The sequence below is a fragment of the Streptomyces sp. NPDC111656 genome (assembly GCF_055656965.1).
In genome coordinates, this window is sequence record NZ_JBVKCA010000005.1 from 509,099 (window position 1) to 565,214 (window position 56,116).

At 71.3% G+C, this 56,116-nt stretch carries 53 protein-coding genes (2 of these 53 cut by a window edge); 36 read left to right on the forward strand and 17 right to left on the reverse strand.

Annotated elements, in window-relative coordinates; genetic code table 11:
• From ACZ7M3_RS18530 to ACZ7M3_RS18540, 3 genes are all read right to left on the reverse strand, one after another.
• Positions 1-531, reverse strand: partial view of a sensor histidine kinase gene (locus ACZ7M3_RS18530; protein WP_472064468.1) — the 5' end (the start) only. 693 nt of this gene lie to the left of the window's left edge; the window shows 531 of its 1,224 coding nt (coding positions 1-531); it begins with the start codon at positions 529-531; its stop codon lies beyond the left edge, outside the window.
• Positions 532-860: 329 nt separating this feature from the next.
• Complete coding sequence (gene pspAA, locus ACZ7M3_RS18535; protein ID WP_472064470.1) at positions 861-1,139, reverse strand: PspA-associated protein PspAA; 279 nt, start codon at positions 1,137-1,139, stop codon at positions 861-863.
• Positions 1,140-1,169: 30 nt separating this feature from the next.
• On the reverse strand, positions 1,170-1,961 hold the full coding sequence (locus ACZ7M3_RS18540) for a PspA/IM30 family protein (RefSeq protein WP_067363540.1): 792 nt from the start codon (positions 1,959-1,961) through the stop codon (positions 1,170-1,172).
• A 246-nt stretch (positions 1,962-2,207) separates the two neighbouring features.
• Here ACZ7M3_RS18540 and ACZ7M3_RS18545 point away from each other — a divergent pair, with 246 nt between their 5' ends.
• The 3 genes from ACZ7M3_RS18545 (at position 2,208) to ACZ7M3_RS18555 (ending at position 4,770) form a co-directional block, all read left to right on the forward strand.
• Positions 2,208-2,834, forward strand: coding sequence for a DUF3043 domain-containing protein (locus ACZ7M3_RS18545; protein WP_472064472.1), 627 nt, complete (start codon positions 2,208-2,210; stop codon positions 2,832-2,834).
• A gap of 83 nt (positions 2,835-2,917) precedes the next feature.
• Positions 2,918-3,619 (forward strand): class I SAM-dependent methyltransferase, encoded by a 702-nt coding sequence (locus ACZ7M3_RS18550; protein WP_351536254.1) that lies wholly within the window; start codon positions 2,918-2,920, stop codon positions 3,617-3,619.
• A 71-nt stretch (positions 3,620-3,690) separates the two neighbouring features.
• Positions 3,691-4,770 (forward strand): S1C family serine protease, encoded by a 1,080-nt coding sequence (locus tag ACZ7M3_RS18555; protein WP_472064474.1) that lies wholly within the window; start codon positions 3,691-3,693, stop codon positions 4,768-4,770.
• Between the two features lie 116 nt (positions 4,771-4,886).
• Here the strand turns inward: ACZ7M3_RS18555 and ACZ7M3_RS18560 are convergent, their stop codons facing one another.
• Complete coding sequence (locus ACZ7M3_RS18560) at positions 4,887-5,099, reverse strand: hypothetical protein (RefSeq protein WP_099500908.1); 213 nt, start codon at positions 5,097-5,099, stop codon at positions 4,887-4,889.
• 200 nt (positions 5,100-5,299) lie between these two features.
• On the opposite strand from ACZ7M3_RS18560, the gene ACZ7M3_RS18565 reads away from it, so the two are divergent.
• Positions 5,300-6,499 carry a bifunctional adenosylcobinamide kinase/adenosylcobinamide-phosphate guanylyltransferase gene (locus ACZ7M3_RS18565; protein WP_472064476.1) on the forward strand — a complete coding sequence of 400 codons (1,200 nt, stop codon included), beginning with the start codon at positions 5,300-5,302 and terminating at the stop codon, positions 6,497-6,499.
• 27 nt (positions 6,500-6,526) lie between these two features.
• On the opposite strand, the gene ACZ7M3_RS18570 is transcribed toward ACZ7M3_RS18565, so the two are convergent.
• Positions 6,527-7,591, reverse strand: a complete 1,065-nt coding sequence (locus ACZ7M3_RS18570) for a class I SAM-dependent methyltransferase (protein WP_095855096.1) — start codon at positions 7,589-7,591, stop codon at positions 6,527-6,529.
• A gap of 151 nt (positions 7,592-7,742) precedes the next feature.
• Here ACZ7M3_RS18570 and cobT point away from each other — a divergent pair, with 151 nt between their 5' ends.
• The 3 genes from cobT to ACZ7M3_RS18585 all read left to right on the forward strand — a co-directional run bounded on the left by cobT (position 7,743) and on the right by ACZ7M3_RS18585 (position 11,671).
• Positions 7,743-8,834 carry a nicotinate-nucleotide--dimethylbenzimidazole phosphoribosyltransferase gene (gene cobT, locus ACZ7M3_RS18575; RefSeq protein WP_472064478.1) on the forward strand — a complete coding sequence of 364 codons (1,092 nt, stop codon included), beginning with the start codon at positions 7,743-7,745 and terminating at the stop codon, positions 8,832-8,834.
• Positions 8,835-9,084: 250 nt separating this feature from the next.
• Positions 9,085-10,881 carry a phosphatidylglycerol lysyltransferase domain-containing protein gene (locus ACZ7M3_RS18580; protein WP_452971861.1) on the forward strand — a complete coding sequence of 599 codons (1,797 nt, stop codon included), beginning with the start codon at positions 9,085-9,087 and terminating at the stop codon, positions 10,879-10,881.
• Positions 10,882-10,951: 70 nt separating this feature from the next.
• Positions 10,952-11,671 (forward strand): hypothetical protein, encoded by a 720-nt coding sequence (locus ACZ7M3_RS18585; RefSeq protein ID WP_472064480.1) that lies wholly within the window; start codon positions 10,952-10,954, stop codon positions 11,669-11,671.
• Here the strand turns inward: ACZ7M3_RS18585 and ACZ7M3_RS18590 are convergent.
• Complete coding sequence (locus ACZ7M3_RS18590; protein WP_472064482.1) at positions 11,614-12,375, reverse strand: hypothetical protein; 762 nt, start codon at positions 12,373-12,375, stop codon at positions 11,614-11,616. The two genes, ACZ7M3_RS18585 and ACZ7M3_RS18590, sit on opposite strands and share 58 nt — an antisense overlap.
• 85 nt (positions 12,376-12,460) lie before the next feature.
• On the opposite strand from ACZ7M3_RS18590, the gene ACZ7M3_RS18595 reads away from it, so the two are divergent.
• The 4 genes from ACZ7M3_RS18595 (at position 12,461) to sucB (ending at position 18,495) form a co-directional block, all read left to right on the forward strand.
• Complete coding sequence (locus tag ACZ7M3_RS18595; RefSeq protein WP_351313116.1) at positions 12,461-13,243, forward strand: adenosylcobinamide-GDP ribazoletransferase; 783 nt, start codon at positions 12,461-12,463, stop codon at positions 13,241-13,243.
• A 175-nt stretch (positions 13,244-13,418) separates the two neighbouring features.
• Positions 13,419-14,948: a leucyl aminopeptidase gene (locus tag ACZ7M3_RS18600; RefSeq protein ID WP_472064484.1), complete on the forward strand. Its 1,530-nt coding sequence runs from the start codon at positions 13,419-13,421 to the stop codon at positions 14,946-14,948.
• Between the two features lie 260 nt (positions 14,949-15,208).
• On the forward strand, positions 15,209-16,597 hold the full coding sequence (gene lpdA, locus ACZ7M3_RS18605) for a dihydrolipoyl dehydrogenase (protein WP_472064486.1): 1,389 nt from the start codon (positions 15,209-15,211) through the stop codon (positions 16,595-16,597).
• A 92-nt stretch (positions 16,598-16,689) separates the two neighbouring features.
• Positions 16,690-18,495: a 2-oxoglutarate dehydrogenase, E2 component, dihydrolipoamide succinyltransferase gene (gene sucB, locus ACZ7M3_RS18610; protein WP_472064488.1), complete on the forward strand. Its 1,806-nt coding sequence runs from the start codon at positions 16,690-16,692 to the stop codon at positions 18,493-18,495.
• A 67-nt stretch (positions 18,496-18,562) separates the two neighbouring features.
• Here sucB and ACZ7M3_RS18615 read toward each other — a convergent pair whose 3' ends face one another.
• Positions 18,563-19,249: a hypothetical protein gene (locus tag ACZ7M3_RS18615; protein WP_472064490.1), complete on the reverse strand. Its 687-nt coding sequence runs from the start codon at positions 19,247-19,249 to the stop codon at positions 18,563-18,565.
• 290 nt (positions 19,250-19,539) lie between these two features.
• On the opposite strand from ACZ7M3_RS18615, the gene ACZ7M3_RS18620 reads away from it, so the two are divergent.
• The 4 genes from ACZ7M3_RS18620 to ACZ7M3_RS18635 all read left to right on the forward strand — a co-directional run bounded on the left by ACZ7M3_RS18620 (position 19,540) and on the right by ACZ7M3_RS18635 (position 24,860).
• Positions 19,540-20,163, forward strand: a complete 624-nt coding sequence (locus ACZ7M3_RS18620) for a GntR family transcriptional regulator (protein ID WP_054230749.1) — start codon at positions 19,540-19,542, stop codon at positions 20,161-20,163.
• A 264-nt stretch (positions 20,164-20,427) separates the two neighbouring features.
• Positions 20,428-23,139: a pyruvate dehydrogenase (acetyl-transferring), homodimeric type gene (gene aceE / locus ACZ7M3_RS18625; RefSeq protein WP_472064492.1), complete on the forward strand. Its 2,712-nt coding sequence runs from the start codon at positions 20,428-20,430 to the stop codon at positions 23,137-23,139.
• A gap of 113 nt (positions 23,140-23,252) precedes the next feature.
• Complete coding sequence (locus tag ACZ7M3_RS18630; protein ID WP_472064494.1) at positions 23,253-24,251, forward strand: helix-turn-helix transcriptional regulator; 999 nt, start codon at positions 23,253-23,255, stop codon at positions 24,249-24,251.
• A gap of 90 nt (positions 24,252-24,341) precedes the next feature.
• Positions 24,342-24,860 (forward strand): DUF4240 domain-containing protein, encoded by a 519-nt coding sequence (locus ACZ7M3_RS18635; protein ID WP_472064582.1) that lies wholly within the window; start codon positions 24,342-24,344, stop codon positions 24,858-24,860.
• Here ACZ7M3_RS18635 and ACZ7M3_RS18640 read toward each other — a convergent pair.
• Both ACZ7M3_RS18640 and ACZ7M3_RS18645 read right to left on the reverse strand, forming a co-directional pair.
• Positions 24,827-25,114, reverse strand: a complete 288-nt coding sequence (locus ACZ7M3_RS18640) for a hypothetical protein (protein WP_472064496.1) — start codon at positions 25,112-25,114, stop codon at positions 24,827-24,829. The two genes, ACZ7M3_RS18635 and ACZ7M3_RS18640, sit on opposite strands and share 34 nt — an antisense overlap.
• A 357-nt stretch (positions 25,115-25,471) precedes the next feature.
• Positions 25,472-26,287 carry a peptidoglycan recognition protein family protein gene (locus ACZ7M3_RS18645; protein WP_472064498.1) on the reverse strand — a complete coding sequence of 272 codons (816 nt, stop codon included), beginning with the start codon at positions 26,285-26,287 and terminating at the stop codon, positions 25,472-25,474.
• Between the two features lie 187 nt (positions 26,288-26,474).
• On the opposite strand from ACZ7M3_RS18645, the gene ACZ7M3_RS18650 reads away from it, so the two are divergent.
• Positions 26,475-27,659, forward strand: coding sequence for a MarP family serine protease (locus ACZ7M3_RS18650; RefSeq protein WP_452971887.1), 1,185 nt, complete (start codon positions 26,475-26,477; stop codon positions 27,657-27,659).
• Position 27,660: 1 nt separating this feature from the next.
• Here the strand turns inward: ACZ7M3_RS18650 and ACZ7M3_RS18655 are convergent, their stop codons facing one another.
• Positions 27,661-28,149, reverse strand: coding sequence for a GNAT family N-acetyltransferase (locus tag ACZ7M3_RS18655; RefSeq protein ID WP_472064500.1), 489 nt, complete (start codon positions 28,147-28,149; stop codon positions 27,661-27,663).
• A 71-nt stretch (positions 28,150-28,220) separates the two neighbouring features.
• Here ACZ7M3_RS18655 and ACZ7M3_RS18660 point away from each other — a divergent pair, with 71 nt between their 5' ends.
• Both ACZ7M3_RS18660 and ACZ7M3_RS18665 read left to right on the forward strand, forming a co-directional pair.
• On the forward strand, positions 28,221-29,165 hold the full coding sequence (locus tag ACZ7M3_RS18660; RefSeq protein WP_472064502.1) for a TIGR01777 family oxidoreductase: 945 nt from the start codon (positions 28,221-28,223) through the stop codon (positions 29,163-29,165).
• Positions 29,166-29,598: 433 nt separating this feature from the next.
• Positions 29,599-30,951, forward strand: a complete 1,353-nt coding sequence (locus tag ACZ7M3_RS18665) for an NAD(P)/FAD-dependent oxidoreductase (RefSeq protein ID WP_472064504.1) — start codon at positions 29,599-29,601, stop codon at positions 30,949-30,951.
• Position 30,952: 1 nt separating this feature from the next.
• Here the strand turns inward: ACZ7M3_RS18665 and ACZ7M3_RS18670 are convergent, their stop codons facing one another.
• Positions 30,953-32,392, reverse strand: coding sequence for a regulator (locus ACZ7M3_RS18670; RefSeq protein WP_351313090.1), 1,440 nt, complete (start codon positions 32,390-32,392; stop codon positions 30,953-30,955).
• A gap of 303 nt (positions 32,393-32,695) precedes the next feature.
• On the opposite strand from ACZ7M3_RS18670, the gene lipB reads away from it, so the two are divergent.
• From lipB to ACZ7M3_RS18690, 4 genes are all read left to right on the forward strand, one after another.
• The gene (gene lipB / locus ACZ7M3_RS18675) at positions 32,696-33,493 is read left to right on the forward strand and encodes a lipoyl(octanoyl) transferase LipB (protein ID WP_472064506.1); all 798 of its coding nucleotides are present in this window, start codon (positions 32,696-32,698) and stop codon (positions 33,491-33,493) included.
• Positions 33,494-34,012: 519 nt separating this feature from the next.
• A complete protein-coding gene (gene lipA, locus ACZ7M3_RS18680) occupies positions 34,013-34,978 on the forward strand; it encodes a lipoyl synthase (protein ID WP_095855077.1) in 966 nt (321 codons plus the stop codon).
• Between the two features lie 315 nt (positions 34,979-35,293).
• Entirely contained in the window at positions 35,294-35,491 is a 198-nt protein-coding gene (locus tag ACZ7M3_RS18685) for an SCO2195 family GlnR-regulated protein (protein WP_054229278.1), read from the forward strand.
• Between the two features lie 88 nt (positions 35,492-35,579).
• Complete coding sequence (locus ACZ7M3_RS18690) at positions 35,580-36,281, forward strand: DUF4191 domain-containing protein (RefSeq protein ID WP_095855076.1); 702 nt, start codon at positions 35,580-35,582, stop codon at positions 36,279-36,281.
• A 132-nt stretch (positions 36,282-36,413) separates the two neighbouring features.
• On the opposite strand, the gene ACZ7M3_RS18695 is transcribed toward ACZ7M3_RS18690, so the two are convergent.
• Positions 36,414-36,884: an RDD family protein gene (locus ACZ7M3_RS18695; protein WP_472064508.1), complete on the reverse strand. Its 471-nt coding sequence runs from the start codon at positions 36,882-36,884 to the stop codon at positions 36,414-36,416.
• 199 nt (positions 36,885-37,083) lie between these two features.
• Between ACZ7M3_RS18695 and glnA the strand changes: the two genes are divergently transcribed.
• A complete protein-coding gene (gene glnA / locus ACZ7M3_RS18700; protein WP_054229275.1) occupies positions 37,084-38,493 on the forward strand; it encodes a type I glutamate--ammonia ligase in 1,410 nt (469 codons plus the stop codon).
• An 86-nt stretch (positions 38,494-38,579) separates the two neighbouring features.
• Here glnA and ACZ7M3_RS18705 read toward each other — a convergent pair whose 3' ends face one another.
• Positions 38,580-38,891, reverse strand: coding sequence for a hypothetical protein (locus ACZ7M3_RS18705; RefSeq protein WP_472064510.1), 312 nt, complete (start codon positions 38,889-38,891; stop codon positions 38,580-38,582).
• Positions 38,892-39,251: 360 nt separating this feature from the next.
• Between ACZ7M3_RS18705 and htpX the strand changes: the two genes are divergently transcribed.
• The 3 genes from htpX to ACZ7M3_RS18720 all read left to right on the forward strand — a co-directional run bounded on the left by htpX (position 39,252) and on the right by ACZ7M3_RS18720 (position 42,558).
• A complete protein-coding gene (gene htpX, locus ACZ7M3_RS18710; RefSeq protein ID WP_388535954.1) occupies positions 39,252-40,175 on the forward strand; it encodes a zinc metalloprotease HtpX in 924 nt (307 codons plus the stop codon).
• Positions 40,176-40,267: 92 nt separating this feature from the next.
• The gene (pspAB, locus tag ACZ7M3_RS18715; RefSeq protein WP_095855073.1) at positions 40,268-40,852 is read left to right on the forward strand and encodes a PspA-associated protein PspAB; all 585 of its coding nucleotides are present in this window, start codon (positions 40,268-40,270) and stop codon (positions 40,850-40,852) included.
• A gap of 71 nt (positions 40,853-40,923) precedes the next feature.
• Complete coding sequence (locus ACZ7M3_RS18720; RefSeq protein ID WP_472064512.1) at positions 40,924-42,558, forward strand: phosphotransferase; 1,635 nt, start codon at positions 40,924-40,926, stop codon at positions 42,556-42,558.
• A gap of 64 nt (positions 42,559-42,622) precedes the next feature.
• Here the strand turns inward: ACZ7M3_RS18720 and ACZ7M3_RS18725 are convergent, their stop codons facing one another.
• Complete coding sequence (locus ACZ7M3_RS18725; RefSeq protein ID WP_355308488.1) at positions 42,623-43,069, reverse strand: FxLYD domain-containing protein; 447 nt, start codon at positions 43,067-43,069, stop codon at positions 42,623-42,625.
• Positions 43,070-43,275: 206 nt separating this feature from the next.
• Between ACZ7M3_RS18725 and ACZ7M3_RS18730 the strand changes: the two genes are divergently transcribed.
• Positions 43,276-44,508 carry a winged helix DNA-binding domain-containing protein gene (locus ACZ7M3_RS18730; RefSeq protein ID WP_472064514.1) on the forward strand — a complete coding sequence of 411 codons (1,233 nt, stop codon included), beginning with the start codon at positions 43,276-43,278 and terminating at the stop codon, positions 44,506-44,508.
• A gap of 581 nt (positions 44,509-45,089) precedes the next feature.
• Here ACZ7M3_RS18730 and ACZ7M3_RS18735 read toward each other — a convergent pair.
• Entirely contained in the window at positions 45,090-45,398 is a 309-nt protein-coding gene (locus tag ACZ7M3_RS18735; protein WP_054230803.1) for a hypothetical protein, read from the reverse strand.
• 258 nt (positions 45,399-45,656) lie between these two features.
• Entirely contained in the window at positions 45,657-46,154 is a 498-nt protein-coding gene (locus ACZ7M3_RS18740; protein WP_472064516.1) for a hypothetical protein, read from the reverse strand.
• 188 nt (positions 46,155-46,342) lie between these two features.
• Between ACZ7M3_RS18740 and ACZ7M3_RS18745 the strand changes: the two genes are divergently transcribed.
• The 8 genes from ACZ7M3_RS18745 (at position 46,343) to ACZ7M3_RS18780 (ending at position 55,387) form a co-directional block, all read left to right on the forward strand.
• Positions 46,343-46,705 carry an arsenate reductase family protein gene (locus tag ACZ7M3_RS18745; protein ID WP_388535951.1) on the forward strand — a complete coding sequence of 121 codons (363 nt, stop codon included), beginning with the start codon at positions 46,343-46,345 and terminating at the stop codon, positions 46,703-46,705.
• Positions 46,706-46,824: 119 nt separating this feature from the next.
• Entirely contained in the window at positions 46,825-47,508 is a 684-nt protein-coding gene (locus tag ACZ7M3_RS18750; RefSeq protein ID WP_472064518.1) for a hypothetical protein, read from the forward strand.
• Between the two features lie 472 nt (positions 47,509-47,980).
• Entirely contained in the window at positions 47,981-49,009 is a 1,029-nt protein-coding gene (gene glnII, locus ACZ7M3_RS18755; protein ID WP_075026477.1) for a glutamine synthetase, read from the forward strand.
• A 444-nt stretch (positions 49,010-49,453) separates the two neighbouring features.
• Positions 49,454-50,074: a winged helix-turn-helix domain-containing protein gene (locus tag ACZ7M3_RS18760; protein WP_472064520.1), complete on the forward strand. Its 621-nt coding sequence runs from the start codon at positions 49,454-49,456 to the stop codon at positions 50,072-50,074.
• Positions 50,075-50,173: 99 nt separating this feature from the next.
• Complete coding sequence (locus tag ACZ7M3_RS18765; RefSeq protein WP_472064584.1) at positions 50,174-51,166, forward strand: NAD-dependent epimerase/dehydratase family protein; 993 nt, start codon at positions 50,174-50,176, stop codon at positions 51,164-51,166.
• 505 nt (positions 51,167-51,671) lie between these two features.
• The gene (locus ACZ7M3_RS18770) at positions 51,672-52,946 is read left to right on the forward strand and encodes a sensor histidine kinase (RefSeq protein ID WP_472064522.1); all 1,275 of its coding nucleotides are present in this window, start codon (positions 51,672-51,674) and stop codon (positions 52,944-52,946) included.
• Complete coding sequence (locus ACZ7M3_RS18775) at positions 52,931-53,587, forward strand: LuxR C-terminal-related transcriptional regulator (RefSeq protein WP_472064524.1); 657 nt, start codon at positions 52,931-52,933, stop codon at positions 53,585-53,587. Before ACZ7M3_RS18770 ends, ACZ7M3_RS18775 begins: the two co-directional genes overlap by 16 nt.
• Before the next feature lie 225 nt (positions 53,588-53,812).
• A complete protein-coding gene (locus ACZ7M3_RS18780) occupies positions 53,813-55,387 on the forward strand; it encodes a DUF1996 domain-containing protein (protein WP_472064526.1) in 1,575 nt (524 codons plus the stop codon).
• Positions 55,388-55,501: 114 nt separating this feature from the next.
• On the opposite strand, the gene ACZ7M3_RS18785 is transcribed toward ACZ7M3_RS18780, so the two are convergent.
• Positions 55,502-55,948: a hypothetical protein gene (locus tag ACZ7M3_RS18785; RefSeq protein WP_095855060.1), complete on the reverse strand. Its 447-nt coding sequence runs from the start codon at positions 55,946-55,948 to the stop codon at positions 55,502-55,504.
• Between the two features lie 134 nt (positions 55,949-56,082).
• Between ACZ7M3_RS18785 and ACZ7M3_RS18790 the strand changes: the two genes are divergently transcribed.
• Positions 56,083-56,116, forward strand: partial view of a tetratricopeptide repeat protein gene (locus tag ACZ7M3_RS18790; protein WP_472064528.1) — the 5' portion only. 512 nt of this gene lie beyond the right edge of the window; only the first 34 of its 546 coding nucleotides appear in the window; it begins with the start codon at positions 56,083-56,085; its stop codon lies off the right edge, out of view.

Sequence of the window (56,116 nt, forward strand, 5' to 3'; positions counted from 1 at the left end):
GTCGGCGCGTTCGCGGATGGCGTGCACGAAGGCGCGGCGGCTGCGTACGGCGTCGCCCGCGGCGGCGGCCATGCCCGTCCAGGCGAAGATCGCGAGGTTCTCCTGCGCGTACCAGGGCAGGGGGCCGACCAGCATCGCGCAGGCCGTCAGCACCGTCATCGTGAGCAGGCCGACGCGCCAGGTGGTGGGGCGGTCCGTGGCCGAGGCGACGGTGTAGAGGGCGACGACGGCGGACATCACCACCGGGGCTCTGGGGTCGCTGGCGACCAGTTCCACGGCGGAGAAGGCGCCGGTCGTGGCGAGGATCGTTCTGGGGGCGCGGCGGCGGAACACCAGGGCGGCGGCGCTGAGCACCATGAGGGTGAGGCTGAGGACGTTGGGGGTGTGTACGCCCCAGGTCGCTCCGTTCTCCCCGTGGGGGTCGACGAAGGAGCCGGCCATCATCGTCACGAGTACGCCGACCGCCAGAGTGGCGTCCAGTGCCATCGGATGCGCGCGGAGTCTGCACTTCGTGCGCTCTAGGGTGCTCACTCGTTTTACGGTACGGGGCCCTTGCAGGCGGCGGAACGGTCACCACCGCACCCCAACGTTTCTCGCCCCCGCCGCCCCTACCCGTCCCCTCCCTGGGGGCTACCGCCCGCAGACCCCCGCATCGGCCTGAACGGCCTCGTCCTCAAACGCCGGACGGGCTGAAGGCGCGGGGCGGGGTGGAGGCTTTTAGGGGCGCGGGGAACTGCGCGATCAGCCCCCACCGGCCCGCGGCCGAATCACTTCCTACGGGTCGGGGCGGGGAACTGCGTGGGCGAGTTGGGCGGCCCGGAGCTGAGGAGCTCCCCCCGCTCAACCCCCGGAGGGAACCGTCAGCCGGGGATCAGGCCCTCGTCGGTCAGCATGGCGCGGACCTCTTCGAGGGTCGCGTCGGGGGACGGCAGGATGAGGTCGGAGGGTTCGAGGGCGTCGTCGGGAAGCGGAGCGCCGAGGCGGCGGACCTGGTCCAGAAGAGTGGTCAGGGTGCGGCGGAAGCCGGCCTCGTCACCGCTCTCCATCTCGGCGAGCAGCGCGTCGTCCAGCTTGTTCAGTTCGGTGAGGTGGCTGTCGTCCAACCTCACCTGCCCCTCCCCCATGATCCGTACGATCATGTCGCCCTCCTCAGGCGCCCTAGGTGTGGGTCACTGCTTGTCGAAGCGCGGGGTGTCCCGCGGCTGGGACTGCGACGTGGACTGTCCCGTGCCGCCCTCGATCGCCTGCTGCGGCGAACCACCGGCGAGCTCGGCCTTCATGCGCTGCAGTTCCAGCTCTACATCCGTACCACCGGAGAGCCGGTCCAGCTCGCTCTGGATGTCGTCCTTGGCCAGACCGGACTGGTCGTCGAGCGCACCGGAGGCGAGCAGCTCGTCGATCGCGCCGGCGCGGGCCTGCAGCTGCGCGGTCTTGTCCTCGGCGCGCTGGATCGCCATGCCGACGTCGCCCATCTCCTCGGAGATGCCGGAGAAGGCCTCTCCGATGCGAGTCTGCGCCTGCGCCGCCGTGTAGGTCGCCTTGATGGTCTCCTTCTTGGTGCGGAAGGCGTCCACCTTGGCCTGCAGCCGCTGCGCCGCGAGGGTGAGCTTCTCCTCCTCGCCCTGGAGGGTCTGGTGCTGCGTCTCCAGGTCCGTCACCTGCTGCTGGAGCGCCGCACGGCGGGAGAGCGCCTCGCGGGCCAGGTCCTCGCGGCCGAGCGCGAGCGCCTTGCGGCCCTGGTCCTCCAGCTTGGTGGACTGGTTCTGGAGCTGGTTCAGCTGAAGTTCGAGGCGCTTGCGGCTGGTCGCCACGTCCGCGACGCCGCGGCGCACCTTCTGCAGCAGCTCCAGCTGCTTCTGGTACGAGTAATCGAGGGTTTCGCGCGGGTCCTCGGCCCGGTCAAGGGCCTTGTTCGCCTTCGCGCGGAAGATCATCCCCATACGCTTCATGACACCGCTCATGGGCTTCGCGCGCCCCCTTCTGACGGACTCCAGCTCCAGGTACTGCAACAGAACCCACAGTACGGGCCCTGCATCCATTACCGCACTGTTCGGGGACGGATGCGCTCATCCCCAAGGACGACTGCGTACGGCACCGCTCCGGCGTAGGGAGTAGGTGGGACTCGGGGTCCACCCGTACACAGCGTCCCCTCTGTCCCACTACAGACGTACGGTGTTGCCGGATCGTTCCCCACTCGAATGACGTCCATGCCGCCGCACCCCGTACCCTTGGGTTTTGTGTTCCGTAGCCGTGCCAAGGAAGAGAAGGCCCTCGCCGACAAGGCGCAGGTGACCGACTCCAAGCAGACCCGTGACCCGCAGGCCCCCAAGGGCCGCCCCACGCCCAAGCGCAGTGAGGCCCAGACCCAGCGTCGCAGCGTCGCCCAGACGCCGACGACGCGCAAGGAGGCGGCCAAGCGGCAGCGCGACGATCGTCGTGTCCAGATGGAGAAGCAGCGCCAGGCCCTGGCCAACGGCGACGAGCGCTATCTGCCCGCCCGTGACAAGGGGCCGGTGCGGAAGTTCGCACGCGACTTCGTGGACTCGCGCTTCTGCGTCGCGGAGTTCTTCCTGCCGATGGCCGTGGTCATCCTCGTGCTGAGCATGGTGCGGGTGGGCTCGCTGCAGAACATCGCGCTGCTGCTGTGGCTCGTGGTGATCGTGATGATCGTGGTCGACTCGATCGGCATCGCGATCCGCCTGAAGAAGCAGCTGGCCGCCCGCTTCCCCGACGTGCCCAAGAAGGGCGCGGTCGCCTACGCGCTGATGCGTACTCTCCAGATGCGTCGCCTCCGGCTGCCGAAGCCGCAGGTCAAGCGCGGAGAGCGGCCCTGAGCGCGACATCGTTCTCCGGGGGCGCGGCGGATGCCTGGCTGAGCAAGCTGGGCGGGTTGCGTGATGTCGTACGACAGGAGCTGGTGGCCCGGCAGCTCGACGAGCAGATAGCCGGCCGGTTCCCGGTCGGGCAGCGGTTGCGGGTGCTCGACGTCGGTATGGGCCAGGGCACGCAGGCGCTGCGGCTGGCCCGGGCCGGGCATCAGGTGACCGGCCTCGAGCAGGACGCGAAGATGCTCGCCGTGGCCCGGGAGGCGCTGGCCGCCGAACCCGAGGGCATCCGGAGCCGGGTGCGGCTCATCGAGGGCGACGGCCGCGAGACGGGCGTGCACTTCCTGCCCGGCAGCTTCGACGTGGTGCTGTGCCACGGCGTACTCATGTACGTCGAGGAGCCGGACCCGCTCCTCGCGGGACTGGCGCGGATGCTGGCCCCGGGCGGGCTGCTCTCGCTGCTGGTGCGCAACGCCGACGCGCTGGCCATGCGGCCGGGCCTGTCCGGTGACTGGGCGGCGACCCTGGCCGCGTTCGACACGGACGCCTACGTCAATCGGCTCGGCCTCGCCGTCCGCGCGGACCGGCTCGCCACACTGACGTCGACGCTCGCGGGGATCGGGGCGGCGTTGCACGCCTGGTACGGCGTGCGGGTCTTCACGGACACGGCGCCCGACGGGACCCCCGTCCCCGAGGACGTGGAGACTCTCCTGGCCGCGGAGGAGCGGGCCGGACGGACGGACCCCTATCGCCAGGTGGCGGCCCTGCTGCATCTCTGCGGCGTACGCGGCTGACCACCGCCCGATCCCCCTGTTCGGCCCTGCACCGCGAGCCGGAGCGGAGCCGCGAAAGGGACACTCGGGACATGGCTGCCCCCTGTGTCCACGTGCCGCGCCCTGTGCTCCCCATAACCGCCCTCGTCTGCGCCGCCGCCCTGCTCGGCGGCTGCTCCGGCTCCGGGTCACCGGCCGAGAAGGGCGCCACGAAGGACGGGACGACGCAGGCCGTCGTCCCGCTCGCGGCCGACGACCTGCAGAACGCGTACCTGAAGGTGATCAAGAACGTCCTGCCCTCGGTGGTGCAGATCCAGGCGAGCGACGAACTGGGCTCGGGGGTGGTGTACGACGACCGGGGACACATCGTCACCAACGCGCACGTGGTCGGGAACGAGGAGACGTTCAGGGTGACGACGGCCAACAGCCAGAACGTGCTGACGGCCAAGCTCGTGTACACCTACCCGGGCCAGGACCTCGCCGTCATCAAGCTGGACAAGGTGCCGAGCGGGCTGAAGGCGGCCACCATGGGGAACTCGGACAAGGTCGAGGTCGGCCAGATCGTGCTGGCGATGGGCTCGCCCCTCGGATTGTCGTCCAGCGTGACCCAGGGCATCGTGTCGGCGACCGGGCGCACCGTCAGCGAGGGCAGCGCCGACGGCGGGACGGGGGCGACCATCGCCAACATGGTGCAGACGTCGGCCGCGATCAACCCGGGCAACAGCGGCGGCGCGCTCGTCGGCCTGAACGGGCAGGTCATCGGCATTCCCACGCTGGCCGCGACGGATCCGAGCCTCGGGGGCGGCACGGCGCCCGGTATCGGATTCGCGATCCCCGCCTCGATGGTGCGGACGATCGCCGACCAGATCATCAGGACCGGCAAGGTCACCGACTCGGGACGGGCCGCGCTCGGCATCACCGGCCGTACCGTGCTCGACGAGACCTACGCGCCCGCCGGTGTCGCCGTGGTCGAGGTGAAGCCCGGCGGCGCGGCCGACACGGCGGGCATCCGGCCCGGCGACATCATCACCCGGATCGGCACGAACGACATCACCACCCTCACCTCGCTCGCCGAGGCGCTCGCGGCCGACAAGCCGGGCCAGCGGACGCGGGTGACGTTCGTCCGGGGCGGGGCCGAGCGGACGGTCGGCGTGCGGCTGGGTGAGCAGTAGGTACGGGTGAAGGTGAGCAGTAAGTACAGGTGAAGAGGTACGGGTGAAGGCGGCGGCGAGGGGCTGACGCACGGAGAAGGGGGTTGCCGGGAACGGTCCCGGCAACCCCGGCCGGCCTACTCCGGTTCGGCGTGCAGGCTCATCGGTCCGTAGATCTGCGTGCTGTCCTCGAAGAGGAACACCTGGTCCGCGCCGCCCTCCAGCAGGTCCTTCCAGACCTCGCCGATCCAGGACTCCGCGTCCCCCTGTGTGGTGAACTCCTCGGGCTGTACCGCGGGTTGGACCTCTGTCCCGTCGGACTTCTCGAACCGCCACGTCCATGCCGCCATGTACGCCTCCCAGGTATGAGCACACTGCACAGCGGAAGCCGCACAAGATCCGGCTCCCGTCCGAAGCCTAGGCGCTGAGCCGGGTGCGGAACAGAAGATCGCGAGTCGCGGCACGCGTCGCGGGTGGTGAACGGCCCCGCGCGCCTACGGGCGCTGTACCCGAACGCGCGCCACCCACGGTGACACGGGAAAATCAGGGCGTGGAACTGACTCTGCTCGGCACCGGCGCCCCCGAGGGCCTGCCCCGTCCCGACTGTCCCTGTGCGGCCTGCGCGAGCGCGCTCGGCGAGAACGCGCGGGCGGCCACCGCGCTGCTCGTGGACGGCACCCTGCTGCTCGACCTCACGCCCGGCGCCGCGTTCGCCGCGGCCCGCGCCGGGCACTCGCTGGGCGGCGTACGGCAGGTCCTGCTCTCGCATCCGCACGACGGGCCCGCCGTCGAGGTGCCGGCCGGGCTGCCGCAGCCCGTACGGGTTCCCGACGGCAGCGAACTGGCACTGCTGACCGGACACCGGGTGCGGGCGGTGCCGATGGACTCGCCCGGCACGGGGTACGCGGTGACCGGACCGGACGGACTGCGGCTGCTGTATCTGCCGCCGGGCGCGGCGGCCGCGGGACTCGACGAGAACGGCGACTCGTACGCCATGGTGGTCGCCGATGTGGTGGGGCGGCCGGACGCCCTGGCGAAGCTGCGCGCGGTCGGGGCCGTCGGGCCGACCACGGACGTGATCGCGGTCCACCTCGACCACGACGTGCCGCCGGGCCCCGAACTGCGGCGGCGGCTCGCGGCGGCGGGCGCGCGGGCGGTGCCGGACGGGACGACGCTGGACGTGGGCGTCTACGAGGACGTACCCGACGTACCGCGCCGCACCCTCGTGCTCGGCGGGGCGCGCTCGGGCAAGTCGGTGGAGGCGGAACGGCGTCTGGAGTCCTTCCCCGGGGTGCTGTACGTGGCGACGGGCGGGGCGCGCAACGGGGACAACGAGTGGGCGTCGCGCGTGCACGCCCACCGTGAGCGGCGGCCCGGCTCCTGGCGCACGGTGGAGACCTGCGACCTGGTGCCGCTCCTGGAGGGCTCCGGGCCTCCCCTCCTCATCGACTGCCTCTCCCTGTGGCTCACGGACGCGATGGACTCCGTGAACGCGTGGGACGACGCGGAGTGGGCCGGCGGCGGCGAACGCGCGCTGCGCGCCCGCGTCGAGGAACTCACCTCCGCCGTCCGCAACACGCGCCGCACCCTCGTCGCCGTCTCCAACGAGGTCGGCTCCGGCATCGTCCCCGCCACCGCCTCCGGGCGCCGCTACCGCGACGAACTCGGCCGCCTGAACGCGGGGTTCGCGGCGGAGTGCGAGCACGTGCTGCTGGTGGTGGCGGGACAGGCGCTGGCATTGCGGGGCTGACCGGGGCCGGCCTGGGCCGACCGGGGCTCAGGATTGTCTGCGGGCGATGATCCGGAAGGCGTTCGAGAAGCGGGTGCGGCGGAAGACCGGGGCCATCGCGTGGTCAAGGGCGGAGGCCGAGGCGAGCAGCGGGACGCTCGCCCGGGCCAGGACCGTGTGCAGGGCGCGCTGGAGCGGGGTCGGCGGGGTGGGGCGCCAGGGCGCGTCGAGGTCGGGCAGGACGCGGCCGAGGGCCAGCGCGAGGGCGCCGGCGAGGTCGTAGGGGATGTGCGGTTCGCGGCGGTCCGTCGCGACGATCTCGCAGCCGAGGGACTCCAGTTCGCCCAGCAGGTTGGACAGCGGCATCAGGTGCAGATGGCGCGGCTGGCCGTACGACACCCACCACCTGCCCAGCAGCGCGCCGAACGCGCAGTCGGGGTCCGGCACTTCGACGAGGAGGTGACCGCCGGGCCGCAGGACCGTCAGGGCGGCGCGCAGTTCCTCGCGCGGGTCGCGGGTGTGCTCCAGGTGGTGGAACATGCTCACCACGTCGTAGCGGGCGCTCAGCCGCCCGATGATCCGGGGGTCGGTGAGCCGCCCGCGGTGGGCCTCCTCGATGTGCCCGGCCGCCCGTGCCTTCTCGACCCGCCGGGTGGGGTCGAGGCCGTCGAAGGACGTGTACGGGTGAACCTCCCGGGCGACGGCCGGGAAGTGCCCGTGCCCGGTGCCGACATCGAGCCAGCTCTCCGGCTCGGCGTGGCGGAGCAGCGCGCGGGCGGCGGCCCGGTGGCGCCCTCTGCTGCCGCGGGCGCCGAGGAGCCGGTCGGTGAGACCGTCGAGCCCCTCGTGGAAGTCCCGGTGGTAGAAGGCCAGCCCCTCCGCGCTGAGCCGGGGGTTCTGGAAGGCGTGGGAGCAGTCCGCGCACTCGTCGACGACGAACGTGCCGGGCTTGCGCTGCACCTGGTCCGGCGTCCGCAGCCGGGTGCGCAGCCGCTTCGAGCCGCACCAGGGACAGTCCTCCCGGCGCGGTTCGTGGAACCGGTCGGTGCCTTGGGCGAGTTCGGCCGCGTAGGCGGCGCGGCGCTCGGCGCTCGGGGGTGGCGTGGGGGGCATGGACGCTCCTGGGGACGGCAGGGTGGGGGGACGGCGGGGCGCGCGAGCGAACCGTACGACAATCCGACACAAACGGTACGTAGCGGATCGTGATCCGGGGCGCAACGACGTGGCGCGGACGTGTTCGATCGCTGCCGGTACTGTTCGGCGAATGAGCTCGCTTAATCTCGACGACTTCACCGATCTGATCGAGCGCCCCGACGGAGGCGTGCGCCGGGACGCCGAGGCGCGCCGGGAGCGCCAGGTCGTGCCGCCCGGGGCGCTGGGCCGCCTCGACGAACTGGGTGAGTGGCTGGCGGCGGCGCAGTCCGCGGTGCCGGTGCGGCCGATCGAGCACCCGCGTGTGGTGCTGTTCGCGGGCGACCACGGGGTCGCCGGACTCGGTGTGTCGGCGCGGCCCGCGGGCACCGCCGACCAGTTGGTGCGGGCGGTCCTGGAGGGCGCGAGCCCCGCGGCGGTGCTGGCGCGCCGGCTCGGCGTGCCGGTTCGGGTCGTCGACATGGCGCTGGACTGCGATCCGCAGGAGCTGCCCGCGGAGGTCGCAGGGCATCGGGTGCGGCGCGGGTCGGGGCGGATCGACGTCGAGGACGCGCTGACTCTGGAGGAGGCCCAGACCGCGTTCCTGGCGGGGGTCGCGGTCGCGGACGAGGAGGCGGACTCCGGTACGGATCTGGTGGTGCTCGGCGATGTGAGCGTCGGCGGGACCACCGCGGCGGCCGTGCTGGTCGCGGCGCTGTGCGGGACCGACGCGTCCGTGGTCACCGGGCGGGGCGGGCGGCCCATCGACGACCTCGCGTGGATGCGCAAGTGCGCGGCCGTGCGGGACGCCCTGCGGCGGGCTCGGCCGGTGCTCGGGGATCAGCTGCAGCTGCTCGCGGTGGTGGGCGGCGCCGATCTCGCGGCGATGACGGGGTTCTTGTTGCAGAGCGCGGTGCGGAAGATGCCGGTGGTCCTCGACGGGGTCGTCTCGGCCGCGTGCGCCCTCGTGGGGCAGCGGGTCGCGTTCCGGGCGCCGGACTGGTGGCTGGCCGGCCAGAACAGCGGCGAGCCGGCCCAGGCGAAGGCCCTGGACCGCATGGCCCTCGAACCCCTCCTCGACCACGGCGTCACGGTCGGCGAGGGCGCGGGAGCCCTCCTCGCCCTCTCCCTCGTCCAGGCCGCCGCCGCCCTCTCCGCCGAACTCCCGGAAACTCCGGCCCCCGACCCCGAGCCCGAGCCCGAGGTCACCGACCAGAACGAGTGAACGGCCTGGCCCTCGAACGCCGGACGGCCTGAAGGATGCGGGCCGGGGGTGGGCGGGGCAACCTCCGGCCTCGCCCGCGAACGCCGTCCACCCCGAGGCCTTCAGGGGCGCGGGGAACTGCGCGCCCGGCCCCACCGGCCCGCGGCCAAAGAGCTACTGGCGAAACCCACCCCGCAACAATCCCCCGGCCCGCATCACCCGTACCGCCCCTCCCCCGCACGACGCACCCCGCCCCATATCATCGCCCTTTATGGGAGATGCCCGAATTGCCGCTGACCAGGAGCGGGTCCCGGCCCGTCAGGGTGAAGGGGACCACCTGTCCACCGGCGCGTCGCGCAGAGCCGCCGCCTTCGCGGTCTGGTACCTGCGGGCCGTCGCGTTCATCAACTTCCTGAGCGCCGCGTGGGTGTCGCTCGGGCAGGACGTACGGCGCCACAACACCGAGAACTTCTTCACCCCGTACCTGCTGACGGCAGGATTCGCGTCGGGTGTGTTCACCATGTTCCTGGCCATCACGATGCGTCGCCGCAAACGGGCCGCGTGGATCCTGAACTTCGTGCTCAGCGGGCTGTTCCTGATGCTGTTCGCCGTCGCGATGACGTTCCCGGAGATCCGCCAGTACGCCCAGAACTGGGTCTCCATCGTCCTGACCGCCGCCTTCGTCGTCTCGCTCGTGATCGGCCGCCGGGAGTTCTACGCGAAGGGCGACCGGTCGAACCCCAAGCTCGCCGCGGCCGTCGCCGTCGGCGGACTGCTCGTCGCCTCCCTGCTCGCCGCGCTGCTGGTGACGGTCACCAACAGCGCGCAGGACGCCTACCGTTCGACCTTCTGGGACCGCTGGCGCTACGGCGCCCTGCGCCTGGTCTCCGTCGCCGCCGACGACTCCCGCTTCCACGGCCTGGAGATCGCCAACTGGGTCAACGTCACCATCAACGTGCTCAGCACCCTGCTGGTCCTCGCCGTGTTCTACGCCGCCTTCCGCTCCCGCCGCGCCGTCGACCCGCTCACCGAGGACGACGAGAAACGGCTGCGCGCCCTGCTCGACCGGCACGGCGACCGCGACTCGCTGGGCTACTTCGCGCTGCGCCGGGAGAAGAGCGTGATCTGGTCGCCGACCGGCAAGGCCGCGGTCGCGTACCGCGTCGTCGGCGGGGTCTCGCTGGCCTCCGGCGACCCGATCGGCGACCCGGAGGCGTGGCCCGGCGCCATCGAGCCCTGGCTCGCCGAGGCCCGCGCGCACGGCTGGATCCCGGCGGTGATGGGAGCGAGCGAGGAGGCGGGGACCGTCTACTCACGGCACGGGCTCGACGCCCTCGAACTCGGTGACGAAGCGATCGTCGAGACCGCCGAGTTCACCCTCGAGGGACGCGCCATGCGCACGGTCCGGCAGGCCTACAACCGGGTCAAGCGGGCCGGGTACGAGGTACGCATCCGGCGGCACGAGGACATCCCGGCCGACGAGATGGCGTACCTCCTGAGGCGTGCCGACGACTGGCGGGACGGGGCCACCGAGCGCGGGTTCAGCATGGCGCTCGGACGGCTCGGCGACCCGGGCGACGGGCGGTGCGTGATGCTGGAATGCACCGACGGGGAGGGGGAGTTGCGGGCGCTGCTGTCCTTCGTGCCGTGGGGGCCGCGGGGACTCTCGCTCGATCTCATGCGGCGTGACCGGGACGCCGAGAACGGGCTGATGGAGTTCATGGTGATCGAACTCCTGCGCCGCGCCCAGGAGATCGGGATCACCCAGGTCTCGCTCAACTTCGCCATGTTCCGTTCCGTCTTCGAACGAGGTGGACGTCTCGGTGCCGGGCCGGTGCTGCGGCTGTGGCGTTCCCTGCTCAGCTTCTTCTCGCGCTGGTGGCAGATCGAGTCGCTGTACCGGGCCAACGCCAAGTACCGGCCGATCTGGGAACCCCGGTTCCTGCTCTTCGAGAAGAGCGCGGACCTGCTGCGCATCGGCCTCGCGGCCGCGCGCGCCGAGGGGTTTCTCGAAGCACCCGGACTGCCGAAGTGGCTGCACCGCAGGCACCTGGAGTCGCACCGATGAGGGTGGCCGGACAGACGGGGGGAGCCTGCCGGACGGGGACCGGGACAGCAGGACGGACGGGGACCGCTGCGTGAACACCCTCGCCCGCCTCGCCCGCGCCGAATGGGGACTGCTGTACCTCACCGTGCGCGAGGCACTCGCCGGACAGCGATGGCGGGCGATGCCGGTGACGCTCGGGGCCGTCTGTCTGACGGCCGTCCTCCAGTTCGTGCAGAACCAGCCCTGGGGCTTCCAGTTCGTGCAGGACATCGGCTCCGTGCGGGCCGAGGAGCCGCTCTGGCTCGCCCTGCTGCGCACCCCGCTCTCCCTGTTCGTGCCGGCCCTCGACCTGCCGGTGTGGGGCGCGCTGCTGCAACTTCTCATCGTGTTCGGGATCGCCGAGATCTGTCTGGGCTGGTGGCGGATGCTCGTCATCGCGTACGCCACCACGCTGGCCGGCACGCTCTACGCGCGCGTGGCGATCTCACTGAGCCCGGGCAACCCGCTGGGGCTGCCCGTGACGGACGCGCAGGTCGTGGACACCGGGCCCTCGGCGGCCGTGGTCGGCCTCGCCGTCTTCGTCGCCTGGCGCTATCGCGCCTACTGGACGGGGTGGGGGGTGGTCGCGGCGATGATGATCGAGGTGGCGTTCAAGGGGAACCTCGCGGGCAAGGAGCACATCGCCGCGCTCGCCGCGGTCTTCGTGCTGTACGGGATCTCGATCCTGCGGCACCGCCACCGCCACCGTCGCCGTCACCGGCGGCCGGGCAGGGGCCGGACGGGATCCGGTTTTCCGCCGATCCAGTCCTGAAGCTTGCGACGTTGGCCGAACCAGCGGCGGTCGTGGTGGTAGGCGCGCAGCATCGACCTGGCCCGGGCGCGCGGCCTGCGGCGGTAGAAGCGCTTGGCCCACGGGGAGACCGGGCGGGCCAGCCGGACGGCACCGATGAGGGCGACGAACGGGACGATCACGCCGAAGATCGCCATGCGGGCCTTGCCCTTGCTCAGGGCGAGCAGGGCGAAGAGGAAGTTCACGGCGACGCTCAGGATGACCCCGCCGCGGTCCTGAAGTTCCTCCTGGGTCATGTCGTTGACCCCGAAGGGCAGGAACCCGCCGAGCACCAGGCCGACGAGGGCCGCCGTGAGCAGGACGACCTCGACGCTCTTGCGGCCCTCCTCGCTCCAGTACACGTCGTCGAGGTGCAGGATCAGCGCGAACTCGTCGAGCACCAGCCCGGCGCCCACCCCGAACACCACCGCGAACAGGGCGGCGCCGAAGCCGTGCCGGTAACTGGCCACCGAGCCGAAGCCGCCGATCACCGTCAGGACGACACCGGGCACGACGTGGTGGATGTGCAGACCGCCCGCCTTGACGTTGCCGAACGGACCCTTGCCCGCGCGGATGAGGCGGACGACGACACGGGTGATCACAAAGGTCAGCACGAAGGAGGCGAGTGCCAGGAGAAGCGGCAGCTTTCCCGGTTCGATGATGTTCCTGTGCAACCAATGACCCATATTGCGCACTTTATCCGCGGCTCTCGTGCCCGGCCGCCGCACCCGTCCTCGATCGGCCCGCCACCTCCCCGGGTACCCTGCGCCGGTGTCCAGGACCCCTCTCCCCCACGGCCTCCGCTTCGCCTTCGGCACCCTGACCGTGCTCCCCGTCACGGTCACCCGCTGGGACCGTGAGGCGGCGCGCGGCGGAATGCTGTGCGCCCCCGTCGCCGGGCTGGTGGTCGGGGCGGGCGCGGCCCTGGTGGGCGTGGCACTGCTCGCGATGGGCGCGGGCCCGCTGCTGGCCGCCGTCGCCACCGCCGCCGTACCGGCCGCGCTCACCCGTGGTCTGCATCTCGACGGGCTCGCCGACACCGCGGACGGCCTCGGCAGCGGCAAGCCCGCCGAGGACGCGCTGCGCATCATGAAGCAGTCCGACATCGGCCCGTTCGGCGTGATCACCCTGCTCTTCGTGCTGCTGGCGCAGGTGGCCGCGCTCTTCCAGGCCTACGAGGCCTCGTGGGCGCGGGGTGTGCTCGCGGCCGTCGTCTCGGCGACCGCGGCCCGTCTCGCCCTCACCCTGGCCGCGCGCACCGGGGTGCCCCCGGCCCGCCCCGAGGGCCTGGGTGCCGCGGTCGCGGGCACGGTGCCCGTACGCGGCGCTCTGCTGGTGACCCTCGCCGTCACCGTCGCGGCGGCCGGCGCCGGCGCGCTCCTCGGCACGTACGACCTCGTACGCGCCCCCCTGGCCGTCCTCGCCGCCTGCGCGAGTGCCGAACTGCTCCTGCGCCACTGCACACGCCGCTTCGGCGGCATCACCGGCGATGTCTTCGGCGGCCTCGCGGAGACGGCGGCGACCACCGCCCTCGTGGTGCTTTCCCTCGGCTGAACTTCCAGCGAGCGTAGGAATGAGCGAAACCCCGCGGCGCGCGTAGGCTCGACCCGAATATGTGGCACCCAGGTAAAGACACTCCCTGAGGCCGGATCTAGGGTCATTCGTCAGGGCCCGGTCGACCCATCCCTATTCGGCCGCAGCAAAACAATGGAAGCGAGATCTCACCACAGTGACTGCTCTGACTCTCAGCACCGCCGCGGTGTCCGGCCTGCGGGCCGACGCGATCGTCGTCGGTGTCGCGAAGGGCGCCAAGGGCCCGGTCGTCGCACCGGGCGCCGAGGCCGTGGACAAGGCGTACGACGGCGCACTCGCCGGGATCCTGGAGACCCTCGGCGCATCCGGCGGCGAGGGCGAGGTGACGAAGCTGCCCTCGCCGACCGGCTTCAAGGCGCCCGTCGTCGTGGCCGTCGGACTGGGAGCCGTCCCGGAGAAGGACGACACGTTCAGTGCCGAGGCGCTGCGCCGCGCGGCCGGTGCCGCGGCCCGCGCGCTCGCCGGTGCCAAGAAGGCCGTCTTCGCCCTGCCGATCACCGACGCCGCCGACGCGGGCGTCCTGGCGGAGGGCGCGGCGCTCGGCGCGTACGCCTTCGACGCCTACAAGGAGAACGGCAAGAACGGCAAGGACGCGAAGAACGGCAAGGCCCCGCTCGCCGAGGTCACGCTGCTCGGCGGCAAGCCCCGGGACGCGGCGTACAAGGCGGCCCTCGCGCGCGCCACGGCCGTGACCGAGGAGCTCAACCGCGCCCGCGACCTCATCAACACCCCGCCGAACGACCTCTATCCCGAGTCCTTCGCCGCCGTCGCCACCGCCGCCGGCAAGGAGCACGGCATCAAGGTGCAGGTGCTGGACGAGAAGGCCCTGGAGAAGGGCGGCTACGGCGGCATCCTCGGCGTCGGCGCGGGCTCGGCCGCCGGTCCCCGCCTGGTGAAGCTGTCGTACACCTCGCCGAAGGCGACCAAGCACCTCGCGTTCGTCGGCAAGGGCATCACCTACGACTCGGGCGGCATCTCCCTCAAGCCCGCCGGGCACAACGAGACGATGAAGTGCGACATGAGCGGCGCGGCGGCGGTCTTCGCCGCCGTGGTCGCCGCGGCGCGCCTCGGCCTCGAGGTCAACGTCACCGGCTGGCTGGCGCTCGCCGAGAACATGCCCTCCGGTTCCGCCACCCGCCCCGGTGACGTGCTGCGCATGTACAGCGGCAAGACCGTCGAGGTCCTCAACACCGACGCCGAGGGCCGTCTCGTGCTCGCCGACGCGCTGTGGAAGGCGTCCGAGGAGAAGCCGGACGCGATCATCGACGTGGCGACGCTGACCGGCGCGATGGTGCTCGCGCTCGGCAACCGCACCTTCGGCGTGATGGCCAACGACGACGCGTTCCGTACGGCGATCGTCGAGGCCGCGGAGGAGGTCGGCGAGGAGTCCTGGCCGATGCCGCTGCCGGAGCACCTGCGCAAGGGGATGGACTCCCCGACCGCCGACATCGCCAACATGGGTGAGCGGATGGGCGGCGGGCTGGTCGCCGGTCTGTTCCTGAAGGAGTTCGTGGGCGAGGGCATCACCTGGGCGCACCTGGACATCGCCGGGCCCGCGTTCAACGAGTCCGGCCCGTTCGGCTACACGCCGAAGGGTGGCACGGGGTCGGCGGTGCGGACGCTGGTGCGACTCGCCGAGCTGACCGCCGCGGGCGATCTCGGCTAGCGGTGCTTCACGGCCGCGAGTGAAACGCGGCCGGTCGCGCGGTACCTCCGCACCCCTTGTCGGGGCGCGGAGGTACCCCTGTATTCGGACAGTGCGACTTCTCACACACAGGCCCGGCGTCTCGAACGCTCCGGACAAGTGCGAAGATGGGTTCTCGGCAGGACAGGGCCCCCACCACAGGGCCGAAGAAGAGCGGCCGGACACCAGCCGCCGACCGGTCACTGGAGACCGGCGTGGCGCACATGCATGGAGGACGTGACGTGGCGAACGACGCCAGCACCGTTTTCGACCTAGTGATCCTCGGCGGTGGCAGTGGCGGTTACGCCGCGGCGCTCCGCGGGGCGCAGCTGGGCCTGGACGTCGCCCTGATCGAGAAGGACAAGGTCGGAGGCACCTGCCTGCACCGGGGATGCATCCCCACCAAGGCCCTGCTGCACGCGGGCGAGATCGCCGACCAGGCCCGCGAGAGCGAGCAGTTCGGCGTCAAGGCCACCTTCGAGGGCATCGACGTCCCGGCCGTCCACAAGTACAAGGACGGGGTCATCTCGGGCCTGTACAAGGGCCTGCAGGGTCTCATCGCGTCCCGCAAGGTGACGTACATCGAGGGTGAGGGCCGACTGTCCTCCCCCACCTCGGTCGACGTGAACGGCCAGCGCATCCAGGGCCGCCACGTGCTGCTCGCGACCGGCTCCGTGCCGAAGTCGCTGCCGGGCCTGGTGATCGACGGCAACCGGATCATCTCCTCCGACCACGCGCTGGTCCTGGACCGCGTCCCGCAGTCCGCGATCGTGCTCGGCGGCGGCGTCATCGGCGTCGAGTTCGCCTCCGCGTGGAAGTCCTTCGGCACCGACGTGACGGTGATCGAGGGCCTCAAGCACCTCGTCCCGGTCGAGGACGAGAACTCCTCCAAGCTTCTTGAGCGCGCGTTCCGCAAGCGCGGCATCAAGTTCAACCTGGGCACCTTCTTCTCGAAGGCCGAGTACACCCAGAACGGTGTCAAGGTCACCCTCGCCGACGGCAAGGAGTTCGAGGCCGAGGTCCTGCTCGTCGCCGTCGGCCGCGGCCCGGTCTCGGCCGGTCTCGGCTACGAGGAGCAGGGCGTCGCGATGGACCGCGGCTATGTCCTGGTCGACGAGTACATGCGGACGAACGTCCCGACCATCTCCGCCGTCGGTGACCTGGTCCCCACGCTCCAGCTCGCGCACGTCGGCTTCGCCGAGGGCATCCTGGTGGCGGAGCGTCTGGCCGGTCTCAAGACCGTTCCGATCGACTACGACGGTGTCCCCCGGGTGACGTACTGCCACCCCGAGGTCGCCTCCGTGGGCATCACCGAGGCCAAGGCCAAGGAGATCTACGGCGCGGACAAGGTCGTCGCCCTGAAGTACAACCTCGCGGGCAACGGCAAGAGCAAGATCCTCAACACCGCGGGCGAGATCAAGCTCGTCCAGGTGAAGGACGGTGCCGTGGTCGGCGTCCACATGGTCGGCGACCGCATGGGCGAGCAGGTCGGCGAAGCCCAGCTGATCTACAACTGGGAGGCGCTGCCCTCCGAGGTCGCCCAGCTCATCCACGCCCACCCGACGCAGAACGAGGCGCTCGGCGAGGCCCACCTGGCCCTCGCGGGCAAGCCGCTGCACTCGCACGACTGATCCAGTCCCCGGCTGATTTCAGTCATCGCGTCGCCCCTGGGCGCGACGACGACCACAGACTTCCGCACCATTCGTAAGGAGCAACAGAAACCATGGCGGTTTCCGTAACCCTTCCGGCGCTCGGCGAGAGCGTCACCGAGGGCACTGTCACTCGCTGGCTGAAGGCCGAGGGCGAGCGCGTCGAGGCCGACGAGCCGCTGCTCGAGGTGTCGACCGACAAGGTCGACACCGAGATCCCCTCCCCCGCCGCCGGTGTCCTCGCCTCCATCAAGGTCGCCGAGGACGAGACGGTCGAGGTCGGCGCCGAGCTGGCCGTCATCGACGACGGCACGGGCGCGCCCGCCGCCGCTCCCGCTCCGGCCGCCGAGCCCGTGGCCGCCCCGGCTCCGGCCGCTCCCGCCCCGGTCGCCGAGGCCCCCGCGGCCCCGGCCCCCGCCCCCGCCGCCGCTCCCGCTCCCGCCGCTCCGGCCGGTGGCGCCTCCGGTACCGACGTCGTGCTGCCCGCGCTGGGCGAGTCCGTCACCGAGGGCACCGTCACCCGCTGGCTGAAGGAGGTCGGCGAGGAGGTCGCGGAGGACGAGCCGCTGCTCGAGGTCTCCACGGACAAGGTCGACACCGAGATCCCCGCGCCGGTCGCCGGCGTGCTGCTGGAGATCGTGGTCGGCGAGGACGAGACCGCCGAGGTCGGCGCGAAGCTCGCCGTCATCGGTGCCCCGGGCGCGGCTCCGGCCGCCGCTCCGGCTCCCGCGGCCCCGGCCCCCGCCGCTGCCGCCCCGGCTCCGGCCGCCCCCGCGGCTCCGGCTCCGGCCCCCGCTGCTCCGGCCGCCCCGGCCGCTGCGGCCCCGGCTCCGGTCCAGCCCGTGGCTCCGGCCCCGGTCGCGCCCGCCGCTCCGGCTCCCGCGCCGGTCGCCGCGCCCGCCCCGGTCATCCCGGCTCCGGCTCCGGCCGCGCAGGCCACCGACGACGGCGCGTACGTGACCCCGCTGGTGCGCAAGCTCGCCGCGGAGAACTACGTCGACCTGGCCTCCGTCAAGGGCACCGGCGTCGGCGGCCGTATCCGCAAGCAGGACGTCCTCGCCGCCGCCGAGGCCGCGAAGGCCGCCGCCGCTGCCCCGGCTCCGGCCGCTGCTGCGGCCGCCCCGGCAGCCAAGAAGGCGCCGGCCCTGGAGGTCTCCCCGCTGCGCGGTCAGACCGTCAAGATGCCCCGCATCCGCAAGGTCATCGGCGACAACATGGTGAAGGCCCTGCACGAGCAGGCCCAGCTGTCCTCGGTCGTCGAGGTCGACGTCACCCGCCTGATGCGGCTGCGCGCGCAGGCGAAGGACTCCTTCGCGGCACGCGAGGGCGTCAAGCTCTCCCCGATGCCGTTCTTCGTGAAGGCCGCGGCCCAGGCGCTGAAGGCCCACCCGGCCGTCAACGCCCGGATCAACGTGGACGAGGGCACGATCACCTACTTCGACACCGAGAACATCGGTATCGCGGTGGACTCGGAGAAGGGCCTGATGACCCCGGTCATCAAGCACGCGGGCGACCTGAACATCGCCGGCATCGCCAAGGCCACCGCCGAGCTGGCGGGCAAGGTCCGGGCGAACAAGATCACTCCGGACGAGCTGTCCGGCGGGACCTTCACCATCTCCAACACCGGCTCGCGCGGCGCGCTCTTCGACACGATCATCGTGCCGCCGAACCAGGTCGCGATCCTCGGCATCGGTGCCACGGTCAAGCGTCCGGCCGTCATCGAGACGGAGGAGGGTACGGTCATCGGCGTCCGCGACATGACCTACCTGACGCTCTCCTACGACCACCGTCTGGTGGACGGCGCCGACGCGGCCCGTTACCTGACCGCGGTCAAGGCGATCCTGGAGGCGGGCGAGTTCGAGGTCGAGCTCGGCCTGTAACCACCCCGCTCGCGCGCTGCCCCCGCCCGGAACCTTCCGGACGGGGGCTTCGCGTTTCCGCCGCAGGTCACCGCGGCTTCAGCGCGCTGTCCGACCACAGCACCAGCGTCTCCACCCACAGGTTCGGGATCTCCGTCGGGTACGCGGGTGTCAGGTGCCGCGTCCGGTACGCCCTGAGGACGTCGTACGTGGCGTCCAGGCAGTCGCGCGAGCCGAGGTCCCCCGTCTCCGGGTCGACGCCGACGAGGAAGCCTCGCTTCTCGACCGTACGGATCATGGCGCGGGCGGAGTTCACGTCACTGGTCGACGAGTCGGTGCAGCGGTAGCGGCTGTACGGGTGCGTGGACTTCCCCGGGATGGGGGTCCCCCCTGCTCGAGCGAAGCCGAGAGCTTGCGGGATCGCGTCACGTGACATGTCGCTGAGCATCCGCGCGTACGTGCCCTCCGCGCGCCAGGCGCCGATGTCGCCGCCGGGCGGGGTGTAGAGCGCGTTCGACGGGTTCTCCACCGCGCCGTACACCCAGCGGTCGGTGCCGGTGATCCGGAAGCCCCAGCCGACGTGCCCGAACTTCTGCGCGCCGTCCGGCTTGACGAAGACGCACGCCCCGCCGGAGGCGACCGAGGTGCCGTGGGCCCGCGTCGCACTCGGCCGCACGGCCGCCCCCGTGTCCAAGGGCCCGCACGCCGCCACGGCCACGACCGCCCAGGCCGCCGCGGCCCGGCGCAGCCCCCGCTTCCGTCCCCATCCGCCCATGCCGACCCCCTGGCGTTCGCGGGAGCCCCCGTGGAAACCCCCGCGCCGAAACCCCTGTGCCGACCCACACACCGTGCGGGGCCCGCGAGTTCTCCGGGTGACACGGACGTGACGCCTCCGGACCCCACCCGGTACGGGTCTTTACGTACGCGGCCGCTCTGACAGCGTGTAAGTCTCGTCTCACCTGCAGGAAAGCGCCCCCGTACGCCTCTCTCCGACGGGGCTGCGGCCTTATTGTCTAAAGGTCAAACGCCCTTGGGGCCGGCCCACCCCCAACGAAGGAGCCCCTCATGACCGCGCCCGTCGTCCACTCGCTGCGCGAACAGATCCGCGAGCACATCGTGGAGGGGATCGTCAGCGGGCGCTGGAAACCGGGTGAGCGGATCGTCGAGCGGCGGATCGCGACCGAGCTGGAGGTCAGCCAGACCCCGGTGCGGGAGGCGCTGCGCGAACTGGAGTCGCTGCGGCTGATCGAGTCGGCGCCCAACAAGGGTGTGCGCGTGCGCAACCTGACGGCCGCCGACCTGGAGGAGAGCTACCCCGTACGGGCCGGTCTGGAGGCCATCGCGGCCGAGCTGGCGGCCGAGCGCCTCGCCCAGGACTGCTCGGCCCTGGAACCGCACGTCACGGCGCTGTACGAGGCCGACCGGCTGTCGGACGGCACCGGCCAGGTCCGTCACACCGTCGCCTTCCACCGCGAACTCGTGCGCGCCGCGGGCAACTCCGTCCTCCTGCACACCTGGGAGGGCCTGGGCATCGAGGTCTTCACCGCCCTGTCCATCCGCTGGCTGGGAACCGTCCAGCAGTCGTACGCGGAGGAGCACGAGGCGCTCGTGGACGCCTTCCGGCGCCGGGATCCGCTGATCGCCGACCTGGTGAAGGCGCATGTGCTGGGCTGCGCGCCGCGCCCCTGACACAGCCGAGCGCACCCGCGCTCACCTGGGGAAACCCTGGGAATCCAAGGCACCCCGTGCCTGTCGTCAAGGCACCCCGTGCCGACTTTTGCGCTACGAAGAGGTTTTCGCCTTCAACCCTTTGATCGATCATCGATCAGGGAGTTACAGTCAGCGCTGGGCTCCCACCAGAGCCCGCCGCCCTGTCCTGCCAAAGACATAAGGGCACCCCCGAAAACCCCTTGCCGATGAGGGAACCCCCCTCCGCATCCGGAAGGCGGCGCAATGACCGACCCCACCGCAATCCAGCCGAGCGAGCTCGACCAGCTCCCGGACCGCGACCCCGAGGAGACCGCCGAATGGCAGGCCTCCCTGGACGCCGTCACCCAGGCGGCCGGGCCGCACCGTGCCGCGTATCTGATGCGCCGCACGCTGGAGCGCGCCGAGGGCAACGGTCTCGCGCTGCCCAAGCTGCTTGAGACCGACTACGTCAACACCATCCCCACCGCCGCCGAGCCCGTCGTGGACGGCGACGAGGCGATGGAAGCCCGGATCACCGCCTGGCACCGCTGGAACGCGGCCGCGATGGTGACCCGGGGCGCGAAACACGGCGTCGGCGGCCACATCGCCACCTTCGCCTCCGCGGCCTGGCTCTACGAGACCGGCTTCAACCACTTCTTCAAGGGCAAGGAGTCCCAGGAGGCTCCCGGCTCCGGCGACCAGCTCTACATCCAGGGCCACGCCTCCCCCGGCATCTACGCCCGCGCCTTCCTCGACGGCCGGCTCACCGAGCAGCACCTCGACAACTTCCGCCAGGAGGCGGGCGGCAACGGCCTCCCGTCGTACCCGCACCCGCGGCGCCTGCCCTGGCTCTGGGAGTTCCCGACCGTCTCCATGGGCCTCGGCCCGCTGTCGGCGATCTACCAGGCGCGCTTCAACCGCTATCTGACCAGCCGCGGCATCAAGGACGTCTCGCAGTCCCACGTGTGGGCGTTCCTCGGCGACGGCGAGATGGACGAGCCCGAGTCGACCGCGGCACTCGCACTCGCCTCCCGCGAGGGCCTGGACAACCTGACCTTCGTCATCAACTGCAACCTGCAGCGCCTCGACGGCCCGGTCCGCGCCAACTTCAAGATCGTGCAGGAGCTGGAGGCCCAGTTCCGCGGCGCCGGCTGGAACGTCGTGAAGTCGCTGTGGGGCTCGGCCTGGGACGAGCTGTTCCAGCTCGACACCACGGGCGCGCTCGTACGCCGCCTGCGCGAGGTACCCGACGCGCAGGTGCAGACGTACCAGACCCGCGACGCCGCCTACATCCGCCAGGACTTCTTCGGCGCCGACCCGGCGCTCGTCGAGATGGCGAAGCTGATCAGCGACGACAAGATCACCGAGTGTTTCCACCTCTCCCGCGGCGGCCACGAGTCCCGCAAGGTGTACGCGGCCTATCGCGCCGCCCTCGCCCACAAGGGCGCGCCGACGGTGATCCTGGCCCAGACGGTCAAGGGCTTCACGCTCGGCACGGGCTTCGCGTCCAAGAACGCCAACCACCAGATGAAGAAGCTGTCGACGGACGAGTTCAAGCAGATGCGTGACCTGCTCGAGCTGCCCATCTCCGACAGCCAGTTCGTCGACGGCGTGGTTCCCTACGGCCACCCGGGCGCCGACTCCCCCGAGGTCCGTTACCTCCAGGAGCGCCGCGCGGCCCTCGGCGGCCCGGCCCCGGCCCGCCGTACGCACGCGCTCGCCCCGCTGCCCGCCCCCGCCGACAAGGCGTTCGCGTCCTTCGACAAGGGCTCCGGCTCGCAGAACGTGGCGACCACGATGGCGTTCGTCCGCCTGGTCAAGGACCTCGTCCGCGACAAGGAGACCGGGAAGCGCTGGGTGCCGATCGTCCCCGACGAGGCGCGCACCTTCGGCATGGAGAGCCTCTTCCCCTCCCTCGGCATCTACTCGCCCAAGGGCCAGACGTACGAGCCGGTCGACCGCGACCAGCTGATGTACTACAAGGAGGCCAAGGACGGCCAGATCCTCAACGAGGGGATCACCGAGGCCGGCTCCATGGCGGACTTCATCGCCGCGTCCACCGCGTACGCCACGCACGGCGAGGCGATGATCCCCTTCTACATCTTCTACTCGATGTTCGGCTGGCAGCGCACGGCCGACCAGATGTGGCAGCTCGGCGACCAGCTCGGCCGCGGCTTCCTCGTCGGCGCCACGGCCGGCCGTACGACGCTGACGGGCGAGGGCCTCCAGCACGCCGACGGCCACTCCCCGGTCATCGCGGCGACCAACCCCGCCGCCCTGTCCTACGACCCGGCGTTCGCGTACGAGATCGCGACGATCGTCAAGGACGGTCTGCGCCGGATGTACGGCGAGGCGGCCCCGGGCGAGGACTCGAACGTCTTCTACTACCTGACGGTCTACAACGAGCCGATGCCGCAGCCCGCCAAGCCGGCCGGCCTCGGTATCGACGAGGGCATCGTCAAGGGCCTCTACCGCTTCAACACGGCCGAGTCGGCGGGCCTGTCCCCCGTCGCCAACGCCCCGCGCATCCAGCTGCTGGGCTCCGGCACGGCGATCCACTGGACCCTTCAGGCGCAGAAGCTGCTCGCCGAGGAGTGGGGCGTGGCCGCCGACGTGTGGTCCGCGACCTCCTGGACGGAGCTGCGGCGCGACGCGCTGGAGGCCGACGCGGCCCTGCTGCGCGGCGAGGAGCGGGTGCCGTTCGTCCGCCAGGCGCTGCACGGCGCCGAGGGCCCGGTGCTCGCGGTCTCCGACTACATGCGCCAGGTCCCGGACCAGATCGCGCAGTGGGTCGAGCAGGACTACTCCTCGCTCGGTGCCGACGGCTTCGGCCTCTCCGACACCCGTGCGGCGGCCCGTCGCCACTTCGGCGTCGACGCGCAGTCGATCGTCGTCGCGGCGCTGGCGCAGCTGGCACGGCGGGGCGAGGTCAAGACGTCCGCGGTGAAGGAAGCGCGGGAGCGCTACGGACTCTGACGGTCCGCCTGTTCCATGTGTGACGTGAAGGGGCGCGGTGGCTACGGCCGCCGCGCCCTTCGGCGTTCCGGCGGCGCCCCTTCGCTGTCAGTGGGGCCCGGCATCATGGCCGTATGCGTGCTGCCCGCCTGATCAAGATGGTGCTGCTGCTCCAGTCACGGCCGTCGATGACCGCCGCCGAGCTGGCGCGGGAGCTCGAGGTGTCCGAACGGACGATCACGCGGGACGCGCAGGCGCTGTCGGAGGCGGGGGTTCCGGTGTACGCGGACCGGGGCAGGGCCGGGGGCTACCGCCTGATCGGCGGCTACCGCACCCGGCTGACGGGCCTGGCGCGTACGGAGGCGGAGGCGCTGTTCCTGAGCGGGGTGCCGGGGGCCCTGCGGGACATGGGTCTGGAGGACGCCGCCTCCGCCGCGCGCCTGAAGGTGTCCGCCGCCCTCCTCCCCTCCCTGCGGGACGCCTCGCGGGCGGCGGGACAGCGGTTCCATCTGGACGCGCCCGCGTGGTTCAACGAGCCCGAGACGCCCGAGCTGCTGCCCGCGGTCGCCGAGGCGGTCTGGGACGACCGTCGGATCACCGCGGGGTACCGGCGCGGGACGGCCGAGGTGGAGCGGGTGCTCGAACCGTACGGGCTCGTACTGAAGGCGGGCGTCTGGTACCTGTGCGCGCGGGTGCCCGAGCCCGGGGCAACCGGATCCGGCCCCTTCCGGGTCTACCGGATCGACCGCTTCACGGAGGTGAGGCCCGCCACGGAGTGCTTCACCCGGGAGGACGGGTTCGACCTGCCCGGGTTCTGGGCGGAGCGGGCCGAGCAGTTCGCACGGTCCATCCTGCGGGCGGAGGCCGTCGTACGGCTGTCTCCGGAGGGCGTGCGCAGACTTGCGTACGCCGTCGACCCCGCGTCCGCGAGACAGGCGCTGGGCGGGTGCGGCGACCCCGACGGGCGGGGGTGGGTGACGGTCACCCTCCCCGTCGAGTCCGAGGAGGTCGCCCATGGGCAACTGACGGGGCTCGGGCCCGAGGTGGAGGTGCTCTCGCCCGCGGCGCTGCGGGACCGATTCGCGGGGGACGCGGTGCGGCTGGCGGCGCTGTACCGGGAAAACGCCTCGTAGCCCGCGGTTTTACCGTCGGCATGTGCGCGCATAACAATCTGCGGCACTCCGCGTGCGTCACTCCCGCTCAGGCCCGATGCTGGACCCGTGATGGACGAGACGGAGTTCTGGGAGCTGGTGGACACGACCCGCGAGGCCGTCGAGGGCGACCCCGAGGACCACGCCGACCTGCTCGTCGAACGGCTCGTCCAGCTGGACCCGGACGCCGTGCTCGACTTCGCCCGTCACTTCGAGGCCCGCTACAACCGCGCCTACCGCTGGGATCTGTGGGGCGCGGCGTGGGTCCTGCTCGACGGGGTGAGCGACGACGCCTTCGACTTCTTCCGGTGCTGGCTGATCGGCCAGGGCCGGGAGGTCTTCGAGGGCGCGATGCACGATCCCGACGCGCTCGCCGAGCTCCTGGACGACTTCGACGAGGACCTCGACGGGGACGGTGAGGAGCTCGGGTACGCCGCGGACGAGGCGTACGAGCAGCTGACCGGGGTCGTCGCGCCCGACCTGGGCATTCCGCCCGCGTCGCCCGAGCCGGAGGGTACGCCGCTCGACTTCGAGAACGAGTCCGTGCTGGCCGAGCGCTATCCCAGGCTGTGGGAGCGCTTCAGGGACTGAGGCAACGTGGCGTACGGGGTGACGTACGGGACGTGCGTCTCGTGGTTCTTGTGGTCTTCGTGGTTCTCGTGGGCGTGGTACGGGGGTGCGGCGTTGGCTCGGTCCAGTGCCGAGGCGGTGGCCGCGGCGGGGCCCACGAGGACCGTCACCACGGCGCAGGCCACGGTCCACGGGGTTCGCAAAGCCGTGTTCCAACCTCCCGTGCCGGCCGCCTTGTTCGCCTTGCCCGTCTTCTCGGTACGCCTGCTGCTCATCTTCCCCACCTCCAGTCGGCTGTTACGAGAAGGACACTAGAGAGCAGCGATCTGAGACACCGTTGACTCGACCATGGGCTGCCTGTGAACGCGTTCCTCGCCCCCGCCGCCCCTACCCGTCCCATCCCACTTGGGGGCTCCGCCCCCAAACCCCCCATCGGCCTGAACGGCCTCGTCCTCAAACGCCGGACGATCCGAGACTTTCAGGGGCGCGGGGAACTGCGCGACCAGCCCCCACCGACCGGCAGCCGAACGACAGCGGGCGGCCTGGGGACGCGGGGCGAAGCCCCGTCTTAGGGAGGCGGGGAACTGCGCGCCCAGCCCCCACCGGCCGGCAGGCGGCGTGTGCGGGCGGGGTCAGCGGCCCTGGAGGTGGGCGGCTCTGGCGCGGATTCGGGGCAGTTGGGACGTCAGCGCGGCGCCGGGACAGTTGGTCATGAAGCCCGCGTCGTGGCCGACCAGCGTGGGCAGCACCACACTCGTACCGGCGGTGTAACGGCTGAGGTCGTTGCTGGAGACGAGCCGCACCTTGGCACGGGGATCCACGTCGGACAGCCCCAGCTTCCACGCCGCCAACGCGGCGATCGCCTCGGTCATCGCCCGCGGCACCGGCGTCCCCGCCCCGAACGTACCAATGGCCGCGATCCCCGCGGTGCCATGGTTGAACCCCTGCGTATGCGCTCCGGTGACGGCCCGGTCGACCCCACCCGCCCGCCCCTCGTAGATCGTGCCGCAGCGGTCGACGAGGAAGTTGTACCCGATGTCGTCCCACCGCCGGACACCGGTCTGACCGGCGTACAGGGAGTGGATGATGCGGGGCACGTCGGCGCACTCGTACGCGTTCGGCGAGTCGGTGTGGTGCACGAAGACCGCGACGACGTGGTCGTCGTAGCGGGCGGGCGGCTGCGTGTGCGTGCTCCCGGCGTCCAGCCACCGCGACCGCGGCACGATGACCGGCCGCGCCGCGCGATGCGGACCCGCCGGCAGCGGCGCGGCCACCGGCCGCTCGCGCCCGGGGTCGACCGGCCGGTCGACCCCCTCCGCACACACCACCAGCGCGAGCACGGCGAGCAGACCGGGCACGCACCCGAGCACGACGACGGCGGCACGCCGCGCCCACACCCACCGCGCGAGCCGCGTCCACGCTCCCCGCGCCTTTCGGAAGACACGCATGGAGCCACCCTGACCCGGTTCCGATCACCTCGCGATGTGTGCTGTGCCACCTGGTGGAACCATCGTCCTGGTCCGGGACGTTTTTACAGGTCCACGCACACGTGGCCGTTTCCCGGCTCCACGCGCGCGTGCCTGATCACTGGGCCTGCCCCACGCGTACTAAGGGGCCCAAGAGAAAGGCGGCTCCGTGGACCTGCTCGACATCCTGCTGTTGCTGGTGATCCTTGCTTACGCGGCGTCCGGCTACCGGCGCGGGCTGGTCGCCGGCTGTGTCTCGCTGGCCGGGTTCGTGGGCGGCGCCGTCATCGGCGTATGGGTGCTGCCGTGGATGATGGACCTGGTGACGGCGGGGACGTCGGCGGCGACGGTGACGGCCGTGCTGACGGTGCTGGTGCCCGCCGTGGTGGGCCACGAGCTGGCGGGCCGGCTGGCGCTGAAGCTGCGCCGCGAGCTGGACCAGGGGCCGCTGCGGGTGGCCGACGGGGTCGGCGGAGCGGCGGCGAACACGGTGGCGGTGCTGCTGGTGGCCTGGGTCGCCGCGAGCGTCCTGGGAGCCTCCTCGTCCACCCTCATCACCCAGTCGATCCGTAACTCCGCGCTGCTGGGCGCCGTACAGACGGCGATGCCGGACACCACGCCCACCTGGTTCTCGCGGGCCACCTCGGCGCTGACGGAGGCGGGCTTCCCGCAGGTCTTCAACCCGTTCGAGAACGAGCCGACCGCGGGTGTCGCGAAGCCCTCCGGCGACAGCGTCACCGCGGCGGCGACGAGCGCCGCCAAGCGCAGCACGGTGAAGATCGAGGGCGCCGCGGGCAACCAGGGCCGGGAGGGCAGCGGGTTCGCGTACGCGGCGCAGCACGTGATGACCAACGCCCACGTGGTGGCGGGCATCGACAACCCGACCGTGCGGGTGGGCGGTGTGGGCCGTGTGTACTCGGCGCGGGTGGTGTTCTTCGACCCGCGCAAGGACGTCGCGGTCCTGTACGTACCGGACCTCAGGGTCCCCCTCCTGCGTTTCGACGACAGCGCCAAGCGCGGCGACTCGGCGGTCGTCGCGGGCTATCCGCAGGACGGCGGTCTGGATCTCCAGGCGGCCACGGTCGCGGGCCGGATCAACGCGCGGGGCCAGAACATCTACAACTCGAGCATGGTCACCCGGGAGATCTACTCGATCCGCTCCACCGTCCGCCCCGGCAACTCCGGCGGCCCGCTCCTCACCACCGACGGCAGGGTGTACGGCGTCGTGTTCGCCCGCTCCACCTCGGACGACGAGACGGGTTACGTCCTGACGGCCGACGAGGTCGCGGGCGACGCCCGGCGCGCGGCGGCCTCGACGACACCGGTGGACACGGGCGACCTGATCACCTCGTAGCTCAGAGAAAGCGGCCCATGAACACGTCGTCGACGTAGTCGCCGTCGAGCAGGAACTCCTCGGGCAGGACGCCCTCCACCTGGAAGCCCTCGGACTCGTACAGCTTCCGTGCCGGGGTGTTGTGCCCGAGGACGCGCAGCGTGATCCGCCGGGCGCCCTGCCGTCGGGCCCCGTCCATCACGGCCCGCAGCAGCCCTCGTCCGACGCCCGCGTGGCGCGCCTCCTCGGCGACGACAAGTCCCTGGATCTGCCGGACGTGGGAGTTGCAGGCGAGGGGCGTGGGATAGCCCAGCCGGATGTAGCCGACGAGGACGCCGTCGAGTTCGGCGACGTGGTGGTCCTGGGGGCCGAACCGCTCGTTGTAGAAGGGTTCGTACGGCGGCTGGGGGCGCGGCGCGACGGCGTGCAGGGTGGACCAGGTGACACGGTCGAGACGGCCGAGCGCGTCCTCGTCGTCGAGGGTGGCGATGCGTATGAGCGGTACCGGCATGAAGGTCACTTTACGGCGGCCGCGCGCGGTCCCGTCCCGTACTTTCCCGGCGCGCGCGGCAGGATGGGCGCATGAACGACTCACCGCTCGCTCCGGATTCCCGTAGGTCCCGTATCGCGATCGCCGGTGCGTCCGGCCTGATCGGTTCGGCCCTGACGCGCTCCTTGACCGCGGACGGGCACGAGGTGGTCCGCCTCGTACGGCGTGCGCCCCGTGGGAAGGACGAGGTGCGGTGGGATCCGGACGGGCAGCGGATGGACGCCGCGGGGCTCGCCGGGTGCGCGGCGGTGGTCAATCTCGCGGGGGCGGGGGTCGCTTCGCGGCGGTGGACGGAGGCGTACAAGCGGAAGATCCTGGACAGCAGGGTGCGGGGGACGGCGACGCTGGCCGCGGCGGTGGCCGCTCTGGACGAGCGGCCGCGGGTGTTCGTCAACGGGAGTGCGATCGGGTTCTACGGCGAGACGGGCGACCGGGTGGTGGACGAGTCGGCGCCGCCCGGGGAGGGATTCCTTCCCTCCGTGTGCGTGGCGTGGGAGGGGGCGGCGGAGCCGGCGCGGGAGGCGGGTGTCCGTACCGTCTTCGCCCGTACGGGGCTGGTGGTGGCCCGTGAGGGTGGGGCCTGGGGGAAGCTGTTTCCGCTCTTCAGGGCGGGGCTCGGGGGGCGAATGGGGGACGGCCGCCAGTACTGGAGCTACATCTCTTTGCATGACGAGGTGGCCGCGATCCGGCATCTCATCGACACGCCGTCGCTGTCCGGGCCGGTGAACCTCACCGCGCCGACGCCCCTCACCAACCGGGAGATCACCGAGGCGATGGGGCGCGTCCTGCATCGGCCCACCGTCTTCCCCACCCCGGCTCCCCTCCTGCGCCTCGCCCTCGGCGACATGTCCGGCGACATCCTGGGCAGCCAACGCGTCCACCCCACCCGCCTCCTGTCCTCCGGCTTCACCTTCGCCTTCCCGACGATCGAGGGGGCATTGCGAGCGGCCCTGCACCCCGCCCCCCGATCGGCCTGAACGGCCTCGTCCTCAAACGCCGGACGGGCTGAAAACGAGGGCGAGCCGAGGCTTTCAGGGGCGCGGGGAACTGCGCGCCCAGCCCCCACCAGCCCGCACCCGAACAACTACAGCCGGACGGGGATCCGGGGCGCAGCCCCGCCCAAGGGGCGCGGGGAACTGCGCGACCAACCCCCACCGGCCCGCAGCCAAACCGATCCGGGCGGCCCGGGGATGCGGGGCGGAGCCCCGCCTCGGGGGCGCGGGGAACTGCGCGAACGGCCCCCACTCACCCGCGGACAAAGAATCCGTGCACCCCCATGCGACCGTGCACGCCCGACGCGCGACTGTCCACGGCTCCAGACGCACCTACCCTCGACCCGAACTCAGGTATCCCCAGGGCACGTTGGGGGCATGACGTTCCCACCGGCCGCGCAACCTCGAGGAGGGGTACGTGCTAGAGCCCGTATGCAAGGCGGACGTGGACGTCGTCATCGTCGGGGCCGGAGCCGCGGGACTCGCGGCCGCCCAGCACCTGACCAGGGCGGGCCTCACGACGAAGGTGCTGGAGGCCGCCCCCACCGTGGGCGGCCGCATGACGACGGAGAAGGTGGACGGCTTCCGGCTCGACCGCATCGGCCGACTCCTGTCCACCTCGTACCCCGAACTGCACCGCACCCCGGGCCTGAACACCCTGGCCCTGCGCCCGTTCTCCCCGGGCGTGCTGCTGCACAGCGACGGCCGTCACCACCGCGCCGCCGCCCCCACCACCCCCCGGAGCGCAAGGGGCGCACTCACCGCCGCGCGCGCCCTCGCAAGCGCCCCCCGTCTCCCCCGGAGCCAGTCCTCCCGCCCCGGCCCCCTCGGCGGCCACCTCGACCAGACCCGCCTGGCCACCGCCCTCGCCCGCCTCGCCGTCACACCACCCGAACGCCTCCTCACCCGCCCCGACCTCCCCACCGCACAGGCGCTGACCACCCGTGGTCTGCCGCCCCGTACGGTCGACGGCTTTCTGCGCCCCCTGCTCGCCGCACTCCTGTGCGACCCGGCCCTCACCACCTCCAGCCGCGCCGCCGACCTCGCCCTGCATTCGTTCGCGTCGGGCCGGCTGTGTCTGCCGGAGGGCGGCGCGGACACCCTGCCGGAGCTCCTGGCGGCCTCCCTGCCCCCGGGCACCGTCCACACCGGCGTCGAGGTCACCGCGGTCTCCACGACCACCGTGACGACGAAGGACCACGGCGAACTCACCTGCCGGGCCATCCTGCTGGCGACCGGAGCCCGCGCCGCGGCCCGGCTGCTGCCCGGTCTGCGCGTCCCGGCCTTCCATCCGGTGACGGTCCTGCACCACACCACGGACGAGCCCCCGTTGACCGACCCGGCCCTGCTGCTGGACGCCGACCGGAGCGGCCCGGTGGCGCAGACGGCGGTCATCAGCCAGGTCGACCCGTCCCGCGCCCCCGCCGGACGGGCGCTCGTCTCCTCGACGGTGCTGGGCACTCCCCCGGCCGCCGCCCACCTGGACACCGCGGTCCGCGCCCAACTGGCCCGCCTCTACGGCACGTCGACGAGCCGCTGGGAACTCCTCGCGGTCCACCACACCCGTGACGCGGTCCCCGCTATGCCCCCGCCGCACGACCTGCGCCGCCCTGTACGCCTCCTGGCGGGCCTGTACGTCTGCGGGGACCACCGGGACACCGGCACGGTCCAGGGCGCCCTACATTCGGGCCGCCGGGCCGCCCACGCCCTCCTGAGGGACCTGGGCGCCCGTCCGGCCGCGACGGAGGAGCGTCTGGAAACGGCCGCCTGAGTCAGCCCAGGGCCGCCACCCGATCCCGGTAGCCCCGTACGGGTGCCGCGTCCCGGTACGGTTCGAGCCGCCGCTCGAAGTCCCGTACGTACTCGACGGCCCGGACCGACCGCATCTCCACCGCCTGCCCCGCGGCCTCGGCGCCCAACTGGCAGGCCTGGTCGAGCTCCCCGAGCCCGAGCCGTGCCGAGGCGAGCACCACCCGACAGAACAGCCGGCTGCGCGCGAAGCCGGGCGCCCGCAACTGCAGCGAGCGCTCGGCGTGCTGCGCCGCGGCCCGGTACTGCTGCAGATCCCGGTGGCAGTGCCCGAACTCGTCGGCGAGCTGCGCCTCGTCGAAGAACCGCGCCCAGTGCGGGGCCTCGTCCCCCGGCCGGGCGGATTCGAGGGCCCGCTCGGCGCGCACCAGCGACGCCGTGCAGGCCCGCACCTCCCCGAGCACTCCGTGCCCGCGCGCCTCCACGGAGTGCAGCAGCGCCTGGACGACGGGCGGCACGGACGAGCCGACGCCCTGCTGCGCGACCCGGGCGAGCTGCACGGCCTCGCGCCCGTGGCCGAGGTAGACCGCCTGCCGACTCATGGTGACCAGGACGTACGAGCCGTACGCCCGGTCGCCGGCCGCCTGCGACAGCCGCAGCGCCTGTACGAAGTAGCGCTGCGCGAGCCCGTGCGCGGCGATGTCGTACGAGGTCCAGCCGGCGAGGCGGGTGAGGTCGGCGGCGGCCGCGAACAGGCGCCGCCCGGTCTGCTCGCCGTACGCGCCGCGCAGCATGGGCTCGGCCTCGTGCTCCAGGTAGCGGACCAGGGCCTGGCGGGCGTGGCCGCCGCCGTAGGCGTGGTCGAGGGCGCGGAACAGTTCGCCCACCGAGCGCAGGGCGGCGATGTCCCCGCCGGTGACCTTCTGGCCGGGGCCGCGTTCGGTCTGGTTGCGCTGGCGGGGGACCGCGGGGCGCCCCTGGGCGGGGATGCGCGCGGCGGCCGGGTCGCCGCGGCTCACCCGGTCGTCGGCCCGTCCGATCAGCCAGTCGCGGCTGGGGACGACGAGTCCCGCCGGGGTGAAGGCGATCTTGCGGAGCTCGGCGTGGCTGCCGGAGTCCTTGCGCCACAGCCCGCTGACGATGTCGACGGCCTCCTCGGGGGTCGCGGCGAACTCGAGGCCCGCGTAGACGGGCGCGCAGGCGTCGAGCCCGAGGTCCTGCGCGGTGAGGCGGCGGCCGAGGCGCCGTGTGAACACCTCGGCGATGAGGGCGGGTGTGGTGCCGCGGGGCTGCTGCCCGCGCAGCCACCGCGTCACCGATGTCTTGTCATATCTCAGGTCAAGTCCGTGTTCGAGGCCGAGCTGGTCCACGCGACGGGCGAGACCTGCGTTGGAGAACCCCGCTTCTGCGATGAGCGCGGCGAGCTGGCGATTGGGCGTGCGCTGCGCGGGTCGTTCCGTCATCTGCGGTGCGGTCTCCTGCCTTCCGGGCATCACTGGGTGCCCGGATTGCCTGTGAGCAGCCCTTATGGCCTCGTGGACGGCGCGAATGTAGCGGAGAGTAAGCGCCTGATCGCAGGCATCGACATACATTCATCCGATCGTGTGAGGATTGACCGCTGGGCTGACGCGCACGGCCCGGACGTACAGTGGCGTGGGCGCGTTACGTACCTGACGAAAGGTTCTTTCGCCTGCCGCACAACGGGCCCGCCGGTGGCCACACCGCCGGTTTCCGAAGGTTCTGAGGCTTCTAGGGAGGCGCTTGCCGTGAGTGAGTTGCGGTTCGTCCGCATGGGATTCGGTGCCGAGGCCGTGGAGTACCAAGAGGCCTGGGACGAGCAGCGCCGCGTGCATGCCGCCCGCTTCCTGGACGAGGTCCCGGACACCTGTCTGCTCCTGGAGCACCCGCCGGTCTACACGGCGGGCCGGCGTACGGCGGACAACGAACGGCCCCTCGACGGCACGCCCGTGGTCGACGTGGACCGCGGCGGCAAGATCACCTGGCACGGGCCCGGGCAGCTCGTGGGCTACCCGATCCAGAAGCTGCCGCGCCCAGTGGATGTGGTGGCGCACCTGCGGCGGCTCGAAGACGCCATGATCCGGGTCTGCGCCGAGTTCGGCGTCGAGACCAGCCGGGTGGAGGGCCGGGCGGGCGTCTGGGTCCTGGGCGACCCCGTCGCCTCGCGCCCCTCCCTCGGCGGGCTCTCCCTCGACTTCGACCCGCGGCTGACGGACGAGGAGTTCGACCCCCGTCTGAACGGGCCCGAGTACGCGCCCTCCAACGCCGGGCAGCGGCGCGAGGACCGGAAGATCTGCGCCATGGGGATCCGGGTCGCCAAGGGCGTCACCATGCACGGCTTCGCCCTGAACGTGAATCCGGACACATCCTCCTTCGACAAGATCATCCCGTGCGGGATCCGGGACGCGGGGGTGACGTCCCTTGCGTACGAGTTGGGGCGCGAGGTCACCATCGCGGAGGTTCTGCCGGTCGCCGAGAAGCACCTGCGCGACGTCCTGGAGAACGCCGACCTGCGCCCCCGCGAGGTCGAGCGGGCCTCGGCCTGACGGATGCCGGCCACGGGCGTTCCCCGCGTGCCCCAAGGCGGGGCTTCGCCCCGATCCCCCGCCTGTCCGAAGTGGCCCGGCTGCAGGCCGGTGGGGGTTGCTCGCGCAGTTCCCCGCGCCCCTTGAGTCGGGGCTGCGCCCCGGATCTCCGGCCCGCCCGGATTCGTTTGGCTGCGGGTCGGTGGGGGCTGATCGCGCAGTTCCCCGCGCCCCCAAAAGCCTCAACCCGTCCGGCGTTTGAGGACGAGGCCGTCAGGCCGATGGGGCACCGGGGCGCAGCCCCGTGCCCCAGGGGCGCGGGGAACTGCGCGATCGGCCCCCACCGGCCCGCAGCCGACAAACCCACCCGGGGGTCTGGGGGCGGAGCCCCCAGGTGTGGATGGGACGGGTAGGGGCGGCGGGGGCGAGGAAACCCCCGGGAATGCACCCTCGGTCCGCAAGGTTGCCCACCGCGGGGGCCGAGAACCGTACGGGCGTACCCTGGTGTACGCCGAAGAATCGAAGCTACAGGGAGCCGATGTGTCCGCAGTCGCACCCGACGGACGCAAAATGCTGCGCCTGGAGGTCCGGAACGCCCAGACCCCCATCGAGCGCAAGCCCGAGTGGATCAAGACCCGGGCGAAAATGGGCCCCGAGTACACCAAGATGCAGAACCTCGTGAAGAGCGAGGGCCTGCACACGGTCTGCCAGGAGGCGGGCTGCCCCAACATCTACGAGTGCTGGGAAGACCGCGAGGCCACGTTCCTGATCGGCGGCGACCAGTGCACCCGGCGCTGCGACTTCTGCCAGATCGACACGGGCAAGCCGGAGGCACTCGACCGCGACGAGCCCCGTCGCGTAGGCGAGTCCGTGGTCACGATGGACCTGAACTACGCCACCATCACCGGCGTCGCCCGCGACGACCTGGAGGACGGCGGGGCGTGGCTGTACGCCGAGACGGTCCGCCAGATCCACCTGCAGACGGCGGAGCGCGAGGCCGGCCGCACCAAGGTCGAACTCCTCGCCCCCGACTTCAACGCCGAGCCCGCCCAGCTCGCCGAGGTCTTCTCGTCCCGCCCCGAGGTCTTCGCGCACAACGTCGAGACGGTCCCCCGGATCTTCAAGCGCATCCGCCCGGGCTTCCGCTACGAGCGCTCGCTGAAGGTCATCACCGAGGCGCGCGACTACGGTCTGGTCACGAAGTCGAACCTCATCCTCGGCATGGGCGAGACCCGCGAGGAGGTCAGCGAGGCCCTCACGCAGCTGCACGAGGCGGGCTGCGAGCTGGTGACCATCACGCAGTACCTGCGTCCCTCCGTGCGCCACCACCCCGTGGAGCGCTGGGTCAAGCCGCACGAGTTCGTGGAGCTGAAGGAGGAGGCCGAGCAGATCGGCTTCTCCGGTGTCATGTCGGGCCCGCTGGTGCGCTCCTCGTACCGCGCCGGTCGGCTGTACCAGATGGCCATCGAGAAGCGTGGCGCGTACGTCGCCTCGCAGGCGGTCTGAACACCCGTACGGAGCAATGCGGGCGACATAATTTGAAACGCCTTACAACCCGAGCGGTGGCACTCAGTGCCACCGCTCGCGTGTGAATCGGCGCACAAGCAACTCCCCCCACAATGTGGCCAATTCACCGCGCTGCGGACCGTCCGCGCAGATGGGGACAGGCGTCAGGACGGCGTCATGCTGGAGGCCCGCCGCATCAAGGCTTCATTGGTGTTTGACCGGTCGGTCACGCCCTGGTAACACCAATCAGTGACCCTGGTCTTACGCCCCGTACCGCCCCGTCCAAAGCCGCCATCCCGAGGGGGGACCTCCATCATGCAGGCCGCGCCCGTACGCGCCACAGCCATCCCGTCGTTCACCGATGCACTCCGTGCCGTCGAGTCGCTGCTCATGAGCAGCGGTCAGCGCACCGCCCGCCGCAACGCCTGGACCTCCGTCCTGGAGGACCGCCGCCGCGCCAAGGACCGGGTCGAGGCGCAGCGCGTGCTGGAGTCCGTGGCGACGCGTTCGTAGCCGTCGCCGGACCCCCGCGCGGGCGCTGCCGCCGCCTGCCCGGACACTGCCGTCGTCGGCGCTTGCCGGGCCACGTAGACTTCGTGGCATGGCGAGGAAGGAAACTGCAGCGGACGCTGCTAACCCCGGGCGACTCAAGCAGATCGCCCTGACCTACAAGATGACTCGCAAGGCCGACTCCAAGATCGGTCTTGTACTCGCGGCAGTCGGAATCGTCACCTTCGGTGTCTTCCTCGCGATCGGCCTCTTGATCGACCACCCGTACTACCTGGGCATTCTCGGCCTTCTGCTCGCCTTCCTCGCGACGGCGATCGTCTTCGGGCGCAGGGCCGAGCGGGCCGCGTTCGGACAGATGGAGGGCCAGCCCGGCGCGGCAGCGGCCGTGCTGGACAACATCGGCCGGGGCTGGACCACGACTCCTGCGGTGGCGATGAACCGCAGCCAGGACGTGGTGCACCGCGCGGTCGGCAAGGCCGGCATCGTGCTGGTGGCCGAGGGCAACCCGAACCGGGTGAAGAGCCTGCTGGCGGCCGAGAAGAAGAAGATGGCGCGGATTGTCGCCGATGTGCCCGTGCACGACGTGCTCGTGGGCTCCGGCGAGGGTCAGGTGGGGCTCAAGAAGCTCCGCACGACGATGCTGAAGTTCCCCCGCGTCCTGACCGGCCCGCAGGTGACGGCCACCAACGACCGGCTGCGCGCGATGGGCGACCTGATGAGCAACATGCCCCTTCCGAAGGGTCCGATGCCCAAGGGCATGCGGATGCCGCGCGGCGGACCGAAGGCCCGCTGACACTCCTCTGAGCAGAGTTACGACGATGGGGGCGCCCGGATCACTCCGGGCGCCCCCATCGTCGTACCACTCGCCGGACGGCCTGGTGTCGTCGTACGGCCTGATGTCGCCGTACGGCCTGATGTCCGGTTGCTAGGCCCGGACCTCGATCGTGCGGGCCATGCGGTCGTGCAGGCCGCGGCCGTCGCGGTCCCAGATCAGGGCGGGGATGGCCACGCACAGCAGGGCGGTGCGCAGCAGGACGCGCAGCGGGTTGAGACGGCCGCCGCCCTCGGGGACGATCCGCAGGCCCAGCAGGCGCTTGCCCGGGGTGAAGCCGACCGTGCCGACGGTCAGGACGCCCAGGACGAAGAAGACGAGCAGGGCCCAGTTACCCGTCGACCCCGGCTTGTAGCCGTGGGTGAGCAGTCCGTATGCGATCAACAGGCACAGGGCCCAGTCGATGGCGAGGGCGCCCAGCCTGCGGCCGGGGCGGGCGATGGAGCCGGGGCCGTGTTCCGGCAGACCCAGCTGTTCACCCCGGTATCCGAGGTGGGCACCGGCGTCCTCCAGGGCCGCACGGGGTCCGGAGAGCCACGATCCGATTGCTTGCCTGTTGTCCACCCGTCCACGGTACTGCGCCCGTTTTGGCATGCGGACAGGAGGGGCCTGACGACCCCGGGTCGGTTAACTTGGGCGAAACAAATGGGTCACGCTGGAGAAATCCCCCATCCCTAAGGTCGGCTCCAGCGTGTGCCACCGCACTGGCCGCACGAACGAACTACCACCCCGGTCCACTGTGGGCGGGAGTAGGAGGAGCTGGATGTTCCAGAACGCCGACGAGGCCAAGAAGTTCATCGCGGACGAGGACGTCAAGTTCGTCGACGTCCGCTTCTGCGACCTGCCGGGCGTGATGCAGCACTTCACGATCCCGGCCGAGGCCTTCGACCCGGCCGAGGAGCTCGCGTTCGACGGTTCCTCGATCCGCGGTTTCCAGGCCATCCACGAGTCCGACATGGCGCTCCGCGCCGACCTGTCCACCGCGCGCGTCGACCCCTTCCGCCGCGACAAGACGGTCAACATCAACTTCTTCATCCACGACCCGATCACGGGCGAGCAGTACTCCCGTGACCCGCGCAACGTGGCGAAGAAGGCCGAGGCCTACCTCGCCTCCACCGGCATCGCCGACACCGCGTTCTTCGGCCCCGAGGCCGAGTTCTACGTCTTCGACAGCGTGCGCTTCGACACCAAGTCGAACGAGGCCTTCTACCACATCGACTCCGAGGCCGGCGCCTGGAACACCGGCGCCCTCGAGGACAACCGTGGTTACAAGGTCCGCTACAAGGGCGGCTACTTCCCGACCCCGCCGGTCGACCACTTCGCCGACCTGCGTGCCGAGATCTCCCTGGAGCTGGCCAAGTCCGGCCTCCAGGTCGAGCGCCAGCACCACGAGGTGGGCACCGCCGGCCAGGCCGAGATCAACTACAAGTTCAACACGCTGCTCGCCGCGGCCGACGACCTCCAGCTCTTCAAGTACATCGTGAAGAACGTCGCCTGGCGCAACGGCAAGACCGCGACCTTCATGCCGAAGCCGATCTTCGGCGACAACGGCTCGGGCATGCACGTCCACCAGTCGCTGTGGGCCAACGGCGACCCGCTGTTCTACGACGAGGCCGGTTACGCGGGCCTCTCGGACACCGCCCGCTACTACATCGGCGGCATCCTCAAGCACGCCCCGTCGCTGCTCGCCTTCACGAACCCGACGGTGAACTCGTACCACCGCCTGGTCCCCGGCTTCGAGGCCCCGGTCAACCTGGTGTACTCGCAGCGCAACCGCTCCGCGGCCATGCGTATCCCGATCACCGGTTCGAACCCGAAGGCCAAGCGCGTCGAGTTCCGTGCCCCCGACTCCTCCGGCAACCCGTACCTGGCCTTCTCGGCGCTGCTGCTCGCGGGCCTCGACGGCATCAAGAACAAGGTCGAGCCGGCCGAGCCGATCGACAAGGACCTCTACGAGCTCGCCCCCGAGGAGCACGCGGGCGTCGCCCAGGTCCCGACCTCCCTCCCGGCCGTCCTCGACCGCCTCGAGGCCGACCACGAGTTCCTGCTCGCGGGCGACGTCTTCACGTCCGACCTGATCGAGACGTGGATCGACTACAAGCGCACGAACGAGATCGCGCCGCTGCAGCTGCGTCCGCACCCGCACGAGTTCGAGCTGTACTACGACGTCTAAAAATTACGACGTCTGAAGATCACGACGCCTGAAAAACTGAGGGCCGCCACCTGTGTGTACAGGTGGCGGCCCTCGGCCGTGATCCGTCAGGGCACCACGATGACTACGACTCCACCACCGCCGAAGCCGTTGTTGAAGCCGTTGTTGAAGCCGAAGCCGTTGTTGAAGCCGAAGCCGTTGTTGAAGCCGAAGCCGGTGTTGAAGCCGTTGTTGAAGCCGAACCCGCAGTTCCCGAATCGGCCGCCCCAGTTGGAACAGCCGTGGGTGGCGACCTGGGTGTGGGCTTGGGCCGGGGCAGCTGCCGAGGCCGTACCTGCTGCGCCGATCGCGGCGCCTCCGGCCATCAGAACGCCGATGGCGGATACCGCGAAGAAGCGCCTCGCACGTTGTGCCTTCATGGATGAATCCTCCTTGCACCCCTCGTGCGGTCTTTCGGAGGCACGAGACGGATGGCAGATGGCCGTGACCGCGGCGGAGCGGGTCCGGCGCGATTCTCGCCCGAGTACGCGGAGTACGTTCGAGCCGCCGACGCGTGCGGCGGGCGTACTCCGATGGCGGCTCTTTTCATTAAGAGCTGCTCGCGGATAAAGGCTAGTCGGCGATCGACCACTCGGCATCTTGGACGGAATCCCCCAGATCCCGCCCGGAATCCCACAGGTCGCCTTTGCACCTCCTAGAGCTGTTCGGAACCGCTTCATGGGCATCCGCAGGTGCACACTGGACAGCGGGGCGAGTGCCTTACTGCGGGGGTGATGCAGATGCAGAGCCGGTTCCGGAGCGATCCGCGGTTGACCGCACGCATGACGGTCACGCTGTTCCTGCTCGGATTGCTGTACGTGGCCTTCGTCGCCGCGTTGATCGTGCTGCTGAAGTCCTGGGTGCTGGTCGTGGTCGTCGCGGCCCTGATGCTCGGCGCGCAGTACTGGTTCTCGGACCGGATCGCGCTCTACGCGATGCACGGCCGGATCGTGGAGCGCGAGGAGTATCCGCAGCTACACGGAGTCGTCGACCGGCTGTGTGCCGTCGCCGACATGCCGAAGCCCCTGGTCGCCGTGTCGGACATCGACATGCCGAACGCGTTCGCGACCGGGCGGAACGCCGATCACGCGGTCCTCTGCGTGACCACCGGGCTGCTGCGGCGGCTGGAGCCCGACGAGCTGGAGGGCGTGCTCGCGCACGAGCTGTCGCACGTGGCGCACAAGGACGTCGCCGTGATCACCGTGGCCTCGTTCCTCGGGGTGATCGCCGGGCTGATCGTGCGGTTCGCCTTCTACTCCCAGCTCTTCGGCGGGCGCGGCCGCAAGGACCAGAACACCGTGGCGATCTTCATGGCGGTGATGGCCGTCTCCGCGGCCGTGTACGCGATCAGCTTCCTGCTCATCCGGGCCCTGTCCCGGTACCGCGAGCTGGCCGCCGACCGGTCCGCCGCCCTGCTCACCGGCCGGCCCTCGGCGCTGGCGTCCGCGCTGACGAAGGTCTCCGGGGACATCGCGCGGATCCCGACCAAGGACCTGCGGACGGCACAGGCGTTCAACGCGTTCTACTTCACGCCGGCCTTCGGTGCCGAACCGGGGATCGCGAAGCTTTTCTCGACCCACCCCAGCCTGGAGCAGCGGCTCGAACAACTGGGCAGGATCTCGGCGGAGCTGGGTGAGGCGGCGACTCCGGAAAACACCGCCTGACTCTTCTTCCTGTCCCTTCCTGTCCCCTCCCTACCCACCCTGCTCATCCTGGGCCATGGCCCTTCGTCCCTTCCGGAAAGGCAGCCGACTGCATGGGGTTCCTGGACATCCTGCTCGGGCGTACCAAGGCCGTCGCGCCCGATCTCGACCAGCTCTTCGGGCTGCCGTCGGCGGCCCTGACCCTGCAGGCCGCCGCCGGATTCACCCCGACCGGGACGGGCGCGGTGTGCTTCGCGAGCGTCGAGGGCGGGGCCTTCGCCCAGGCGCACCAGGAGGTGCAGGAACTGCTCGACGCGGATGCCGAGCGCACGGGTCCGCCGGTGGAGGTCAGCCGGGACGAGTACGGGTACTCGTGGCTGGTCTCGCGGCGGGAACCGGACGATCTGCCCGCGCTGGTCAGTGATCTGCACGCGGTCAACAGCGCGCTGGAGGGCAGCGGCTTCGGACCCCAGCTGCTCTGCTCCGTGGCGGGCTTCCAGGACACCGGGCAGCGACGGCTCGGACTCGTCTACCTCTACAAGCGCGGCACCTTCTATCCCTTCGCACCGCTGGCCGGCGAGGCCCAACGGCGTGACAACGCGCTGGAACTGCAGGTCAAGGCCGCGCTCGCGGACGATCTGCGGATCGAGCAGGATCTCAGCCGCTGGTTCCCGATCTGGGGTGCCCCGGGTCTGTGACCTGGCCGGGGCCGTCGGTACATGCCGTCGGTAGATGGAGAGTGGAAGAGCGGGCGTGGGTGAATGGGGGGATGCTCGCCTCCTTCGCACATGATCACGACGGTGAACGACTGAGCTGCGTCAGCGGCGGCGGTGACGACGGCCCTGGCGCCGCGGCCACCGTCGTCCTGCTGCACGGCGCGGGCCTCGGCGACAAGGAGCGACTGCTCCCACTGCTGGAGGAGTTCGTGGCACGCGGCTGCCGGGGCCTCGCCCTCGACTTCTCCGGACACGGTGAGAGCTCGGGCGAGCTCAAGGACCTGAGCCTGCGCCGACGCTTCGAGCAGGCCGTCTCCGTCATCGACGCGTCGGTCCCGGCGGACGGTCCGCTGATCCTCGTCGGGTTCAGCATGAGCGGCCAGACGGTGGCCGATCTCGCCGGGTACTACGGGCGGCGCGTGGTGGCGCTGGGCCTGTGCGCGCCCGCGGTGTACGGCGCCGAGGCCTGGCAGGTTCCGTTCGGGGAGGGCGACGGGCGCTTCAGCGAGATCATCCGGGCGCCGGACAGCTGGCGGCAGGCCCCCGCGCTCGACGTGCTGCGCGGGTACGACGGCCGTGCGGTCCTCGCCGTACCCGGTACGGACGCCGTCATCCCGCCCGCCGTCACCGAGGCCGTGGCGGACGCGCTCACCGCCCGTGCCCAGTTCACCCGGCTCGCATTCCCCGACGCCGACCACATGCTGGGCCTGTGGCTGCGCGAACATCCCGCCGACCGGGCGCGGTTCGTGGACGCCGTACTCGTGGGACCGGGCGAGCGGGGGTGGACCGCGACCCGCGGCTGGGTGGCCAAGCAGCTTCCGGCCGGCAGGAGCGTACGGGAGTCCACGGCCCTGCGCGGCGGCTGGAGCTCCCAGATGCGCCGGCTCACCCTCGACGACGGTACGGGGCTGGTGCTGCGGTCGTTCGTGAAGCCCTTCTACCGCCGTCACGCGCCCGGCCTGCTGGCCCGCGAGGCGTCCGTCCTCACCCTGCTCGCCCCGTGCGAGGACGTCCCCACGCCCGAGCTCCACGCCGTCGACGCCGCCGCCGAACACTGCGACCACCCCTCGCTGTTGATGTCCTCGCTGCCGGGCCGGGTACGGGTCGACGAGGAGGACCTGGACCGGCGCATCGACCTGCTGGCCCGCCAACTGGCCCGCATTCACACGGTGGTTCCGGCCGACCGCCCGCGCCCGTACCAGGCATGGACCTCGCCCGAACGGGTCCGTGCGCCCCGGGGCGCGCTGTGGGAGCGGGCCGTGGACGTGATCCGGCGCGAACCCCCGGCGTACGAAGGATGTTTCCTGCACCGGGACTTCCATCCCGGCAACGTGCTCTTCACCGGCGCGGGCGACACACTGCGGATCAGCGGGGTGGTCGACTGGGTGGAGACCTCGTGGGGGCCCGCCGACCTGGACGTGGCCCACTGCTCCACGGCTCTCGCGCTGCTCCACGGGGAGGCGTACGGCCTGGGGTTCCGCGCGCGGTACGAGGCACACGGCGGACGCCGACCGGCCGACGCCGAGGAGCACTTGTACTGGCGGCTGCTGGACGCGCTGGCCTACTCCCCCGACGCCGAGAAGCTCGCGGTGCCGTGGCGGGAACTGGGGCGCGCGGACCTGACCCCCGAGCTGCTGGGCGAACGGCTGACGGCGTATGTGACCGGGCTGTTCGAGCTGTACGGCTGAGGCATCGGCTTCGGCCAGGGCCACGGCGAGACGGCCGCCGGAGCGGGAGGCGCGTTCGCGGGTGTCAGGTCCGTACGGCGCGGGCCACGTCGGCGGTGATGTCTCCGGAGAGGGTGCGGGTGCTGCGGGCTGTGGCGTCTTTGGCTGCGCCCGCCGGGACGTCGTTCAGGGTGACGACGACCGTGTCGAGGAGGTTGCCGCCCTTGTCACGGAAGTTGACCTGGACCGCGTACGTCTTCGCCGCGGACGTCGGGTTGGTGGCGGTGGCCTTGACGGTGGCCCGGCCCGCGGAGTCGATGGTCACCCGGTCGCCGAGCTTCACCTCGTCCTTGGCGTCCAGGCCGTTCTTGAACTCGTCGAGCTTCCGCCGGGCCTCGGCGGTCGCGGAGGCGAGCGAGTCGCCGGCCTCGGACGCGAGGGAGGAGGCGGCGGAGGCCACATCGGACGGGGTGGTGCCGTTGGAACAGCCGGCCAGGCAGGCGCCGAGGGCCAGCAGGAGCACGACAGCCACGGCCCCCGGGCCGGTCCGTCGTACGCCGGGCGCTGGTATCCCACGCGCCCCGAGCGCCCTGCCTCTCCCTCGTATCCCGCGTATCCCTTGCCTCGCGTGCCGCGCCATGTCGTCTCCCGACGTTCCGCTGCGGATTCCCGGTTCAGTCAAGGCCGTGAGCAGGGCGTACGCATGGCGGGGGCGCCGATCGGGTGAGGCGCGAGAGGATGCGGGGACGGCAGCTACGAGAGGGAGGCGGCGTGGACGAGGAGCGGCGGCACATCGCGGTGGCGGAGCGGCGGGCCCGGCTCGCCCTGCGGCACCGGCTCGCGGGGGCGGCGCGCGCGGCGAGCCCCGAGGAGGTCGCCGGGTCCCTGGTCGCACTGCACGGGACCGATCCGGCGACGGTGTACCTGGCGGTGGGCGCGCGGCTCGCGGACGCCGGGAAGACGGTGGCGGAGCTCGACCGGGCGCTGTACGAGGACCGGACGCTGGTGCGGATGCACGGCATGCGGCACACCGTGTTCGTGTTCCCCACCGGGCTGGCCGCGGTGGTGCACGCCTCGACGGGGCTCGCGATCGCCGCGAAGGCCCGGGTCGGGCTGGTCAAGGACATGGTGAGCGGCAGCGACGGGCGGCTGAGCGAGGAGTGGCTCGCCGAGGTGGAGGCGTCCGCGCTCGCCGCGCTGGCGCGGCGCGGGCAGGCCACGGTGAACGAACTCGTCCAGGACGAGCCGCGGTTGAGGGAGCAGTTCACGTACGGCGCGGGGCGGAGTTACGAGAGCGCGCACACCGTGTCGTCCCGGCTGATGCGGGTGCTCGGGGTCGAGGGGCGGGTGGTGCGTGGGCGGCCGCTGGGGTCCTGGACGTCGACCCAGTTCCGCTGGGCCGTGGCGCCGCCGCATCCCGAACTCCCGCCCTCCGAGGCCCAGCCCGAGCTGCTGCGCCGCTGGCTCGCGGTGTGCGGGCCCGCCACCGAGGCCGACCTCAAGTGGTGGACGGGGTGGAAGGTCACCGATGTGCGGCGGGCGCTGGCGGCGATCGGGGCGGTGGCCGTGTCGCTCGACGACGGAGCCACCGGATATGTGACCGCCGACGACATCGCCCCCGTCCCGGGCCCTGTCGCGCCGTGGGCCGCGCTCCTCCCCGGGCTCGATCCCACGGCCATGGGATGGCAGGAACGGGACTGGTACCTCTCCCCCTCCCTCCGTCCCGCGCTCTTCGACGGCAGTGGGAATGTCGGGCCGACGGTGTGGTGGGACGGGCGGGTGGTCGGGGGGTGGGCGCAGCGGGCCGATGGGGCTCTGGTGTGGCGGGTGTTGGACCCTGTCGGGGTGGGGCGGGAGGCGCTGGCCGCCATCGAGACGGAGGCCGCCCGTCTACGGGCCTGGCTGGGCCCGACCCGGATCACGCCTCGCTTCCGAACCCCCCTGGAGAAGGAACTGACGACGGGGCAGTGACGGAGCGAAGGGGCTCCGCCCGGGCCTCCGGGTGTGCCGTTCGGCTGCGGGTCGGTAGCGGTTGCTCGCGCAGTTCCCCGCGCCCCCAAGGCGGGGGCTTCGCCCCGCGTCCCCCGCCCACCCGATTCGTTTGGCTGCGGGCCCGGTGGGGGCTGGGCGCGCAGTTCCCCGCGCCCCTAAAGGCCCAGGGTCGTCCGGCGCCCCAGGACGAACCCGAAGACCGCACCCCACCCACCCCGGCCCACGCCTTCAGCCCGTCCGACAACTGAGAACGAGGCCCGAGACCGCACCCCACCCAACACCGCCCGCGTCTTCAGCCCGTCCGGCGTCTGAGGTCGAGGTCGGGGGCCGCACCCCACCCACCCCAGCCCGCGCCTTCAGCCCGCCCGACAACTGAGGACAAGGCCGAGGGGCGCACCCCACCCACCCCGGCCCACGCCTTCAGCCCGTCCGGCGATTGAGGACGAGGCCGTTCAGGCCGATCGGGGGTTTGGGGGCGGAGCCCCCAAGTACGGATGGGGCGGGTAGGGGCGGCGGGGGCGAGAGACGTTGCCCCGGCCGCCCCCCCCGCCCCCCCGCGCTCAGCGCGCGTACCGCATCAGCGCGCGCACCATGTGGCACGTGGTGTCCGACGGCGGATGAACACCGATCGCCTCCGCAGTACTGCGGATCTTCTCGTTGCGGGCCTGATTCGGAACGTACACACCGGAGTCGAGCAGAGCGATCGCGAGACGCATCGCCTTGAGCCGGCGGTTGTGCGTGACGTACCACTCGCGAGGCCGCCCAGGCGGCAACGGGCGCTTCGCCACGGGCTCGTACGGCAGGTCCATCAGGACCGCCCTCTTGGACGTGGACTGAGTGGGCAGCGGCTTCAGTGCGGCAGCGGGCACAGGCATCCTCCTGTCGCGGTCAGGGCGCCATCCGGACCCCCCGGCGACACCCTCGAACACTGCCTCCAGTTTACTGCCCGGCACTGACATCCAGGGAGTCCATAGAGTCCAGCAAACATCCAGGTAGGCAAGGGAATTGCCGCCGCGTCACAGCAGCTCCGCGAGAGGCGCGTGAGGCGGCGGCAAATTCGAACAGACCCTCCGGTGGCACGGCGGGGACCCGCCCGTCACCCACCGGCAAAGACGCGGCTCGCGCCGTCAGGAGTAGGTCCAGCGCCACCCGTTGCGGTAGGCGCACGTGATGCCCGCACCGCCGGCATCCGTCGTCGAAGCGCCGTGGTCCCTGTTCCGGCAGTACTGCCCCGCCTCGTAGCAGTTGCCCGAGTTGGAGACGATCGAGCAGGTGCCGGTGTCGCTGCTCCCACTCGTGTCCGCCCCGGCGTCCTGCGCGGCCTCGGTGACCGTTTTGGTGGGGCCCGGCGTCCGCACCGTCTTGGTGACGGTGGCCCGCGGCTTGGGCGTCGCGGTGACGGTCGCGGTGGCGGTGGTGGTGGCAGTGGCGGTCACCGTGATCGTCGGACGCGGCTTGGCAGCCGCAGCCTTCGCCGCGTTCACCTCGTCCTGCGCGCTCTGAGTGCCACCCATGACTCCCAGACCGAACAGGAGGATCGCCGCCGCCCACACGCGCTTGCGCTTGCGCCAAGGCCGCGTGTCCGGCGGGCGCGGAGCAGGCGGCATCGTGTACGGGTCAGTCATCTCGTCCCCCCTGGCTGTGCTTTCGGGATGACGCTAGTGCCTGGGTGTGGCATATGACAGAGGCATGGAGATGGAGTGATGATCTTGTGATGAACCGCGCGGTGCCGGCCTCGCGGAGACGGACGGGGACGGACGGGGGAGCTTCCTGCGCACCGGCGGGAAAGGGGGGCCCGCGTAACGTGTGCGGCATGGAGATCTGGATCAATCCGGCCTGTTCGAAGTGCCGCAGCGCCATCAGCCTGCTCGACGCGGAGGGGGCGCAGTACACCGTCCGCCGCTACCTGGAGGACGTACCCACGGAGGACGAGATCCGGGGCGTACTGGAGCGACTGGGCCTCGAGCCGTGGGACATCACCCGGACGCAGGAGGCCCTCGCGAAGGAGCTCGACCTGAAGTCGTGGGCGCGCGACGACAGTTCGCGCGGACAGTGGATCAAGGCGCTGGCCGAGCACCCGAAGCTCATCCAGCGTCCGATCATCACGGCGGACGACGGGACGGCGGTCGTGGCCCGTACGGAGGAAGCCGTTCGGGACGCCTTGGCTCGCATGTGACCCAGGCCACTGCACTGACTCGTGTTAACCATTGAGTAACCCTGTTCGGCATCTCGTACATAGCGGCACACGGATCGCATCCGGCCGCCGCACGAGGCGGCCACGGACAGGAGGCGTACATGTCGCGTAGAAGGACTCTCAGTCCCAAGAAGAAGATCGCGCTGCTGGTCAGTGCCGCCGCCGTGGCGGGAGGTGGCGCCTTCGCCATGGCGGCCACCTCGAACGCGGCGCCGACCGAGAACGGCCGGACCCTGTCCGCCGCGGACTCGACGGTCTGCCAGGGGCTCACCACCGCCCTCGGCAACAACCAGAAGTTCATCGACGGCCAACGGGCCAATCCCGACGCGCAGTCGGCGGCGCGGATCGCCAACCGCGAGGCGGTCATCGCACAGATCAAGGTGCAGCAGAAGGCGTCCGGTTGCGCGGTTGGGGAGTCGGCTCAGGACTCCCAGGCCACGCAGCCCGCGCAGTCCGCCCAGCCGGCGACGACCACACCCGCGCAGCAGCAGACCACCGCACCCGCGCAGGGGACGGGTGGTGGTGGCGCCGCCACCGGCCAGCAGGTCTGCAACGGTTCGACCGTCACCCTCTCGGGCGAGGCGGGCGCCCCTGCCGCGTCCAGCAACCAGTTCCCGGCCGGGACCAAGCTCAAGGTCACGAACCTGGACAACAACAAGTCGACGACCGTGCAGGTCACCTCGGTGTCGGGCAGCTGCGTACTGCTCAACAACGCGGCGTTCGAGCAGGTACGGGAGCCGGGCAAGTTCCTGATCCGCCGGGCCCGGATCGAGAAGGTGGGGTGAGCGCCCACATCTGACGACTGAGGAACTCCGCCGAAGGGACGGCGGTACCGGCCGGGCCGCGTGCGGCAGCAGCCCCGCGGCCCGGACCGCCGCCCGGTGCGGGTCGTGCGTCCTGCTGTTCGCGGCCACGAACAGCAGGACCGGCACGTAGAGCGAGTTCACCGGGCGGAGAGCCCGGTGCTGCGCGCCCGCAAACCCATCGCATACGAGCCGCCGCCACCGGGACCGGAAGGACCACGGTGGGCCGACGCGTGTGCTCGCGGCCTTCGCGAGCGGGCCGCCGACAGTGGTCGGAATCGCTCTCAGCGAGTGAGTCGCAGCACAGAGACACCCGGTAACACGGGGTTCACATTCGAGCAATGATCGGGAAATCGCCTGTTGACAGGCTGCCGGGCAGTACCGCGGCGCCCCAGTGCCGCAGCGCCGCAGCACCCGCAGTGCGCCCTAAGACACACCCCGAAGGATGTGGCCCGTGACCTTCAAGGCTGAGTACATCTGGATCGACGGCACCGAGCCGACGGCCAAGCTCCGTTCCAAGACGAAGATACTGGGCGACGACGCCAAGGGCGCCGAGCTGCCGATCTGGGGCTTCGACGGGTCTTCCACGAACCAGGCCGAGGGGCACGCCTCGGACCGCGTACTCAAGCCCGTCGCCACCTTCCCGGACCCGATCCGCGGCGGCGACGACGTCCTCGTGATGTGCGAGGTCCTGAACATCGACATGACGCCGCACGAGTCCAACACCCGTGCCGCGCTGGCCGAGGTGGCGGAGAAGTTCGCCGCGCAGGAGCCGATCTTCGGTATCGAGCAGGAGTACACCTTCTTCGACGGGGAGCGCCCGCTCGGCTTCCCCGTCGGCGGCTTCCCGGCCCCGCAGGGCGGCTACTACTGCGGCGTCGGCGCGGACGAGATCTTCGGCCGTGACGTCGTCGAGGCGCACCTCGAGAACTGCCTCAAGGCGGGCCTCGGCATCTCCGGCATCAACGCCGAGGTCATGCCCGGCCAGTGGGAGTTCCAGGTCGGCCCACTGGCGCCGCTGGAGGTCTCTGACCAGCTGTGGGTGGCCCGCTGGCTGCTCTACCGCACCGCCGAGGACTTCAACATCTCCGCGACCCTCGACCCCAAGCCGGTCAAGGGCGACTGGAACGGCGCCGGCGCGCACACCAACTTCTCCACCAAGGCGATGCGCGAGGGATACGACGCGATCATCACCGCGTGCGAGTCGCTGGGCGAGGGCTCGAAGCCGCTCGACCACGTCAAGAACTACGGCGCCGGCATCGACGACCGCCTGACCGGTCTGCACGAGACCGCCCCGTGGAACGAGTACTCCTACGGCGTCTCCAACCGTGGCGCCTCGGTGCGCATCCCGTGGCAGGTCGAGAAGGACGGCAAGGGCTACATCGAGGACCGCCGCCCGAACGCCAACGTCGACCCGTACGTCGTCACGCGCCTGCTCGTCGACACCTGCTGCACCGCCCTGGAGAAGGCCGGCCAGGTCTGATCCGCCCCGCACGCCACGCGAGGAGGCGCCCACCGTCATGGTGGGCGCCTCCTCGCGTCGCGCGACATCGGCCTCGTCGTACGAGGTCATTCGTGGTCGTACGAGGTCAGCCGCGTCGTACGGCGTCAAGTTCACGCCAAGGACCCGTCCGACCTGTGAGAGGAGTCTCCTGCCCGGCTCCGGCTTCTGCTTCAATGGGGGCATGGTCGGTTTCCAGAAGTACACCGCGACGGGTCGCCCCGACCTGGAGCCCTTCTGGCCTTCCCGTCAGCATCACGACTTCGACCGGGTGTGTTGCCGCGCGACGAACGCGCCGGCCCTCTAAAGCCGTACACCCCCGGCCTTCGGCCAGCGCGCACGACGTACGTCCTCGACGGCCCCGACCACGAACTCGCGGTCGTCGACCTTCCCGACGAACTTCTCGCGCGAAAGAGCTGACCTCTCATGGCGACCACTCGTTCCTTCTCGTCCGTCGCGACCTCCCCCACTCTCGACTTCGCTCGAGCGGGGGGACCCCCATCCGCACCGGCACCCGCCCCCGTCCCCGCGCGGCACCGACTCCGTGCCGTCCACCGGGACGAGGTGGTCGACGTCGCGGACTTCCTGCCGCCGGGCGCCACCTGGCTGCCCGCTCCCCCGCACACCCTGCCCGTGCTCCCCGGCCAGCCGCCGATGATCGGCTACCTGGTCCTCGTACCGGCCGACCAGCAGCCCCTGCTGCCGGTCGCCGTCCCGGACTCCCCGGCCCCCACCGACGCCGCCGTGGGCGACGATCCGCTCGTCCGCATCGACCCCGTGCAGCGCACCGCCGAGGTCGACGGGCGGCCGCTCGACCTCACCTACCTGGAGTTCGAGCTGCTCGCGCACCTCGTCTCGCATCCGCACCGGGTGCACACCCGCGACCAGTTGGTCACCACCGTGTGGGGCTACGGGCACGTGGGCGACGGGCGGACCGTCGACGTCCACGTCGCGCGGTTGCGGCGCAAGCTGGGGGCGCAGCACCGGCAGGCGATCCAGACGGTACGGCGGGTGGGGTACAAGTACGCGCCTCCGACGGGGCGTTGACCCTCCCCGCGGCTCAGGAACTCTTCTGTCAGCAGATTCCCGTTCCGTCCGGCGGATCCTGCGGGCAGAGTCCTCCGTATGACACCCAAGAAACTGCTGATGCTGGGCGGTACGGATTTCGCGGGGCGCGCCGTGGTGGAGGCGGCGCTCGGCCGTGGCTGGGAGGTGACCGTCTTCCACCGCGGGCACCGCGAGCCGCCCGCCGGGGCGCGGTCCTTGCTGGGTGACCGCACCGCCCCGGACGGGCTCGCGGCGCTCGCCGACGCGTCCACCGAAGGTGCGTGGGATGTCGTCGTCGACACCTGGTCGGCGGCGCCGCGGGCCGTTCGCGACACGGCCCGGCTGTTGGCCGACCGGGCCGGGCGGTATGTGTACGTGTCGAGCTGCTCGGTCTACGCGTGGGCTCCGCCCGCCGACTACGCCGAGGACGCGCCGCTCGTGGAAGGGGCGTCCGAGGACGCCGAACAGACCGATTACGCGCAGGACAAACTGGGCGGCGAGCTGGCCGCCGTGTCCGCGTTCGGCGCGGAGCGCTCGTTGCTCGTGCGGTCCGGGCTGATCCTCGGGCCGTACGAGAACATCGGGCGCCTGCCGTGGTGGTTGACCCGGATCGCCCGGGGCGGTCCCGTACTCGCGCCCGGCCCCCGGTCCCTCCCCCTCCAGTACGTCGATGTGCGTGATCTCGCGGAGTGGATCCTCGGGGCGGCGGATGCGGGGGTGAGCGGGGCGTACAACCTGATGAGTCCGCAGGGGCATACGACGATGGGGGAGCTGCTCGACGCGTGTGTCCGGGTCACCGGGGCGCGGGCGGAACTCCGTTGGACGGAGCCTTCCGTGGTCCTCGACGCCGGGATTCAGCCGTGGACGCAGTTGCCGGTGTGGGTGCCGGTGGGGTCCGACATGCATGACGCTCTTCATCGGGCGGATGTCTCCCGTGCGGTGGCGACGGGACTGCGGTGTCGGCCCGTCTCGGAGACGGTCGCGGACACGTGGACCTGGCTCCAGGGCATCGGCGGGGTGGCCCCCCGACGCCCGGACCGCCCCCCGGTGGGCCTCCCGCCGCACCTGGAGACAAAGGTACTCGCCCAGTAGCGCCACCCCATGTCCTCGCCCCCGCCGCCCCTACCCGTCCCATCCCTGGGGGCTCCGCCCCAGACCCCAGGGGGTGGTCTTTCGGCCGCGGGCCGGTGAGGGCTGGTCGCGCAGTTCCCCGCGCCCCTCGGGCGGGGGCTTCGCCCCGCGTCCCCCGCCCGCCCGGAGTCCTTCGGCTGCGGGCCCATGGGGGTTGCTCGCGCAGTTCCCCGCGCCCCTGAAAGCCTCAGTCCGTCCGGCGTTTGAGGACGAGGCCGATCCGGCCGATCGGGAGGCCGGGGGCGCAGCCCCGGCTCAGGGGCGCGGGGAACTGCGCGATCGGCCCCCACCGGCCCGCAGCCGACGAACCCACCCGGGGGTCTGGGGGGCAGAGCCCCCAGGTGTGGATGGGACGGGTAGGGGCGGCGGGGGCGAGGAGGAGCCTGCCCCGGGGTGCACCTGGCACCACCCCCACCCTGGTGCTCGGCCCAGTGACCCCGAGGGGCGGGTCGGTGAGACTGGCGGTATGGAGATGTGGAGCGGCAGGGGCATACGGACGCGCGGGCCGGAGGTACTGGTCGCCGGGGGACGAGGGCTGATGCTGGCCGTCGAGGGGTTCACCGGAGCGGTTGTTCTCTTCGTACTGTCCGTCGTGTCGATCCTGCTCGTCCCGGTGGGGGTGGGGATCGTCACGACCCCTTGGGTCCTGACCGGCGTACGGGCCTTCGCGGACCGGCGACGGATCATCGCCGCCGAGTGGTACGGGATACGGATTCCGTCCACGTACCGGAGCCTGCCCGCGGACACGACCCCGTGGACGCGCTGCCTCCGCATGCTGGGGGACCCGGCGACCTGGCGCGACCTCGGCTGGCTGGTGGTCGACATGACCGCCGGGTTCGTGACCGCGCTGCTGCCCGCCGCCCTCCTCCTCTACCCTCTGGAGGGCTTCGCGCTGGCGGCCGGCCTGTGGCGGGTCGTCACGGACGGCACGCACGTGGGGTGGTGGTACGGCTTCGTGCCGGTGTCGGGGCAGGGCTCCGCCCTCCTCGCGGGGGCACTGGGCGCGGCACTCCTCGTCGCCTCCTATGCCCTCTCCCCCGCCCTCCTGCGGGTCCATTTCCTCCTCACCCGCTCCGTCCTCGCCTCCGGCGACGGCGAACTCGCCGAACGGGTCCGCGTCCTCACCGAGACCCGGCGCACCGCCGTGGACACGTCGGCGGCCGAACTCCGCCGTATCGAGAGGGACTTGCACGACGGGGCGCAGGCGCGACTGGTCGCCATGGGGATGGACCTGGGGACCGTCGAGGTCCTCATCGAGAAGGACCCGGCCAAGGCCCGACAGCTGCTCGCCCGGGCCCGCCGGTCGTCCGCCGAGGCGCTCACCGAGCTGCGCGACCTCGTACGGGGTATTCATCCCCCCGTGCTCGCGGAACGTGGACTTGGCGACGCGGTAAGGGCGTTGGTGCTGCGGCTGCCGCTCGTGAGCGAGGTGGACGTCGACCTGGACGGCCGTGCCGACGCGCCCGTCGAGTCCGCCGCGTACTTCGCCGTCAGCGAGGTACTGACCAACGCGGTCAAGCACTCCGGAGCCGAACGCGTCTGGGTCGACCTCCAGCACAGGGACGGAACGCTCCGCATCACCGTCACCGACGACGGGGAGGGCGGTGCCCGGGTCGGCGCGGGCTCGGGGCTCACCGGCGTCGAGCGGCGGCTCGGTACATTCGACGGCGTCCTGGCCGTCAGCAGCCCCGCGGGCGGTCCCACCATGGTCACCATGGAGATCCCTTGCGTGTTGTCCTAGCCGAAGACCTGTTCCTGCTGCGCGACGGACTGGTCCGGATGCTCGAGGCGTACGACTTCGAGATCGCCGCCGCCGTCGAGAGCGGGCCCGAACTCACCTGGGCGCTGGCCGAGTTGGCGCCGGACGTCGCCGTGGTCGACGTACGGCTGCCGCCCTCGCACACGGACGAGGGGCTGCAGTGCGCGCTCCAGGCCCGTCGGGAGCGGCCGGGGCTGCCGGTGCTCGTGCTCTCCCAGCACGTGGAGCAGCTGTACGCACGGGAGTTGCTCGCGGACGGCACGGGCGGGGTCGGTTATCTGCTCAAGGACCGGGTGTTCGACGCGGAGCAGTTCATCGACGCCGTACGGCGGGTCGCCGCGGGTGGGACCGCGATGGATCCGCAGGTGATCCAGCAGTTGCTGGCGCGGCGTTCCCACACCGCGCAGCCCCTCGGGCGGCTGACCCCGCGTGAGCTGGAGGTGCTCGAACTGATGGCGCAGGGACGCTCGAACGCGGCGATCGCGGCCCAACTCGTGGTCACAGAACGGGCGATCGCCAAGCACACCTCCAACATCTTCACCAAACTGGGGCTGGAGGTCTCCGACGATGACAACCGGCGCGTACTCGCCGTACTGGCGTATTTGGATCACGGCAGCCACTGAGGACGAAGGACCCGCCGACGCCGTTGAATATCATTCAAACCTGTTTTCCGAGATCAACTCCTCGAAAAACATGCGCTTCTGAGCCCATTGCGCCGGAAATGACCTCACGAACTTCTAAGATTTTCCTGGGTTTCTGAACGCCTCAGGAGTCACCTGCGTACTGATGGACGCCGCTTCACTCCTGTCGGGCGCCTCGATGCCCCGCAAGGAAGTCAGAGGAGTTCCATGGGACGCAACACTCGCAAACGACGTTCGCCGCTGGCTGTTCGCGCGGTTGCCGCATCCGCGGCGCTCGCGATCGGTGGGGGCGGATTGATCTGGGCGAATTTCTACGCTTCGGCGCACGAGTCCAACTCGAGCCCGAACACCACCAAGGCTGCCGCCGCTCAGGTCGCCACCATCTCCTGCCCCGATGTCGGGCAGAAACTGACCAGCGTGCCCGCCAACGCCAAGTCGAACGTCGACACGGAGCTGGCCACGCTCGACAAGCAGATCACCGAGGCTTACGCCCGGCTGGCCTCGTCGCGTCAGGCTCAGGCCAATGACGCGGGCTTCGTCCAGAACGCGATCCTGTCGCCGCTCAAGGACAAGCGGTCCGCGGTCATCGGCCGAATCAAGATCGACTTCACTCGGGTGGGCGCCGCCGCGCCGACCATGCTGGACGGTCTCGCCGCTTGCACCGGCACCACCGCCAACCAGGCCCAGACCACCGCCGGTGGCCAGAACAACGGCCAGCAGAACAACGGTGGCCAGCAGAACGGTGGCCAGCAGAACGGCCAGCAGAACAACGGCGGCCAGCAGAACGGTGGCCAGCAGAACGGTGGCGCGGCCACCGCGGCTCCGAGCGCGAGCGCGCCGGCCAACATCGGCGGCCAGGCCGGAAACGGTCCCGTCGCCGCCGACTTCGTCGACATCACCAAGGTCGCGGCGAACGTCCAGGGCAAGCCGCAGAAGGGCGCCAACGCCTCTCGGGGTACGTTCACCACGCAGTGCGGCGTGAACGCGAACAAGAACTTCAACACCGACAACGTGATCGTGGCGCCCGGCGTGACCAACGGCGCGCACCACCTGCACGACTACGTCGGCAACCAGAAGGTCAACGCGTTCTCCAGCAACCAGACGTTCCTGCAGGGCGGGACCAGCTGCCAGAACAAGAGCGACCTGTCGTCGTACTACTGGCCCGTGGTCCGCATCCAGGACGGCACCCAGGACTTCGACCAGAACAAGGACGGCGGCGGCAAGGAAGGCAACGTCGGCAAGGTCCTGACGCCCGTCTCGGCCCAGATCAAGTACGTGGGCAGCCCGGCCAGCAAGGTCGTCGCGATGCCGCAGTTCCTGCGCATCATCACCGGTGACGCCAAGACCACGACCAACGGTCTGGCGAACGCCAACGCGCACTGGAGCTGCACCGGCTTCGAGAGCAAGGTCCAGCTGACGTCGCAGTACCCGATCTGCCCGCAGGGCAGCAAGGTGGTGCGCACGTTCGCCTTCCAGAGCTGCTGGGACGGCCAGAACATCGACAGCGCCAACCACCGTACGCACGTGGCCTTCCCCGACCCCGCGAGCGGTGTCTGCGGCAACGGCTTCAAGGCGATCCCGCAGCTGACGATGCGCCTGACCTACAACATCGCGCCGCCGACCATCCAGAACGGCGTGGTGAAGAACGCATACGCGGTCGACGGCTTCCCGGAGCAGCTCCACAAGGCTGCCACCGACCACGACGACTTCATCAGCGTCACCACCAACAACCTGGCGAACAAGATCGCCAACTGCATCAACACCGGCAAGCAGTGCAGGTAGCAGCCCCCTCGGCGAAGCGGTAGTCGCTTCGCCGAAGAGCCGGCAAGGCACTGAAGAAGGCCGGTGGCGGGAGATCCCGCCACCGGCCTTCTGTGTGTGTGCCGTGCGTGCGGCTCAGCCGCTGTGGGAGGAATGCTGGCTGTGGTTGGTCCCGACCTCCATGTCACCGCCGAGCGTGCCGCGCAGCGCCGTGACCACCTTCTGGTCGGCGACGGCGACCCACTTGGCGCCGACGAGGTAGAACCCGCCGTAGTCCTTCGCGTCGTTGATCCACTCGCGCTGACCGCGGTCGGTGGCGAAGGTCGCGAGGACGAACTTGCCGTTGGTGTTCTTGCAGATCGCCTGGCGGATCTCGTCGGCGTCCGTCTGGATGTCCGGCTTGCACTTCACCTCGGCCGCCAGATCCTCCAGACTGCCGGTCGCGGTGGCCGGGACCCGGTCGGCCGAGTCGCTCTTGGTTCCTCCCCCGTCCGACCCGCCGCAGCCGGTCAGCGCCAGCAGGGCCGCGGCCGCGACGACCGCAAGGCCGTGCCCGCTCAGCTTTTCGCGTGTCAACCTCATACGTTCCTCCGGTGCCTGTCGGCGCCCACGCCGTCGAGAGCCCCGGCGAGGGCCCTGGTCTTCGATACGGCTGCGGCGCGCCAAATGCTCAATCTCCCCCGTTACGGACGGAAAGGCATCCGGTGGGAATGCCGATGCCGCAACGGGCACGTGCGGGCGAAGGTGTGG

Bases quoted from the DNA above. Each gene is read 5' to 3' on its own strand.
- pspAA (WP_472064470.1), bottom strand. From the start codon at position 1,139: ATGATCGTACGGATCATGGGGGAGGGGCAGGTGAGGTTGGACGACAGC.
- ACZ7M3_RS18540 (WP_067363540.1), bottom strand. From the start codon at position 1,961: ATGAGCGGTGTCATGAAGCGTATGGGGATGATCTTCCGCGCGAAGGCG.
- ACZ7M3_RS18545 (WP_472064472.1), top strand. From the start codon at position 2,208: ATGCCGCCGCACCCCGTACCCTTGGGTTTTGTGTTCCGTAGCCGTGCC.
- ACZ7M3_RS18555 (WP_472064474.1), top strand. From the start codon at position 3,691: ATGGCTGCCCCCTGTGTCCACGTGCCGCGCCCTGTGCTCCCCATAACC.
- ACZ7M3_RS18560 (WP_099500908.1), bottom strand. From the start codon at position 5,099: ATGGCGGCATGGACGTGGCGGTTCGAGAAGTCCGACGGGACAGAGGTC.
- ACZ7M3_RS18570 (WP_095855096.1), bottom strand. From the start codon at position 7,591: ATGCCCCCCACGCCACCCCCGAGCGCCGAGCGCCGCGCCGCCTACGCG.
- cobT (WP_472064478.1), top strand. From the start codon at position 7,743: ATGAGCTCGCTTAATCTCGACGACTTCACCGATCTGATCGAGCGCCCC.
- ACZ7M3_RS18580 (WP_452971861.1), top strand. From the start codon at position 9,085: ATGGGAGATGCCCGAATTGCCGCTGACCAGGAGCGGGTCCCGGCCCGT.
- ACZ7M3_RS18590 (WP_472064482.1), bottom strand. From the start codon at position 12,375: ATGGGTCATTGGTTGCACAGGAACATCATCGAACCGGGAAAGCTGCCG.
- sucB (WP_472064488.1), top strand. From the start codon at position 16,690: ATGGCGGTTTCCGTAACCCTTCCGGCGCTCGGCGAGAGCGTCACCGAG.
- ACZ7M3_RS18615 (WP_472064490.1), bottom strand. From the start codon at position 19,249: ATGGGCGGATGGGGACGGAAGCGGGGGCTGCGCCGGGCCGCGGCGGCC.
- ACZ7M3_RS18620 (WP_054230749.1), top strand. From the start codon at position 19,540: ATGACCGCGCCCGTCGTCCACTCGCTGCGCGAACAGATCCGCGAGCAC.
- aceE (WP_472064492.1), top strand. From the start codon at position 20,428: ATGACCGACCCCACCGCAATCCAGCCGAGCGAGCTCGACCAGCTCCCG.
- ACZ7M3_RS18630 (WP_472064494.1), top strand. From the start codon at position 23,253: ATGCGTGCTGCCCGCCTGATCAAGATGGTGCTGCTGCTCCAGTCACGG.
- ACZ7M3_RS18635 (WP_472064582.1), top strand. From the start codon at position 24,342: ATGGACGAGACGGAGTTCTGGGAGCTGGTGGACACGACCCGCGAGGCC.
- ACZ7M3_RS18640 (WP_472064496.1), bottom strand. From the start codon at position 25,114: ATGAGCAGCAGGCGTACCGAGAAGACGGGCAAGGCGAACAAGGCGGCC.
- ACZ7M3_RS18645 (WP_472064498.1), bottom strand. From the start codon at position 26,287: ATGCGTGTCTTCCGAAAGGCGCGGGGAGCGTGGACGCGGCTCGCGCGG.
- ACZ7M3_RS18655 (WP_472064500.1), bottom strand. From the start codon at position 28,149: ATGCCGGTACCGCTCATACGCATCGCCACCCTCGACGACGAGGACGCG.
- ACZ7M3_RS18660 (WP_472064502.1), top strand. From the start codon at position 28,221: ATGAACGACTCACCGCTCGCTCCGGATTCCCGTAGGTCCCGTATCGCG.
- ACZ7M3_RS18670 (WP_351313090.1), bottom strand. From the start codon at position 32,392: ATGACGGAACGACCCGCGCAGCGCACGCCCAATCGCCAGCTCGCCGCG.
- ACZ7M3_RS18685 (WP_054229278.1), top strand. From the start codon at position 35,294: ATGCAGGCCGCGCCCGTACGCGCCACAGCCATCCCGTCGTTCACCGAT.
- ACZ7M3_RS18690 (WP_095855076.1), top strand. From the start codon at position 35,580: ATGGCGAGGAAGGAAACTGCAGCGGACGCTGCTAACCCCGGGCGACTC.
- glnA (WP_054229275.1), top strand. From the start codon at position 37,084: ATGTTCCAGAACGCCGACGAGGCCAAGAAGTTCATCGCGGACGAGGAC.
- ACZ7M3_RS18705 (WP_472064510.1), bottom strand. From the start codon at position 38,891: ATGAAGGCACAACGTGCGAGGCGCTTCTTCGCGGTATCCGCCATCGGC.
- htpX (WP_388535954.1), top strand. From the start codon at position 39,252: ATGCAGAGCCGGTTCCGGAGCGATCCGCGGTTGACCGCACGCATGACG.
- pspAB (WP_095855073.1), top strand. From the start codon at position 40,268: ATGGGGTTCCTGGACATCCTGCTCGGGCGTACCAAGGCCGTCGCGCCC.
- ACZ7M3_RS18720 (WP_472064512.1), top strand. From the start codon at position 40,924: ATGCTCGCCTCCTTCGCACATGATCACGACGGTGAACGACTGAGCTGC.
- ACZ7M3_RS18730 (WP_472064514.1), top strand. From the start codon at position 43,276: ATGCGGGGACGGCAGCTACGAGAGGGAGGCGGCGTGGACGAGGAGCGG.
- ACZ7M3_RS18740 (WP_472064516.1), bottom strand. From the start codon at position 46,154: ATGACTGACCCGTACACGATGCCGCCTGCTCCGCGCCCGCCGGACACG.
- ACZ7M3_RS18745 (WP_388535951.1), top strand. From the start codon at position 46,343: ATGGAGATCTGGATCAATCCGGCCTGTTCGAAGTGCCGCAGCGCCATC.
- ACZ7M3_RS18750 (WP_472064518.1), top strand. From the start codon at position 46,825: ATGTCGCGTAGAAGGACTCTCAGTCCCAAGAAGAAGATCGCGCTGCTG.
- ACZ7M3_RS18760 (WP_472064520.1), top strand. From the start codon at position 49,454: ATGGCGACCACTCGTTCCTTCTCGTCCGTCGCGACCTCCCCCACTCTC.
- ACZ7M3_RS18765 (WP_472064584.1), top strand. From the start codon at position 50,174: ATGCTGGGCGGTACGGATTTCGCGGGGCGCGCCGTGGTGGAGGCGGCG.
- ACZ7M3_RS18770 (WP_472064522.1), top strand. From the start codon at position 51,672: ATGGAGATGTGGAGCGGCAGGGGCATACGGACGCGCGGGCCGGAGGTA.
- ACZ7M3_RS18780 (WP_472064526.1), top strand. From the start codon at position 53,813: ATGGGACGCAACACTCGCAAACGACGTTCGCCGCTGGCTGTTCGCGCG.
- ACZ7M3_RS18785 (WP_095855060.1), bottom strand. From the start codon at position 55,948: ATGAGGTTGACACGCGAAAAGCTGAGCGGGCACGGCCTTGCGGTCGTC.